The organism is Streptomyces sp. 796.1, from assembly GCF_047525675.1.
GTDB lineage: Bacteria > Actinomycetota > Actinomycetes > Streptomycetales > Streptomycetaceae > Streptomyces.
This window is the reverse complement of sequence record NZ_JBLIWA010000002.1, coordinates 132,330-187,060: the sequence shown is the minus strand read 5'-3', so window position 1 is coordinate 187,060 and position 54,731 is coordinate 132,330. Positions and strand designations below refer to the sequence as shown.

At 71.4% G+C, this 54,731-nt stretch carries 65 protein-coding genes and 1 pseudogene (1 of these 66 only partly in view); 51 read left to right on the top strand and 15 right to left on the bottom strand.

The features are described from left to right. Window positions 1-623 precede the first annotated feature (623 nt). From gap to pgi, 6 genes are all read left to right on the top strand, one after another. Window positions 624-1,628 (top strand): type I glyceraldehyde-3-phosphate dehydrogenase, encoded by a 1,005-nt coding sequence (gap, locus tag ACMA1D_RS02375; protein ID WP_349994478.1) that lies wholly within the window; start codon window positions 624-626, stop codon window positions 1,626-1,628. 195 nt (window positions 1,629-1,823) lie between these two features. Next, window positions 1,824-3,035 (top strand): phosphoglycerate kinase, encoded by a 1,212-nt coding sequence (locus ACMA1D_RS02370; RefSeq protein WP_414722154.1) that lies wholly within the window; start codon window positions 1,824-1,826, stop codon window positions 3,033-3,035. Between the two features lie 5 nt (window positions 3,036-3,040). Continuing rightward, complete coding sequence (tpiA, locus tag ACMA1D_RS02365; RefSeq protein WP_414722153.1) at window positions 3,041-3,817, top strand: triose-phosphate isomerase; 777 nt, start codon at window positions 3,041-3,043, stop codon at window positions 3,815-3,817. Between the two features lie 148 nt (window positions 3,818-3,965). Then, entirely contained in the window at window positions 3,966-4,199 is a 234-nt protein-coding gene (secG, locus tag ACMA1D_RS02360) for a preprotein translocase subunit SecG (protein WP_414722152.1), read from the top strand. Window positions 4,200-4,363: 164 nt separating this feature from the next. Then, window positions 4,364-4,699 carry an RNA polymerase-binding protein RbpA gene (locus ACMA1D_RS02355; protein ID WP_176161036.1) on the top strand — a complete coding sequence of 112 codons (336 nt, stop codon included), beginning with the start codon at window positions 4,364-4,366 and terminating at the stop codon, window positions 4,697-4,699. A gap of 226 nt (window positions 4,700-4,925) precedes the next feature. Next, the gene (gene pgi, locus ACMA1D_RS02350; RefSeq protein WP_414722244.1) at window positions 4,926-6,578 is read left to right on the top strand and encodes a glucose-6-phosphate isomerase; all 1,653 of its coding nucleotides are present in this window, start codon (window positions 4,926-4,928) and stop codon (window positions 6,576-6,578) included. A 351-nt stretch (window positions 6,579-6,929) separates the two neighbouring features. Here the strand turns inward: pgi and pgl are convergent, their stop codons facing one another. Genes pgl through tkt form a run of 5 tightly spaced genes read right to left on the bottom strand, consistent with a single transcriptional unit; the run spans window position 6,930 to window position 13,647 of the window. After that, complete coding sequence (pgl, locus tag ACMA1D_RS02345; protein ID WP_414722151.1) at window positions 6,930-7,736, bottom strand: 6-phosphogluconolactonase; 807 nt, start codon at window positions 7,734-7,736, stop codon at window positions 6,930-6,932. Continuing rightward, window positions 7,733-8,857 (bottom strand): glucose-6-phosphate dehydrogenase assembly protein OpcA, encoded by a 1,125-nt coding sequence (opcA, locus tag ACMA1D_RS02340; protein ID WP_414722150.1) that lies wholly within the window; start codon window positions 8,855-8,857, stop codon window positions 7,733-7,735. Before opcA ends, pgl begins: the two co-directional genes overlap by 4 nt. Further along, entirely contained in the window at window positions 8,854-10,395 is a 1,542-nt protein-coding gene (gene zwf / locus ACMA1D_RS02335) for a glucose-6-phosphate dehydrogenase (RefSeq protein WP_414722243.1), read from the bottom strand. The genes opcA and zwf overlap by 4 nt, the downstream gene beginning before the upstream one ends. Continuing rightward, the gene (gene tal / locus ACMA1D_RS02330; RefSeq protein WP_414722149.1) at window positions 10,392-11,534 is read right to left on the bottom strand and encodes a transaldolase; all 1,143 of its coding nucleotides are present in this window, start codon (window positions 11,532-11,534) and stop codon (window positions 10,392-10,394) included. The genes zwf and tal overlap by 4 nt, the downstream gene beginning before the upstream one ends. Window positions 11,535-11,568: 34 nt before the next feature. Further along, entirely contained in the window at window positions 11,569-13,647 is a 2,079-nt protein-coding gene (gene tkt / locus ACMA1D_RS02325) for a transketolase (RefSeq protein WP_414722148.1), read from the bottom strand. 453 nt (window positions 13,648-14,100) lie between these two features. On the opposite strand from tkt, the gene ACMA1D_RS02320 reads away from it, so the two are divergent. From ACMA1D_RS02320 to ACMA1D_RS02310, 3 genes are all read left to right on the top strand, one after another. Further along, on the top strand, window positions 14,101-15,045 hold the full coding sequence (locus ACMA1D_RS02320; RefSeq protein WP_414722147.1) for a heme o synthase: 945 nt from the start codon (window positions 14,101-14,103) through the stop codon (window positions 15,043-15,045). A gap of 145 nt (window positions 15,046-15,190) precedes the next feature. Further along, window positions 15,191-15,562 (top strand): hypothetical protein, encoded by a 372-nt coding sequence (locus ACMA1D_RS02315; protein ID WP_414722146.1) that lies wholly within the window; start codon window positions 15,191-15,193, stop codon window positions 15,560-15,562. A gap of 75 nt (window positions 15,563-15,637) precedes the next feature. Next, window positions 15,638-16,918 carry an amidohydrolase gene (locus tag ACMA1D_RS02310; protein WP_414722145.1) on the top strand — a complete coding sequence of 427 codons (1,281 nt, stop codon included), beginning with the start codon at window positions 15,638-15,640 and terminating at the stop codon, window positions 16,916-16,918. Here ACMA1D_RS02310 and ACMA1D_RS02305 read toward each other — a convergent pair. From ACMA1D_RS02305 to ACMA1D_RS02295, 3 genes are all read right to left on the bottom strand, one after another. Beyond that, window positions 16,876-17,886, bottom strand: a complete 1,011-nt coding sequence (locus ACMA1D_RS02305) for a COX15/CtaA family protein (protein WP_414722144.1) — start codon at window positions 17,884-17,886, stop codon at window positions 16,876-16,878. The two genes, ACMA1D_RS02310 and ACMA1D_RS02305, sit on opposite strands and share 43 nt — an antisense overlap. A 121-nt stretch (window positions 17,887-18,007) precedes the next feature. Then, window positions 18,008-18,826 carry an ABC transporter permease gene (locus ACMA1D_RS02300; protein WP_414722143.1) on the bottom strand — a complete coding sequence of 273 codons (819 nt, stop codon included), beginning with the start codon at window positions 18,824-18,826 and terminating at the stop codon, window positions 18,008-18,010. Further along, window positions 18,826-19,806 (bottom strand): ABC transporter ATP-binding protein, encoded by a 981-nt coding sequence (locus ACMA1D_RS02295; RefSeq protein WP_414722142.1) that lies wholly within the window; start codon window positions 19,804-19,806, stop codon window positions 18,826-18,828. The genes ACMA1D_RS02300 and ACMA1D_RS02295 overlap by 1 nt, the downstream gene beginning before the upstream one ends. Window positions 19,807-20,638: 832 nt before the next feature. On the opposite strand from ACMA1D_RS02295, the gene ACMA1D_RS02290 reads away from it, so the two are divergent. The 10 genes from ACMA1D_RS02290 (at window position 20,639) to dapD (ending at window position 29,000) form a co-directional block, all read left to right on the top strand. Further along, window positions 20,639-21,412 carry a helix-turn-helix transcriptional regulator gene (locus ACMA1D_RS02290; protein WP_414722141.1) on the top strand — a complete coding sequence of 258 codons (774 nt, stop codon included), beginning with the start codon at window positions 20,639-20,641 and terminating at the stop codon, window positions 21,410-21,412. Further along, the gene (gene sufB / locus ACMA1D_RS02285; protein ID WP_414722140.1) at window positions 21,409-22,830 is read left to right on the top strand and encodes a Fe-S cluster assembly protein SufB; all 1,422 of its coding nucleotides are present in this window, start codon (window positions 21,409-21,411) and stop codon (window positions 22,828-22,830) included. The genes ACMA1D_RS02290 and sufB overlap by 4 nt, the downstream gene beginning before the upstream one ends. Before the next feature lie 65 nt (window positions 22,831-22,895). Further along, window positions 22,896-24,074: a Fe-S cluster assembly protein SufD gene (sufD, locus tag ACMA1D_RS02280; RefSeq protein ID WP_414722139.1), complete on the top strand. Its 1,179-nt coding sequence runs from the start codon at window positions 22,896-22,898 to the stop codon at window positions 24,072-24,074. Then, window positions 24,071-24,409 carry a non-heme iron oxygenase ferredoxin subunit gene (locus ACMA1D_RS02275; RefSeq protein WP_349991049.1) on the top strand — a complete coding sequence of 113 codons (339 nt, stop codon included), beginning with the start codon at window positions 24,071-24,073 and terminating at the stop codon, window positions 24,407-24,409. Before sufD ends, ACMA1D_RS02275 begins: the two co-directional genes overlap by 4 nt. A gap of 8 nt (window positions 24,410-24,417) precedes the next feature. Next, window positions 24,418-25,182 carry a Fe-S cluster assembly ATPase SufC gene (gene sufC / locus ACMA1D_RS02270; RefSeq protein WP_414722138.1) on the top strand — a complete coding sequence of 255 codons (765 nt, stop codon included), beginning with the start codon at window positions 24,418-24,420 and terminating at the stop codon, window positions 25,180-25,182. A 118-nt stretch (window positions 25,183-25,300) separates the two neighbouring features. Then, entirely contained in the window at window positions 25,301-26,557 is a 1,257-nt protein-coding gene (locus tag ACMA1D_RS02265; protein WP_414722137.1) for a cysteine desulfurase, read from the top strand. Between the two features lie 13 nt (window positions 26,558-26,570). After that, complete coding sequence (sufU, locus tag ACMA1D_RS02260) at window positions 26,571-27,035, top strand: Fe-S cluster assembly sulfur transfer protein SufU (RefSeq protein WP_414722136.1); 465 nt, start codon at window positions 26,571-26,573, stop codon at window positions 27,033-27,035. Then, window positions 27,032-27,367 (top strand): metal-sulfur cluster assembly factor, encoded by a 336-nt coding sequence (locus tag ACMA1D_RS02255; RefSeq protein ID WP_349991056.1) that lies wholly within the window; start codon window positions 27,032-27,034, stop codon window positions 27,365-27,367. Before sufU ends, ACMA1D_RS02255 begins: the two co-directional genes overlap by 4 nt. Before the next feature lie 140 nt (window positions 27,368-27,507). Further along, the gene (locus ACMA1D_RS02250) at window positions 27,508-27,876 is read left to right on the top strand and encodes a VOC family protein (RefSeq protein WP_414722135.1); all 369 of its coding nucleotides are present in this window, start codon (window positions 27,508-27,510) and stop codon (window positions 27,874-27,876) included. Between the two features lie 131 nt (window positions 27,877-28,007). Then, a complete protein-coding gene (dapD, locus tag ACMA1D_RS02245) occupies window positions 28,008-29,000 on the top strand; it encodes a 2,3,4,5-tetrahydropyridine-2,6-dicarboxylate N-succinyltransferase (RefSeq protein WP_414722134.1) in 993 nt (330 codons plus the stop codon). Window positions 29,001-29,221: 221 nt separating this feature from the next. Here the strand turns inward: dapD and ACMA1D_RS02240 are convergent, their stop codons facing one another. Beyond that, window positions 29,222-31,084 (bottom strand): endonuclease/exonuclease/phosphatase family protein, encoded by a 1,863-nt coding sequence (locus ACMA1D_RS02240; protein ID WP_414722133.1) that lies wholly within the window; start codon window positions 31,082-31,084, stop codon window positions 29,222-29,224. A gap of 419 nt (window positions 31,085-31,503) precedes the next feature. Between ACMA1D_RS02240 and ACMA1D_RS02235 the strand changes: the two genes are divergently transcribed. The 3 genes from ACMA1D_RS02235 (at window position 31,504) to ACMA1D_RS02225 (ending at window position 36,618) form a co-directional block, all read left to right on the top strand. Then, window positions 31,504-33,021 (top strand): hypothetical protein, encoded by a 1,518-nt coding sequence (locus ACMA1D_RS02235; RefSeq protein WP_414722242.1) that lies wholly within the window; start codon window positions 31,504-31,506, stop codon window positions 33,019-33,021. A gap of 600 nt (window positions 33,022-33,621) precedes the next feature. Then, complete coding sequence (locus ACMA1D_RS02230) at window positions 33,622-35,133, top strand: alkaline phosphatase PhoX (protein ID WP_414722132.1); 1,512 nt, start codon at window positions 33,622-33,624, stop codon at window positions 35,131-35,133. Between the two features lie 420 nt (window positions 35,134-35,553). Further along, window positions 35,554-36,618 carry an MsnO8 family LLM class oxidoreductase gene (locus ACMA1D_RS02225; protein WP_414722131.1) on the top strand — a complete coding sequence of 355 codons (1,065 nt, stop codon included), beginning with the start codon at window positions 35,554-35,556 and terminating at the stop codon, window positions 36,616-36,618. A 152-nt stretch (window positions 36,619-36,770) separates the two neighbouring features. Here ACMA1D_RS02225 and ACMA1D_RS02220 read toward each other — a convergent pair whose 3' ends face one another. The 4 genes and pseudogenes from ACMA1D_RS02220 to ACMA1D_RS02205 form a co-directional block, all read right to left on the bottom strand. Continuing rightward, window positions 36,771-36,950 (bottom strand): hypothetical protein, encoded by a 180-nt coding sequence (locus ACMA1D_RS02220; RefSeq protein ID WP_414722130.1) that lies wholly within the window; start codon window positions 36,948-36,950, stop codon window positions 36,771-36,773. A gap of 350 nt (window positions 36,951-37,300) precedes the next feature. Next, a pseudogene (locus ACMA1D_RS02215) lies at window positions 37,301-37,423 on the bottom strand (TerD family protein); the annotation flags it as partial. 32 nt (window positions 37,424-37,455) lie between these two features. Continuing rightward, window positions 37,456-38,763 carry an integrase gene (locus ACMA1D_RS02210; RefSeq protein WP_414722129.1) on the bottom strand — a complete coding sequence of 436 codons (1,308 nt, stop codon included), beginning with the start codon at window positions 38,761-38,763 and terminating at the stop codon, window positions 37,456-37,458. A 301-nt stretch (window positions 38,764-39,064) separates the two neighbouring features. Beyond that, window positions 39,065-39,505 carry a hypothetical protein gene (locus tag ACMA1D_RS02205; protein WP_414722128.1) on the bottom strand — a complete coding sequence of 147 codons (441 nt, stop codon included), beginning with the start codon at window positions 39,503-39,505 and terminating at the stop codon, window positions 39,065-39,067. A gap of 174 nt (window positions 39,506-39,679) precedes the next feature. On the opposite strand from ACMA1D_RS02205, the gene ACMA1D_RS02200 reads away from it, so the two are divergent. From ACMA1D_RS02200 to ACMA1D_RS02065, 28 genes are all read left to right on the top strand, one after another. Continuing rightward, window positions 39,680-39,919: a helix-turn-helix domain-containing protein gene (locus ACMA1D_RS02200; RefSeq protein ID WP_414722127.1), complete on the top strand. Its 240-nt coding sequence runs from the start codon at window positions 39,680-39,682 to the stop codon at window positions 39,917-39,919. Between the two features lies 1 nt (window position 39,920). Continuing rightward, entirely contained in the window at window positions 39,921-40,205 is a 285-nt protein-coding gene (locus ACMA1D_RS02195; RefSeq protein ID WP_414722126.1) for a hypothetical protein, read from the top strand. A 93-nt stretch (window positions 40,206-40,298) separates the two neighbouring features. Further along, on the top strand, window positions 40,299-40,649 hold the full coding sequence (locus ACMA1D_RS02190) for a hypothetical protein (RefSeq protein ID WP_414722125.1): 351 nt from the start codon (window positions 40,299-40,301) through the stop codon (window positions 40,647-40,649). Further along, a complete protein-coding gene (locus ACMA1D_RS02185) occupies window positions 40,646-41,083 on the top strand; it encodes a hypothetical protein (protein ID WP_414722124.1) in 438 nt (145 codons plus the stop codon). Before ACMA1D_RS02190 ends, ACMA1D_RS02185 begins: the two co-directional genes overlap by 4 nt. Next, a complete protein-coding gene (locus tag ACMA1D_RS02180) occupies window positions 41,083-41,277 on the top strand; it encodes a hypothetical protein (RefSeq protein ID WP_414722123.1) in 195 nt (64 codons plus the stop codon). Before ACMA1D_RS02185 ends, ACMA1D_RS02180 begins: the two co-directional genes overlap by 1 nt. Continuing rightward, window positions 41,274-41,453, top strand: coding sequence for a hypothetical protein (locus ACMA1D_RS02175; RefSeq protein WP_414722122.1), 180 nt, complete (start codon window positions 41,274-41,276; stop codon window positions 41,451-41,453). Before ACMA1D_RS02180 ends, ACMA1D_RS02175 begins: the two co-directional genes overlap by 4 nt. After that, complete coding sequence (locus ACMA1D_RS02170; RefSeq protein ID WP_414722121.1) at window positions 41,450-41,797, top strand: hypothetical protein; 348 nt, start codon at window positions 41,450-41,452, stop codon at window positions 41,795-41,797. Before ACMA1D_RS02175 ends, ACMA1D_RS02170 begins: the two co-directional genes overlap by 4 nt. Next, window positions 41,794-41,976: a hypothetical protein gene (locus ACMA1D_RS02165; protein WP_414722120.1), complete on the top strand. Its 183-nt coding sequence runs from the start codon at window positions 41,794-41,796 to the stop codon at window positions 41,974-41,976. Before ACMA1D_RS02170 ends, ACMA1D_RS02165 begins: the two co-directional genes overlap by 4 nt. Then, window positions 41,973-42,161: a hypothetical protein gene (locus tag ACMA1D_RS02160; protein WP_414722119.1), complete on the top strand. Its 189-nt coding sequence runs from the start codon at window positions 41,973-41,975 to the stop codon at window positions 42,159-42,161. The genes ACMA1D_RS02165 and ACMA1D_RS02160 overlap by 4 nt, the downstream gene beginning before the upstream one ends. Before the next feature lie 357 nt (window positions 42,162-42,518). Then, a complete protein-coding gene (locus tag ACMA1D_RS02155) occupies window positions 42,519-42,818 on the top strand; it encodes a hypothetical protein (protein ID WP_414722118.1) in 300 nt (99 codons plus the stop codon). After that, window positions 42,815-43,756 (top strand): hypothetical protein, encoded by a 942-nt coding sequence (locus tag ACMA1D_RS02150; protein ID WP_414722117.1) that lies wholly within the window; start codon window positions 42,815-42,817, stop codon window positions 43,754-43,756. Before ACMA1D_RS02155 ends, ACMA1D_RS02150 begins: the two co-directional genes overlap by 4 nt. After that, entirely contained in the window at window positions 43,753-44,088 is a 336-nt protein-coding gene (locus ACMA1D_RS02145) for a WhiB family transcriptional regulator (protein ID WP_414722116.1), read from the top strand. Before ACMA1D_RS02150 ends, ACMA1D_RS02145 begins: the two co-directional genes overlap by 4 nt. Next, entirely contained in the window at window positions 44,085-44,891 is an 807-nt protein-coding gene (locus ACMA1D_RS02140; RefSeq protein WP_414722115.1) for a hypothetical protein, read from the top strand. The genes ACMA1D_RS02145 and ACMA1D_RS02140 overlap by 4 nt, the downstream gene beginning before the upstream one ends. A 13-nt stretch (window positions 44,892-44,904) precedes the next feature. After that, window positions 44,905-45,519 (top strand): hypothetical protein, encoded by a 615-nt coding sequence (locus tag ACMA1D_RS02135; protein ID WP_414722114.1) that lies wholly within the window; start codon window positions 44,905-44,907, stop codon window positions 45,517-45,519. 150 nt (window positions 45,520-45,669) lie between these two features. Next, a complete protein-coding gene (locus ACMA1D_RS02130) occupies window positions 45,670-48,300 on the top strand; it encodes a phage/plasmid primase, P4 family (protein ID WP_414722113.1) in 2,631 nt (876 codons plus the stop codon). Between the two features lie 259 nt (window positions 48,301-48,559). Further along, complete coding sequence (locus ACMA1D_RS02125; RefSeq protein ID WP_359329389.1) at window positions 48,560-48,883, top strand: hypothetical protein; 324 nt, start codon at window positions 48,560-48,562, stop codon at window positions 48,881-48,883. Further along, window positions 48,880-49,338: a hypothetical protein gene (locus ACMA1D_RS02120; RefSeq protein ID WP_414722112.1), complete on the top strand. Its 459-nt coding sequence runs from the start codon at window positions 48,880-48,882 to the stop codon at window positions 49,336-49,338. Before ACMA1D_RS02125 ends, ACMA1D_RS02120 begins: the two co-directional genes overlap by 4 nt. Further along, window positions 49,335-49,721 carry a hypothetical protein gene (locus ACMA1D_RS02115; protein WP_414722111.1) on the top strand — a complete coding sequence of 129 codons (387 nt, stop codon included), beginning with the start codon at window positions 49,335-49,337 and terminating at the stop codon, window positions 49,719-49,721. Before ACMA1D_RS02120 ends, ACMA1D_RS02115 begins: the two co-directional genes overlap by 4 nt. After that, window positions 49,718-49,855 (top strand): hypothetical protein, encoded by a 138-nt coding sequence (locus tag ACMA1D_RS02110; RefSeq protein ID WP_414722110.1) that lies wholly within the window; start codon window positions 49,718-49,720, stop codon window positions 49,853-49,855. Before ACMA1D_RS02115 ends, ACMA1D_RS02110 begins: the two co-directional genes overlap by 4 nt. A 71-nt stretch (window positions 49,856-49,926) precedes the next feature. Next, a complete protein-coding gene (locus ACMA1D_RS02105; RefSeq protein ID WP_414722109.1) occupies window positions 49,927-50,271 on the top strand; it encodes a DUF4326 domain-containing protein in 345 nt (114 codons plus the stop codon). After that, entirely contained in the window at window positions 50,271-50,441 is a 171-nt protein-coding gene (locus ACMA1D_RS02100) for a hypothetical protein (RefSeq protein WP_414722108.1), read from the top strand. Before ACMA1D_RS02105 ends, ACMA1D_RS02100 begins: the two co-directional genes overlap by 1 nt. After that, complete coding sequence (locus tag ACMA1D_RS02095; RefSeq protein ID WP_414722107.1) at window positions 50,441-50,632, top strand: hypothetical protein; 192 nt, start codon at window positions 50,441-50,443, stop codon at window positions 50,630-50,632. Before ACMA1D_RS02100 ends, ACMA1D_RS02095 begins: the two co-directional genes overlap by 1 nt. A 68-nt stretch (window positions 50,633-50,700) precedes the next feature. Beyond that, entirely contained in the window at window positions 50,701-50,928 is a 228-nt protein-coding gene (locus ACMA1D_RS02090; protein ID WP_414722106.1) for a hypothetical protein, read from the top strand. Beyond that, complete coding sequence (locus ACMA1D_RS02085; protein ID WP_414722105.1) at window positions 50,921-51,874, top strand: hypothetical protein; 954 nt, start codon at window positions 50,921-50,923, stop codon at window positions 51,872-51,874. The genes ACMA1D_RS02090 and ACMA1D_RS02085 overlap by 8 nt, the downstream gene beginning before the upstream one ends. A gap of 98 nt (window positions 51,875-51,972) precedes the next feature. Then, on the top strand, window positions 51,973-52,677 hold the full coding sequence (locus ACMA1D_RS02080) for a hypothetical protein (RefSeq protein WP_414722104.1): 705 nt from the start codon (window positions 51,973-51,975) through the stop codon (window positions 52,675-52,677). Window positions 52,678-52,734: 57 nt separating this feature from the next. After that, window positions 52,735-53,220, top strand: coding sequence for a hypothetical protein (locus ACMA1D_RS02075; RefSeq protein WP_414722103.1), 486 nt, complete (start codon window positions 52,735-52,737; stop codon window positions 53,218-53,220). 64 nt (window positions 53,221-53,284) lie between these two features. After that, window positions 53,285-53,569 carry a hypothetical protein gene (locus ACMA1D_RS02070; RefSeq protein WP_414722102.1) on the top strand — a complete coding sequence of 95 codons (285 nt, stop codon included), beginning with the start codon at window positions 53,285-53,287 and terminating at the stop codon, window positions 53,567-53,569. Window positions 53,570-53,670: 101 nt separating this feature from the next. Continuing rightward, window positions 53,671-53,916 (top strand): hypothetical protein, encoded by a 246-nt coding sequence (locus ACMA1D_RS02065; protein ID WP_414722101.1) that lies wholly within the window; start codon window positions 53,671-53,673, stop codon window positions 53,914-53,916. On the opposite strand, the gene ACMA1D_RS02060 is transcribed toward ACMA1D_RS02065, so the two are convergent. Beyond that, entirely contained in the window at window positions 53,904-54,089 is a 186-nt protein-coding gene (locus ACMA1D_RS02060; protein ID WP_414722100.1) for a hypothetical protein, read from the bottom strand. The genes ACMA1D_RS02065 and ACMA1D_RS02060 overlap by 13 nt on opposite strands. Before the next feature lie 48 nt (window positions 54,090-54,137). Next, window positions 54,138-54,392 (bottom strand): hypothetical protein, encoded by a 255-nt coding sequence (locus ACMA1D_RS02055; RefSeq protein ID WP_414722099.1) that lies wholly within the window; start codon window positions 54,390-54,392, stop codon window positions 54,138-54,140. A 252-nt stretch (window positions 54,393-54,644) separates the two neighbouring features. Here ACMA1D_RS02055 and ACMA1D_RS02050 point away from each other — a divergent pair, with 252 nt between their 5' ends. Further along, on the top strand, window positions 54,645-54,731 hold the 5' portion of the coding sequence (locus tag ACMA1D_RS02050; protein ID WP_414722098.1) for a hypothetical protein. It continues 198 nt past the right edge of the window; the window shows 87 of its 285 coding nt (coding positions 1-87); it begins with the start codon at window positions 54,645-54,647; the stop codon falls past the right edge of the window.

The window sequence follows — 54,731 nt, the reverse complement described above, 5'->3', positions numbered from 1 at the left end:
GCCGCCGGCGCGCCCCGCTCTGTGTGGCCGCTGCCCGTCCTGGTGGATGGCGCGTACGGGACCCGCCTTCCGGCGGCCGGTCGCGCACGGGCCGCCTCGCGCGGACGTCGCCCGACCTCCGTGGACGCCGCGTACCGGCGGCCCCGCTGATGGCCGCGTACGGGTCGCCCCGCAGAGGCCCCCCACCGACGCCCCCCACCGACGCCCGCCACAGGCGCCCCCACGGACGCCGCGCCCCACGGAGGCAGTGTGCCGGCCGCCGTGTGCCGGCCGCCGCCCGCGCGGCCGTCGTACGTCTTCCGTTCGGCGTCGCCATCTGATAGGGAGCGGCCGGTGCAGCGAGTCGGTCAAGGGCCGGGCGCTCGCCTCACCCGATGGTTCAACCGGCGTTCCGCTGCTCGCCCACCCGCGGGTTCACCGGGTGTTCCGCCCGCCGTCGTCAAGCGCCCCGCGGGCCGCTCCGACGCCGGCTCCGCGGCGGTCCAGGCCCGTGTTTGAGCGGCTGTCGGGCGCCGGTCAAATGTCACGTACGGGTCGCGTACGAGGTAGGGTCGAGGGCGGTCGGGGACATCCCATACAGCTCGCCGGCGTCCAGACCGGCACACCAACGAGGAGATCGGTTCGTGACGATCCGCGTAGGCATCAACGGCTTTGGCCGTATCGGTCGCAATTACTTCCGCGCGCTCCTGGAGCAGGGTGCGGACATCGAGATCGTCGGTGTCAACGACCTGACCGACAACGCCACCCTGGTCCACCTGCTGAAGTACGACTCGATCCTGGGCCGTCTGAAGCAGGACGTCAGCCACACCGAGGACACCATCACGGTGGGCGGCCAGACCTTCAAGACCATGGCCGAGCGCGACCCGGCCGCCCTGCCCTGGGGCGAGCTCGGTGCCGACATCGTCATCGAGTCCACCGGCATCTTCACCAAGCGCGAGGACGCCGCCAAGCACCTCGCCGCCGGCGCCAAGAAGGTGCTGATCTCCGCGCCCGCCAAGGACGAGGACATCACCATCGTCATGGGCGTCAACCAGGACAAGTACGACGCGGCCCAGCACCACGTCATCTCCAACGCGTCCTGCACGACCAACTGTGTGGCCCCGATGGCGAAGGTCCTCGACGAGAACTTCGGCATCGTCAAGGGCATGATGACCACGGTCCACGCCTACACCAACGACCAGCGCATCCTGGACTTCCCGCACAAGGACCTGCGCCGCGCCCGGGCCGCCGCGGAGAACATCATCCCGACCTCGACGGGCGCCGCCAAGGCGACCGCCCTGGTCCTCCCGCAGCTCAAGGGCAAGCTGGACGGCATCGCCATGCGCGTGCCCGTGCCCACCGGCTCGGTCACCGACCTGGTGCTCGAACTGAGCCGCGAGGTCACCAAGGACGAGATCAACACCGCGTTCCAGAAGGCGGCCGAGGGCCAGCTCGCCGGCGTCCTGGAGTACACCGAGGACCCGATCGTCTCCTCGGACATCGTCAACTGGCCGGCCTCCTGCACCTTCGACTCCTCGCTCACCATGGCGCAGGGCACCCAGGTCAAGGTCGTCGGCTGGTACGACAACGAGTGGGGCTACTCCAACCGCCTGGTCGACCTGACCACGTTCGTCGGCGGCCAGCTCTAACATCCCCCTCGCACGGCCCGACCCGCCCCGCGGGCACTGCCGGGGCGGGCCGGGCGGGCGGAGCGCGGAGCGGAGCCCCGGTCAGCGGGGAACCGAGATGTGGTGCGGACAGGGCTCGGGTGACGCGACGCCGCGTCGTCCGAGCCCTGTCCCGTGCAGCAGGCCCACCGAGGAGACGCAAGGAGTCCAGGAATCATGAAGACGATCGACGACCTCATCGAGGGCGGCCTGGAGGGCAAGCGCGTGTTCGTACGCGCCGACCTGAACGTGCCGCTTGAGGGCGCCACCATCACCGACGACGGCCGCATCCGCGCCGTCGCCCCGACGATCGCCAAGCTCGCCGCAGCCGGCGCCAAGGTGATCGTCGCCTCCCACCTCGGCCGTCCCAAGGGCGCGCCGGAGGAGCGGTTCTCGCTCGCCCCCGTCGCAGTGCGCCTCGGCGAACTGCTCGGCAAGCAGGTCACGTTCGCCGCCGACACCGTGGGGGACAGCGCGAAGGCCACCGTTGCCGCTCTGGGCAACGGCGAGGTCACGCTGCTGGAGAACCTCCGCTTCAACGCCGGTGAGACCAGCAAGGACGACGCCGAGCGGGGCGCGTTCGCCGACCAGCTCGCCGCTCTCGCCGACCTGTACGTCGGGGACGGCTTCGGCGCCGTGCACCGCAAGCACGCCTCGGTCTACGACCTGCCGGCGCGGCTGCCGCACGCCGCCGGCGACCTGATCGCCACCGAGGTCGGCGTGCTGAAGAAGCTCACCGAGAACGTGCAGCGCCCGTACGCGGTGGTGCTCGGCGGCGCCAAGGTCTCCGACAAGCTCGGGGTCATCGACCACCTGCTGGAGAAGGCCGACCGCATCCTGATCGGCGGCGGCATGGTCTTCACCTTCCTCAAGGCGCAGGGCCACGAGATCGGCACCTCGCTGGTCCAGGAAGACCAGCTCGCCACCGTCCGCGAGTACCTGGCGCGGGCCAAGGAGCGCGGGGTTGAGTTCGTCCTGCCCGTCGATGTCGTGGTCGCGCCCGGCTTCCCCGACCTGGCGGCCAAGGCGGCCACGCACCCCAGCACGGTCGCCGTGGACGCCATGCCCGCCGACCAGATGGGCCTGGACATCGGCCCCAAGACCAGCGAACTGTACGCATCGAAGCTCGCCGACGCGGCCACCGTCTTCTGGAACGGGCCGATGGGCGTCTTCGAGCACCCCGACTACGCCGACGGCACGAGGGCCGTCGCCCAGGCACTCCTCGACAGCTCGGCCTTCTCGGTGGTCGGCGGCGGGGACTCGGCAGCGGCCGTGCGCATCCTGGGCTTCGACGAGAACGCTTTCGGCCACATTTCGACCGGTGGTGGCGCCAGCCTCGAATACCTCGAAGGCAAGACGCTCCCCGGCCTCGCCGCACTGGAGGACTGAACACCGTGAGTGACCGTACCCCGCTGATGGCGGGCAACTGGAAGATGAACCTCAACCACCTTGAGGCCATCGCACACGTCCAGAAGCTCGCCTTCGCGCTCGCCGACAAGGACTACGAGGCCGTCGAGGTCGCCGTCCTGCCGCCCTTCGTCGACCTGCGCTCGGTGCAGACACTGGTCGACGGCGACAAGCTGAAGATCAAGTACGGCGCCCAGGACATCTCGGCGCACGACTCCGGCGCGTACACCGGCGAGATCTCCGGGCCCATGCTCGCCAAGCTGAAGTGCAGCTACGTGGCCGTCGGCCACTCCGAGCGCCGGCAGTACCACGGCGAGACGGACGAGATCTGCAACGCCAAGGTGAAGGCCGCCTACAAGCACGGCATCACGCCCATCCTGTGCGTCGGCGAGGGCCTTGAGGTCCGCAAGGCCGGCGAGCACGTGGCGCACACCCTCGCCCAGGTGGACGGCGGCCTCAAGGACCTGCCCGCCGAGCAGGCCGAGACCATCGTGATCGCGTACGAGCCGGTCTGGGCGATCGGCACCGGCGAGGTCGCCACGCCCGAGGACGCGCAGGAAGTCTGCGGGGCGATCCGCAAGCGGCTGGCCGAGCTCTACAGCAAGGACCTGGCCGACCGGGTGCGCATCCAGTACGGCGGTTCCGTCAAGGCGGCGAACATCGCGGCGATCATGGCCAAGCCGGACGTGGACGGTGCGCTGATCGGTGGCGCGGCGCTCGACGCGGACGAGTTCGTGAAGATCGTTCGCTTCCGCGACCAGTAGGCAGCTATGACGGCGGGGTCCCCCCGTCGTACCCTGTCGGGGCCGGTACCGGCGTTAACGCGTCGGCCGGCCCCGACAGCGTTCAGGGTTCCATCCGTTTCATCAGATCGTTTTCAGAATTATCGCGTCCGAGAGAGTTGGTCCAGCCGTGGAAACTGGGTTCTCAATCGCCCTCATCATCTTCAGCGCGCTGTTGATGATGCTCGTGCTCATGCACAAGGGAAAGGGTGGCGGCCTGTCCGACATGTTCGGTGGCGGAATGCAGTCCTCTGTCGGCGGCTCGTCTGTCGCCGAGCGTAACCTTGACCGGATCACCGTGGTGGTCGGCCTGCTGTGGTTCGCCTGCATCGTCGCGCTCGGCGTGATGATGAAGCTGGATTAACTGACGGACCGTCGTCAGCGCGGCCTATTATTGGGCTTGCGTCCTCGGGGGCGGGTGTAACTCCTGTCGCTGGACGCGCGTTGGGCCTTACATAGACTGGGGCGCCCGGCAGCGGAGCCGCCTATCGGATGCTTCGCGGCACCATCACGCAGGGAGTTACAACCGTGGCAAGTGGCAACGCGATCCGAGGAAGTCGGGTCGGAGCGGGGCCGATGGGAGAGGCCGAACGGGGCGAATCAGCGCCCCGGCTGCGCATCTCCTTCTGGTGCTCGAACGGGCACGAGACACAGCCAAGCTTCGCCAGCGACGCGCAGATCCCCGAGACCTGGGACTGTCCGCGCTGCGGCTTCCCCGCCGGAAAGGACCGGGAGAACCCGCCGGACCCGCCGCGCACCGAGCCGTACAAGACCCACCTCGCCTACGTGCGGGAACGGCGCAGTGACGCGGACGGCGAGGCGATCCTCGCGGAGGCGTTGGCCAAGCTCCGCGGCGAGATCTGACGCGGCAGCAGGACCGCACCCACCGGCAGCACTCGGGCAGCGAGCGCGTGGTCCCCACGGCGCCCGCCCCCTCGGCAGCGGACCGGGGCCCGGCAGCACCCTCCCACGGGAGGAGCTGCCGGGCCTTTCTGTGTCCGCCCCGCGATGGCGACATATGGACCGCCCTGATCAACTAAGTTGGGCGGTGCTGGCGCGAATGACGAGACGAATAGGGCTGATGTCCGAGATGAACGCTGAAGGCCGAACCCGGCTCGATCAGATGCCGGAGTGGGTCGCGCTGGGAAAACACCGGGAACAGCTAGGGGAGGTCGACCTACGCGAGGTATTCGCCGCCGATCCCGCGCGTGGTGAGCGCTACACCGCACAGGTCGGCGATCTCTATGTGGACTACTCCAAGCATCTGGTGACCGACGAGACGCTCCGGCTGCTCCGGGCACTGGCCGCGGCCAGCAAGGTCACCGAGCTGCGCGACGAGATGTTCCACGGCGGCAAGATCAACATCACCGAACGGCGCTCCGTCCTGCACACCGCGCTGCGCGCCCCGCTCGCCCAGGTCGTGGAGGCCGACGGGGAGAACGTGGTGCCGGCGGTGCACGCCGTGCTCACCAAAATGGCCACCTTCGCCGACCGGGTGCGCTCGGGGGACTGGACCGGGCATACCGGCAAGCCCATCAAGACGGTCGTCAATATCGGTATCGGCGGTTCCGACCTGGGGCCCGCCATGGCTTATGAGGCGTTGCGCGCCTACAGCGCACGGCACCTGGATTTCCGGTTCGTATCCAATGTGGACGGCGCCGATCTCCATGAGGCCGTACGCGATCTCGACGCGGCCGAGACGCTGTTCATCGTGGCGTCCAAGACCTTCACCACGATCGAGACGATCACCAATGCGACATCCGCGCGCAACTGGCTCCTGAACGCGTTGGACGCCGGTCAGGACGCGGTGGCCAAACACTTCGTCGCGCTGTCCACCAACGCGGAGAAGGTCGCCGAATTCGGCATTGATCCGGCCAATATGTTCGAGTTCTGGGACTGGGTCGGCGGACGTTACTCGTATGACTCGGCGATTGGGCTCTCGCTCATGATCGCCATTGGGCACGACCGGTTCCGGGAAATGCTCGCGGGCTTCCACCTGGTCGACGAACACTTCCTGACCGCACCGGTCGAGGAGAACGTGCCGCTGCTGCTCGGTCTGCTCGGCGTCTGGTACGGCGGCTTCCACGACGCCCAATCGCACGCGGTGCTGCCGTACAGCCACTACCTGGGCTCGTTCACCGCCTACCTCCAGCAACTCGACATGGAGTCCAACGGGAAGTCCGTCGACCGGCAGGGTTGCCCGGTGACCTGGCAGACCGGACCCGTGGTGTGGGGCACGCCCGGTACCAACGGGCAGCACGCCTACTACCAGTTGCTGCACCAGGGCACCAAGCTGATCCCCGCCGACCTGATCGGCTTCGCCCGGCCCGTGGACGACCTCGCGCCCCAACTGGCCGAACAGCACGACCTGTTGATGGCCAATCTGTTCGCCCAGGGCCAGGCGCTGGCGTTCGGCAAGACGGCAGACGAGGTCAGGGCGGAGGGCGTGGCCGAGGAACTGGTGCCGCACAAGACCTTCCGCGGCAACCGGCCCACCAGCACCATCCTGGCCACCCAACTCACCCCGTCGGTGCTCGGCCAGTTGGTCGCGCTCTACGAGCACAAGGTGTTCGTCCAGGGCGCGATCTGGAACATCGACTCCTTCGACCAGTGGGGCGTCGAACTCGGCAAGGTGCTGGCCAAGCGGGTGGAGCCGGCGTTGCGCGCCGACGAGCAGGTGCCGGGACTCGATGCGTCGACCACCGCCCTGGTACGGCGCTACCGCGCGCTGCGCGGACGCTGACCCGGGCCCGTAACGGAGGCTATGGCCTGGAGCCGGCCGCGTACGCTCCCGGGCGCCCGCGGCCGGCGTGCGTGGTGCGGTGCGTGCCCCGCGGCCGGTGTGCGCGGTGGGTGGCCCTGCGGTGGCGTGCGCCGGTCGGTGCCAGTACCGGGGGGCGGCCCCGGACGTGGAACGGCCCGCGGCGGCCCGATCCGGGAGGACCGGGCCGCCGCGGGCACCGTCGTATCAGGGCCGCGGCCCTGCTCAGGCCGGGCCCGTGCTCGTACCAGACCCGTGCTCAGACTGAAGCCCTAGTCGGGCCGGAGTCCTACACAAGCCAGGCCCGTACGCGAACGCACACCGGACCCCTGCTCAGGCCGAGGCCGGCGGATACAGCTCGCGCGGCAGCTCAGCCGCGGCGCTGCGGTCGAGCAGCCACAGCGTGCGGCTGCGGCCCCGTGCGCCGGCGGCCGGGGCCTGCACCTCGCCCGCACCCGACAGGGCGATGGCCACCGCTCCGGCCTTGTCCGCGCCGGCGGCGAGCAACCACACCTCCCGCGCGGAGCGGATCGCGGGCATGGTCAGCGAGATGCGGGTGGGCGGCGGCTTGGGCGCGCCGTGCACGCCGACCACCGTCCGCTCCTGCTCACGGACGGCCGGCAGCTCGGGGAAGAGCGAGGCCACATGGGTGTCCGGGCCGACGCCGAGCAGCAGCACGTCGAAGACGGGCACCCCGCCCCCGCCGGCTCCCGCCGGCGGCGACGCGGTCTGCTGTGCGGCGGCGGCAGCGAGCTCGGTGGCGTACGCGGCAGCCGCCGCGTCCGCGTCCCCGACGTAGCTGCCGTCCGACGCGGGCATCGGGTGCACCCGCGCCGGGTCCAGCGGCACCGCGTCCAGCAGCGCCTGCCTGGCCTGTGTGACGTTGCGCTCCGGATCGCCCTCGGGCAGGAACCGCTCGTCGCCCCACCACAGGTCGAGCCGAGCCCAGTCCACCGCGTCCCGCGCCGGGGACTCGGCGAGCGCGGCCAGCAGACCGTTGCCGTTACGGCCGCCGGTGAGCACCACCGACGCCGTGCCCCGGGCCGCCTGCGCGTCGACGATCTTGGTGATCAGTCGGGCGGCGGCGGCCCGCGCCATCAGCTCCTTGTCGCGGTGGACCACGACCTGCGGCGCCGTCACGAGGACGCCGGCTTCTTCGGCGACTGAGCCGCCTTCTTCTTGCCGGCCCCGGCCTTCGTACCGGAGGTGCCACCCGTGCCACCGGCAGCAGCGTCCGCACCGGCCGCAGCGCCATCCGCCGCGTCGCCCGCGGCGCCGTCGCTCGCGGCCCCGCCGACCGTGCCGGCCGGCGCCGCGCCCTTGGCCGCCGGCGCCTTCCCGCCCAGCCGCTGTACGCCGTACTTGACCGCCGACGCGTACGTCTCGTCCGGGTCGAGCCGCCGCAGCTCCTCGGCGATCAGCTCCGCGGTCTCCCTGCGGTGCAGCGCCACGTGCCGGTCGGGCTGGCCCGGCATGGCCAACTCGGCCAGCGAACCGTCCGCGCGGTCCAGGCAGATCGTGCCGTCGACGGTCTCCAGGCGCACCGCGGTCAGCCCGGGCCCGTCCGAGACGTGCCGCTGGACCGGCACCCCGAGCCGCTCGGCGAGCCACAGCGCCAGCAACTCGCTGCTGGGGTTGTACGCCTCGCCGTCGACCGAGGCCGACGTGATCGTCGAGTGCTTCTGGTCGAGCGCGGCGGCCAGCACGCTGCGCCAGGGCGTGATGCGGGTCCAGGCCAGGTCCGTGTCGCCCGGCGTGTACGTCTGGGCCCGCAGCGCGAGGGTGGCCACCGGGTCCTCGGTGGCCTGCGCGTCGGTGATGCGGCGCGCGGCGAGCTGGCCGAGCAGGTCCTCGCTGGGGTGCTCCGGCGCGTCCTCCGGCCACCACACCACGACCGGCGCGTCGGGCAGCAGCAGCGGCAGCACCACGGAGTGGGCGTGGCTCGCCAACTCCCCGTGCAGCCGCAGCAGCACCGTCTCGCCGGTGCCGCTCTCGCCGCCCACCCGCACCTCGGCGTCCAGCCGCGCGATCTTGCGGTCGCGCGGGGAGCGCCCGGGGCGGCGGATGACGACGAGGATGCGCGAGGGGTGTTCCTTGGACGCCTCGCTCGCGGCCTTGAGCGCGTCGTAGTGGTTGCCCTCGTCGGTGACGATGACCAGGGTGAGCACCATGCCCACGGCCGGCGTTCCGCTGGCCCGGCGCGCCTGCACCAGTGCGGAATTGATCTGGCTGGACGTGGTGTCCGTGAGATCGATGTTCATGGCCGCCGCCAGCTCCGTCCGTCTCGTGCGAGCATCTCGTCCGCCGCCTTCGGCCCCCACGTCCCGGCGGTGTACTCCTCGGGCCGGCCGTGCCGGTCCCAGTACTCCTCGATCGGGTCGAGGATGCGCCAGGACTCCTCGACCTCCTGGTGCCGCGGGAAGAGGTTGGCGTCCCCGAGCAGCACGTCGAGCAGCAGCCGCTCGTACGCCTCGGGGCTGGACTCGGTGAAGGACTCGCCGTACGCGAAGTCCATCGTCACGTCGCGGATCTCCATCGAGGTGCCCGGCACCTTGGAGCCGAACCGAATCGTCACGCCCTCGTCCGGCTGCACCCGGATGACCAGGGCGTTCTGCCCCAGCTCCTGGGTGTCGGTGGTGTCGAAGGGGGAGTGCGGGGCGCGCTGGAAGACCACCGCGATCTCGGTGACCCGCCGGCCGAGCCGCTTGCCGGTGCGCAGGTAGAACGGCACGCCCGCCCAGCGGCGGTTGTCGATCCCCAGCTTGATGGCGGCGTAGGTGTCGGTCTTGGACTGCGGGTCGATGCCCTCTTCTTCGAGGTAGCCGCAGACCTCGGTGCCGCCCTGCCAGCCGTGCGTGTACTGGCCGCGGACGGTGTGCCGACCCAGGTCGTTCGGGAGCCGGACGGCCGTGAGCACCTTCAGCTTCTCGGTGACCAGCGCCTTCGCGTCGAAGGAGGCCGGCTCCTCCATGGCGGTCAGCGCCAGCAACTGGAGCAGGTGGTTCTGGATGACGTCCCGGGCCGAGCCGATGCCGTCGTAGTACCCGGCGCGACCGCCGATGCCGATGTCCTCGGCCATGGTGATCTGCACGTGGTCCACGTACGAGCGGTTCCACAGCGGCTCGAACATGGTGTTGGCGAAGCGCAGCGCCAGGATGTTCTGGACCGTCTCCTTGCCCAGGTAGTGGTCGATGCGGAACACGTCGCTCGGCCGGAAGACCTGGTGGACGACCTGGTTGAGCTCCTGCGCGCTGGCCAGGTCGTGCCCGAAGGGCTTCTCGATGACCGCGCGCCGCCAGGAGTCGCCCTGGCCCTCGGACAGGCCGTGCTTCTTGAGCTGCTGGACGACGGTGGGGAAGAACTTCGGCGGCACCGACAGGTAGAAGGCGAAGTTGCCGCCCGTACCGCGCGCCCCGTCCAGTTCCTCGATGGTGGCCTTGAGCTGCTGGAACGCCTCGTCGTCGGAGAATTCGCCGGGGACGAAGCGGAAGCCCTCGGCGAGCTGCTGCCAGACCTCCTCGCGGAACGGGGTCCTGGCGTGCTCCTTCACGGCGTCGTGCACGACCTGCGCGAAGTCCTCGTCCTCCCAGTCGCGCCGGGCGAAGCCGACGAGGGAGAAGCCCGGGGGCAGAAGCCCGCGGTTGGCCAGGTCGTAAACCGCTGGCATCAGCTTTTTACGCGACAGATCGCCCGTGACGCCGAAGATCACCAGGCCCGACGGCCCCGCGATGCGCGGGAGCCGTCGGTCCTGAGCGTCACGCAGCGGATTGTCACTGCGTGCGGGGTCAGACAAGGTCAGTCCTTTGCCGGAGTGAGGCGCTTGAGCTCGGCCTCGGTGGACTTCAGCAGGTCGGTCCAGGCCGCCTCGAACTTCTCGACGCCCTCTTCTTCCAGGACCCGCACCACGTCGTCGTAGCTGACGCCGAGCGCCGCGATGGCGTCCAGGTCGGCCTTGGACTGCGCGTAGGTCGCCCGCACGGTGTCGCCGGTGATCTCACCGCGGTCGGCGGTGGCCTCCAGGGTCGCTTCCGGCATGGTGTTGACCGTGCCGGGGGCGACCAGGTCGTCCACGTACAGCGTGTCCTTGTACGCCGGGTCCTTGACGCCGGTCGAGGCCCACAGCGGACGCTGCCGGTTGGCCTGCGCCTTGTCCAGCGCGGCGAACCGCTCGGAGGGCGCGACCGAGCCGTCCGCCGAGCCGAAGACCTCCTCGTACGCCTGGTAGGCGAGACGGGCGTTGGCCAGCGCGGCCTTGCCCTTGAGGGCGCCCGCCTCGTCGGTGCCCAGCGCCGCGAGCCGCTTGTCGATCTCGGTGTCGACCCGGGAGACGAAGAACGACGCCACCGAGTGGATCTTCGCCAGGTCCAGCCCGGCGGCCTTCGCCTTCTCCAGGCCCGCCAGGTAGGCGTCCATGACCTCGCGGTAGCGCTCAAGGGAGAAGATCAGCGTGACGTTGACGCTGATGCCGCGGCCGATGGTCTCGGTGATCGCGGGCAGTCCGGCCTTGGTCGCCGGGATCTTGATGAGCGTGTTCGGCCGGTCCACCAGCCAGGCCAACTGCTTGGCCTCGGCGACGGTGGCGTCCGTACGGTGCGCCAGGCGCGGGTCGACCTCGATGGAGACCCGGCCGTCCTGCCCGTCGGTCGCGTCGAAGACCGGGCGCAGGATGTCGGCCGCGTCCCGCACGTCCGCCGTGGTGATCATGCGGACGGCCTCTTCGACCGTGACCCCGCGCACCGCGAGGTCGGCGAGCTGCCGCTCGTACCCGTCGCCGCCCGAGATCGCCTTCTGGAAGATCGACGGGTTGGTGGTCACGCCGACCACGTGCTGCTGGTCGATCAGCTCTGCCAGGTTGCCCGAGGTGATCCGCTTGCGGGACAGGTCGTCGAGCCAGATCGCGACGCCTGCGTCCGAGAGGCGCTTGAGTGCGTCTGTCATGGGAAGTGCAACTCCTCCTAGTCGTATACGGGCGTCAGCGCGCCGCGGCGTCGATCGATTCCCGAGCGGCCTGCACGACCGCCTCGGTGGTGATGCCGAACTCCTGGTAGAGCACCTGGTACGCGGCCGAGGCGCCGAAGTGCTCAAGGGAGACGACCCGCCCGTGGTCGCCCACGAAGCGGTACCAGGTCAGACCGATGCCGGCCTCGACCGCGACCCGCGCCTTGACGGTCGGGATCAGCACGCTGTCCCGGTACGCCTGGTCCTGCTCGTCGAACCACTCCACCGACGGCATCGACACCACCCGGGTGGGCACGCCGGCGGCCTGGAGCTGCTCGCGCGCCTCGACGGCGAGCTGCACCTCGGAACCGGTGGCGATCAAGATCACCTGGGCCTGCCCGCCCTCGGCCTCGACCAGCACGTAGCCGCCCTTGGCCGCGTTCTCGTTGGCCTCGTAGGTGGGCACGTTCTGCCGGGTCAGGGCCAGGCCGTGCGGCGCCGGCTTGTCGTGGTGGCGGCGCAGCACCTCGCGCCAGGCGATCGCCGTCTCGTTGGCGTCGGCCGGGCGGACCACGTTCAGCCCCGGGATGGCGCGCAGCGCGGCCAGGTGCTCGACCGGCTGGTGGGTCGGGCCGTCCTCGCCGAGACCGATGGAGTCGTGCGTCCACACGTAGGTGACCGGCAGCTTCATCAGCGCGGCCAGCCGCACCGCGGGACGCATGTAGTCGGAGAACACCAGGAAGGTGCCGCCGTAGATGCGCGTGTTGCCGTGCAGCGCGATGCCGTTCATGGTCGAGCCCATGGCGTGCTCGCGGATGCCGAAGTGCACCGTGCGGCCGTACGGGTTCGCCTCCGGCAGCGGGTTGTCCGCCGGCAGGAAGGAGGAGGACGCGTCGATGGTGGTGTTGTTGGAGCCGGCGAGGTCGGCCGAGCCGCCCCACAGCTCGGGGATGACCGCGCCCAGCGCCTTCAGCGTCTCGCCGGACGCCTTGCGGGTGGCCACGTCCTTGCCGACCGGGAAGGTGGGCAGCGCCTTCTCCCAGCCGGCCGGCAGCTCACCTGCGCTGATCCGGTCGAACTCGGCGGCCCGCTCCGGGTTGGCCTCGCGCCAGCTCAGGAGCTGCTTGTCCCAGTCGCTGCGGGCCGCGCGGCCCCGCTCGATGACCGCGCGGGCGTGCGCGAGCACCGTCTCGTCCACCGCGAAGTGCTGCTCCGGGTCGAAGCCGAGCACCTCCTTGGTGGCCGCGACCTCGGCGGCGCCGAGCGCGGAGCCGTGGGACGCCTCGGTGTTCTGGGCGTTCGGGGCCGGCCAGGCGATGATCGTGCGGGCCGCGATGATCGACGGCCGCTCCGTCTCGGCCTGCGCCGCCTTCAGCGCCGCGTACAGCGCCTGCACGTCGAAGTCGCCGTTCGGCGCCTGCTCGATGCGCTGCACGTGCCAGCCGTACGCCGCGTACCGCGCGAGCACGTCCTCGGAGAGCGCGGTGGCCGTGTCGCCCTCGATGGAGATGTGGTTGTCGTCGTAGAGCGCGACCAGGTTGCCGAGCTTCTGGTGGCCGGCGAGCGAGGACGCCTCGGCGGAGATGCCCTCCTCCAGGTCGCCGTCGGAGACGATCGCCCAGATGGTGTGGTCGAAGGGGGAGCTGCCCTGCGGCGCGTCCGGGTCGAAGAGCCCGCGCTCGTAGCGGGCGGCCATGGCCATGCCCACCGCGTTCGCGATGCCCTGGCCGAGCGGGCCGGTGGTGGTCTCCACACCGGTGGTGTGGCCGACCTCGGGGTGGCCGGGGGTCTTGCTGCCCCAGGTGCGGAACGCCTTGAGGTCCTCCAGCTCCAGGCCGTAGCCGTTGAGGAAGAGCTGGATGTAGAGCGTGAGGCTGGTGTGTCCCGGCGAGAGGATGAACCGGTCGCGGCCGGTCCAGTTCGCGTCCGAGGGGTCGTGCCGCATCAACTTCTGGAACAACAGGTACGCCGCGGGCGCCAGGCTCATGGCCGTGCCGGGGTGGCCGTTACCGACCTTCTGCACGGCGTCCATGGCCAGAACGCGGGCGGTGTCCACGGCCCGCTGGTCCAGTTCGGTCCACTCAAGATCTGTGGTGGTCGACTTGGTGCTCACCCTGAGTCAGGGCTCCTCTCCACAAGGTCGGATGCCGGTTGAGGGTTTTACGCCGGGCAGGGCCGAGCCTACCCTCGCGGCGGTGGTCATCCTTTCGACCGCTGCACCCTGTGGTCAGTGCGATGACCGGCTGGCCACACGGGTTCCCCGGGGCGTCGCCCGCCCGTCACGGGCGCCCGCGCCGAGGGCCGCGGCGGACCCCCGACGCACCCTCCTCCCACCCTGCCGGTGACGGCGCCCGAGCGCGCGCCGGAACCACGGTCCGCGCCCGCCCCGCCGCCCCCCGAGCGCCCTAGGTCGGCCGCCAACACGACCCCACCCCGGCGACGGACGAGGGAGCGGCAACGTCTAGAGTGGCGTGGTACGCGCAAGTCTTTACCGGGTCTTCATGTCCGGTGCTTGCTGGTCTGCCCGCGGCTCACCGCCGCTGATGTCACTAAACCAGGGGTGTGCGTGACGGCCGTCGAATCCCGTCCTGTGGGGTCGCTCTCTACCCAGAGCCACAGTCACCGGCCGTTCGGGGCCCGTGCCAAGGCGTTCCTCGCGCTGACGAAGCCGCGCGTCATCGAGCTGCTGCTGATGACGACCGTTCCGGTGATGTTCCTGGCCGCCGAGGGCGTCCCCGACCTGTGGCTGGTGCTCGCCACCTGCGTGGGCGGCTTCATGTCCGCCGGCGGCGCCGGTGCGTTCAACATGTACATCGACCGGGACATCGACGCCCTGATGGACCGCACCTCGCAGCGGCCCCTGGTCACCGGCATGGTCTCGCCGCGCGAGTGCCTGGTCTTCGCGTACGCCCTGACCGTGGTCTCCACGGCCTGGCTGTGGTTCCTGGTCAACCCGCTGTCGTCGATGCTCGCCCTCAGCGCGCTGGTCTTCTACGTCGTCGTCTACACGATGTGGCTCAAACGGCGTACGGCGCAGAACATCGTCTGGGGCGGCATCGCCGGCTGCATGCCGGTGTTCGTCGGCTGGTCGGCGGTGACCAACACGGTCTCCTGGGCCAGCGCGGTGCTCTTCCTGGTCATCTTCTTCTGGACGCCGCCGCACTACTGGCCGCTGTCGATGAAGGTCAAGGACGACTACGAGCGGGTCGGCGTGCCGATGCTGCCGGTCGTCGCGGGCAACAAGGTCGTCGCCCGCCAGATCGTCCTCTACAGCTGGGTGATGGTCGGCGTGTCGCTGCTGCTGTGGCCGCTCGGCTACACCGGCTGGTTCTACCCGGTGGTCGCCGCCGCGCTCGGCGCCTTCTGGCTGAAGGAGGCGCACGGCCTCCAGGCCCGCGCCAAGGCCGGCGTGACCGGTGCCAAGCTCAAGGAGATGCGCCTCTTCCACTGGTCCATCACCTATGTGTCGCTGCTCTTCGTGGCCGTGGCCGTGGACCCGTTCCTGCGCTGACCCAGCGCCCGCCGGCGTACGCCGCGGACTCCAGCACGCTGCCGTGAGGGGCGGCGCCCACCCCGGGCGCCGCCCCTCACGCGTGGTGCAGGCCACGCGGCAGGCCCGTCGCCAAGATGATCTACCGATCGGTAGCATCGCGGGCATGGCAGACACCCAGCAGGCCGAAGAGAGCACGGAGCCGGCCGACACGCCGGTCCGCGACGCCCGCGTCGAGCGGCAGGCCGCCCGGCTGGCCCGACAGATCGAGGCGTTCGCCCGCAGCCACGGCGGCAGCGCCGAGGGCCAGCTCGCCCACATCACCCGCGGCTCGGTCCGGATCGCCCTGGTCGGCGCCAACGGCGAGTGGGGCAACCTGGTCGCCCCCTCGTACGAGAGCGCCCGGCGGGCCGCCGAACTGTCCGGCCTGACCGTGCACGAGGACTTCGCCGGCGATCTGGCGGCGAAGGTCCGCACGGGGCCGTACGAGTGGTCCCGCATGGCCGGTATCCAGCTTGGCGGGCCCCGCAACCCGTAGCCTTCCCGGCACCGACCCCGCACGCGGTTCGCGTGCGGGAACCCCCGGGACCTCCGTTCGGGCAGGGAGATGCGGATGCTGCTGGACGGCCCTCAGCGGTGGCGGACCGACCCGCCGGACCCCGGGCGGCAGGGGCGGGCCCGGCCCGGTGCGGCGGGCACCGACCGCACGGGTGCGCCAGACCCCCGCGACCGGGGCCTGAGCGGTGATCGCAACAGTGACCGGGACCGGGAGGAACCGGAGTATGCGCTGCCGCCCCTGGTCGACCAGCACGGCGCCGGCGTCTCGCATGGTGAACTCGGACTCGGCTCATTTGAGTCACTTCTCGCCGGCGCCATCGGCTCGCACGGGCCGGCCCCGCCCGGCACGACCTTCTTCGACACCTGGCTGGGGCTCGCGGTGCGCCGCTGGTGCCCGCCGCTGCTCGGCCTCGCCCCGCACTGCACGCCCGCCCACTACCTCGCCGCCCGCCGCGAGGTGGGCGCCTACCGGGCCACCCGGCTGCTGCTGCGGGGCTCGGGGGTGGGCGCGTACCTGCTGGCAGATGCGGCGGACGAGGCGGGTGGGGCGGATCCGGCCGGGGGCTCGTGCTCGGCCGCCGAACTCGCGTCGGCCGCGGACGCCCCCGTGCACCGGGTGCTGCCGCTGCGGCGCCTCGCGGGACGGCTGGCCGACGCCGCGACCAGCACGCGCGGCTTCCTCGACGCGGTGGCGGACTCCCTGGCCCCGGCCCCGCAGCACGCCGTGGCCCTCGCCCTCGCCGTCGACGGGGCCCTCCCCGGGGCCGCGCCCGAGCGCGCGACGGTGTGGCGGGCCGCCGACCACTGGCTGCGCGACCGCCGCCCCGGCACCCCGCCGGCCGCCCCGGCCCTCGTCCACCACCTGCTGTGGAGCGCCGTCGCCAGCAGGCTGCCGGTCCAACTGCACTGCCGCGAGGGCGCGGACGTCGGCGCCTTCCTGGCCGCCACGCGCGGCTACGGCACCGACCTGGTGCTGCTGCCGGGGCCCGGCCCGCGCGTGGGCGTGGGTGCCGGCCAGGACCACCTGTGGGCGGCCCGGCTCGCGGCACGCTTCCCGCACGTGTACGCGGACGTCGGGCCCGCGCCCCAGGAGACGCTGCGGCACGCGCCGTTCGGCAAGCTCATGTTCGCCACCGGGGCGTGGGCGCTGCCCGAGCTGTACGTGGTGGCTGCGCGCCAGTTCACGGAGGCGGTGGGGCGGCTGGTGCGGGAGTGGACGGCGGACGGGGTGTGCACCGAGCCCGAGGCGTGGCGCATCGCCTCACTGGTGGCGGCGGGCACCGCCCGACGGGTCTACCGGCTGCCGGCGGCTGCCGGCTCCTCCACGGCGGGCTGAAGCGCCTCGTGCTCGCCGGTGGGCCCGTCCGGGACGGCGTCCGGCGGCGGCGTGCCCCGGTCCCGCAGGACGAGGAAGACCCGCAGCACCGCGATCCACACCAGGCAGGAGCCGAGCATGTGCATCCCGACGACGAACTCCGGCAGGTGCGTGAAGTACTGCACGTAGCCGATCAGGCCCTGCGAGAGCAGCACCACGAAGAGCTCGACGACCCGGCGCGCGGCGGGGTGCGGCGCCCGTACCGCGCGCAGCGTGAACCACAGGGCCACGGTCAGGCCGAAGACGATGTAGACGAAGTCGACGTGGAGCTGGGTGATCTCCTGCCAGTCCAGCGGGATGCGGTGCACCTCGCGCGCGTCGCCCGCGTGCGGCCCGGAGCCGGTGACCACGGTGCCGATGACGATCAGCGCCGCCGCCGCACCGACCAGCAGCCAGGACAACTGGCGCACCGCGGTGGCGACCAGCAGCCGCGGCGCGTCGTCGCCCTCACGGGTGCGCTGCCAGGTGATCACCGCGACCGTCAGGAGCACGGTGGAGAGCAGGAAGTGCGAGCTGACGATGTACGGGTTCAGCCCGGTCAGCACCGTGATGCCGCCGACCACGGCGTTGCCCATCACGATCCAGAACTGCGACCAGCCGAGCCGGGTCAGCGAGCTGCGCATCGGCTTCGCCGCCCGGGCCACGATGATGAAGAACCCGATGACCGCGCAGAGCACGTACGTCAGCAGGCGGTTGCTGAACTCGATGACGCCGTAGATGCCCATGTCGGCGGTGGGCGTCAGGCTGTCGTCGGTGCACTTGGGCCAGGTCTCGCAGCCGAGCCCGGACTGGGTGAGCCGGACGGCCCCGCCCGTCACCACGATGAGGACGGCCATCACCACGGTGACCAGCGCTGCCAGCCGGACCAGGCGCGCGGAGGGCGTCCAGCGGCGGGCGATCAGCTCAAGGGGATTCCACGAATTCGGCACGGCCTCATGGTAGGCCGCACCTTGTGCACCGATTCACGAGGGGTGCCCGGCGCGCCGACCCCTCCCGTACGACCTGCATCCGCGCAGCTCACGGGGGCTCGGGGGCGATCTTGGGGCTCCTCTACTCCCAGCGGAAGAACCGGCCCGCGGCGCCGAGGCCGAGCACTGCCCAGACGGCCAGGATGCCGAGGTCCGACCAGGGCACGCCGGCGCCGTCCCGCAGGACGTCGCGCAGGCCGTCGGAGAGCGCGGCGACCGGCAGCAGGTGCAGCGCGTCCGCCAGGCCGTCGGGGAACTTCGACAGCGGCACGATGACCCCGCCGCCGAAGAGCAGCAGCAGGAAGACGAGGTTGGCCGCCGCCAGTGTGACCTCGGCCTTGAGGGTGCCGGCCATGAGCAGCCCGAGGCCGGAGAAGGCCGCGGTGCCGAGCAGCAGGAGCAGCGCGACGGTGGCCGGGTTGCCGTGCGGCGACCAGCCGAGCGCCAGCGCGACCGCGGTCAGCAGGGCGATCTGGAGCACCTCGGTGACCAGGACGGCGCAGGTCTTGGCCGCCATCAGGCCCCACCGCGGCAGCGGAGACGCGCCGAGCCGCTTGAGCACCCCGTACCGCCGCTCGAAGCCGGTCGCGATGGCCTGCCCGGTGAACGCCGTGGAGAGCACCGCGAGCGCCAGCACGCCGGGCGCCAGGAAGTCCACCGCGTCCCCGTCGCCGGTGTCCACCACGTCGACGAGGCTGAACAGGGTCAGCAGCAGGGTCGGGATGATGATCACGAGCAGCAGTTGTTCGCCGTTGCGCAGCAGCAGCCGGGTCTCCAGCGCCGCCTGCGCCCTGATCATCCGCCCCAGCGGCGCGGCGCCCGGACGCGGCGCGAAGGTGCCGGCGGCGCCCTTGCGGTCGGCGGCGCCCCCCGGGCCGGTCGGGTCAGCGGTCTCGGCCATCACGCGCGCAACTCCTTGCCGGTCAGCTCCAGAAAGACGTCCTCCAGGGTGTGCCGCTCCACCGAGAGCCGGTCGGGCAGCACCCCGTGCTGGGCGCACCAGGAGGTCACGGTCGCCAGCAACTGCGGCGTGACGTTCCCGGTCACCCGGTACGAGCCGGGCACCAGCTCGGCCGCCGTGCACTCGGCCGGCAGCGCCTTCAGCAGCGAGGCCAGGTCGAGCCCGGGTCGGCCGGTGAAGCGCAGCGAGTTCTCCGCGCCGCCGCGGCACAGCTCCTCCGGGCTGCCGGAGGCGATCACCTTGCCGGCGTCGATGATGTGCACCTGGTCGGCGAGCTGTTCCGCCTCGTCCATGTGGTGGGTGGTGAGGACGACGCCCACCCCGTCCGCGCGCAACTCGCGCACCAGGTCCCAGGTGGCCCGGCGGGCCTGCGGGTCGAGCCCGGCGGTCGGCTCGTCCAGGAAGACCAGCTCGGGCCGGCCGACCACGGCCATGGCCAGCGCCAACCGCTGCTGCTGGCCGCCGGAGAGCCGGCGGTAGGTGGTACGGCCGCAGCCCTCCAGGCCGAGCCGGGTGATCAGGGTGTCCACGTCCACCGGGTGGGCGTGCAGCGATGCGGTGTGGCGCAGCATCTCGGCGGCGCGGGCGCCGGGGTAGACGCCGCCGGACTGGAGCATCACGCCGATGCGCGGGCGCAGCGCGGACGCGTCCGCGACCGGGTCGAGCCCGAGCACCCGTACGGTGCCGGCGTCCGGCCGTCGGTACCCCTCGCAGGTCTCGATGGTGGTGGTCTTGCCGGCGCCGTTGGGGCCGAGCACGGCGGTGACGGCGCCGCGGGCGACGGTCAGCGAGAGGCCGTCGACCGCCGTCTTCGTCCCGTACCGCTTGACCAGGCCGACGATCTCGACCGCCGGCGCCTCCCCGGCGGCTTCCCCCGACGCCGGCCCGCTGAGGTGGCTGGGGGAGGGCTCTTCTCGCATGGGCCGCAGTCTACGAAGGCGCGCCGGCGGTTCGGGCGGCAGGTCCGTGCTGGCCCGGGCCGACCGCCGCGGGGCCGGGCGCCCCTGCCCGGCGCTCCGGCTTGGCGCTTCTGCCCCGTACCTCCGCCTCCGGCGTCCCGGCCCGGTGCTCCCGCTCGACGTCCCCGCCCGGCGCCTCTGCCCCGTGCCTCCGTCCGCGCGGCTGGCCCGGACTCCCGTCCGGCGCTTCCGCCCTCGACGTCCCCGCCCGGCGTCTCCGCCCCGTACCCCCGCACCGGTCGGCCCGGAGCCTGCACCTGCGGCAAGCCCGGAGCCCGCACCTGCGGTCGGCCCGGAGCCCGCCCGCGCGGCCGGCTGTGACCCCGCCCGCATCCCGGCCGGCGGCACGGGCACCCCACCCGGGGCGCCGGCCGGTCTGACCAGCGGCATAAAGTGGCCGGTCGCCGAGCCGCCGCCGGTTCGCCCGCGCCCGGGTGCCCGTCGGTACTCCTCGGTACTCCTCGGCCTTCCCTGGCCTTTCCTTCCTTGGTCGTCTGAGGGCTTGCTCGATCCTGCTCGGCGTCGTCCGGCACGTTCGGTGTCTTCCGTTCGGGCAGTTCGGCGGGGCGGTGGCGGCGGCGGGCGCGTGGGTCTGCGGGGTGTCCGTGGGATGTCCGCGAGGTGGTCACGGCCTGCCCGCGGGGCGCTCCCCGAGCGCCGGATGGCCTGGTCAGACGGGTCACCGGTGATCATTTGCGCAGGTCAACTTAGGTTTCCCTAAGTGACGCACCCCACCGAGCTCCGCTCCGGGGGCGGGTTGTCTCGCTCCGGATAATTACGCAACAATGGCGTTGTGAAATACGCGAGCGAGCACCAGGAGTCCGCGGCCCCGCCGGCCGCGGGGGCCGGCGCGTCTCCCGTATCCGCCCACGACGACCAGCGCAGCACCCGCAACCGGGTCGCGCGTTCGATCCTCGACCACGGCCCTTCCACGACGGCCGACATCGCACGGCGGCTCAAGCTCACCCAGGCCGCCGTCCGCCGCCATCTGGACACCCTGGTGACCGAGGGCATCGTCGAACCCCGCGAACAGCGGGTCTACGGCGCGCGCGGCCGTGGCCGGCCGGCCAAGGTCTTCGCCCTGACCGACTGTGGCCGGGACGCCTTCGACCAGGCCTATGACCAACTGGCCGCCGACGCCCTGCGCTGGATCGCGCAGTCGGCCGGCGGCGGCGAGATGGGCGAGGCCGCGGTCGCGGCGTTCGCTCGGGCGCGGCTGGCCGCGCAGGCGGCGGGGTATCGGGCGGCCATCGAGGCGGCGGCCCCGGAGTCCCGCACGGAGGCCCTGGCCAAGGCATTGACCGCTGACGGGTACGCTGCTACGGCGCGCAGCGCGCCTAACCCTCGCTTGGGTGAACAGCTCTGCCAGCACCACTGTCCGGTTGCGCATGTCGCCGAGCAGTTCCCGCAGCTCTGTGAGGCGGAGACCGAGGTCTTCTCCCACCTGCTCGGGACTCATGTGCAACGTCTGGCCACCATCGCCCACGGCGACGGGGTGTGCACGACGTTCATTCCCAAGAAGAACACCACAGCATCCGCAAGCACGTCCGGGAGGAAACCCGCATGACTCTCCCCACGGAGACTGCTCACCCCGAGCTTGAGGGCCTGGGCACGTACGAATACGGCTGGGCCGACTCCGACGCCGCCGGCGCCGCTGCCAAGCGCGGCCTCTCCGAAGAGGTCGTACGCGACATCTCCGGGAAGAAGTCCGAGCCCGAGTGGATGCTGAAGCTCCGGCTCAAGGGCCTCAAGCTGTTCGGCAAGAAGCCGATGCCCACCTGGGGCTCGGACCTGTCGGGCATCGACTTCGACAACATCAAGTACTTCGTCCGCTCCACCGAGAAGCAGGCCGCGAGCTGGGAAGACCTGCCCGAGGACATCAAGAACACCTACGACAAGCTGGGCATCCCGGAGGCCGAGAAGCAGCGCCTGGTCGCCGGTGTCGCCGCGCAGTACGAGTCGGAGGTCGTCTACCACCAGATCCGTGAGGACCTGGAGGAGCAGGGCGTGCTGTTCCTGGACACCGACACGGCGCTCAAGGAGCACCCGGAGCTCTTCCAGGAGTACTTCGGCACCGTGATCCCGGCCGGCGACAACAAGTTCGCCGCGCTGAACACGGCCGTCTGGTCCGGTGGCTCGTTCATCTACGTCCCGCCGGGCGTGCACGTCGACATCCCGCTCCAGGCCTACTTCCGCATCAACACGGAGAACATGGGCCAGTTCGAGCGGACGCTGATCATCGTCGACGAGAACGCCTACGTGCACTACGTCGAGGGCTGCACCGCCCCGATCTACTCCTCCGACTCGCTGCACAGCGCGGTCGTGGAGATCATCGTCAAGAAGGGTGGTCGCTGCCGCTACACGACCATCCAGAACTGGTCGAACAACGTCTACAACCTGGTCACCAAGCGCGCCGTGGCCTACGAGGGCGCGACCATGGAGTGGGTCGACGGCAACATCGGCTCCAAGGTCACCATGAAGTACCCGGCCGTCTACCTGATGGGCGAGCACGCCAAGGGCGAGACGCTCTCCATCGCCTTCTCCGGCTCCGGCCAGCACCAGGACGCCGGCGCCAAGATGGTGCACATGGCGCCGAACACCTCCTCGAACATCGTCTCCAAGTCGGTGGCCCGCGGCGGTGGCCGCACCTCCTACCGCGGTCTGATCGAGATCGGCGAGGGCGCGCACGGCTCCAAGTCGAACGTGCTCTGTGACGCGCTCCTGGTGGACACCATCTCGCGCTCGGACACCTACCCGTACGTGGACGTCCGCGAGGACGACGTGTCCATGGGCCACGAGGCGACCGTCTCCAAGGTCAGCGACGACCAGCTCTTCTACCTGATGAGCCGTGGCCTGTCCGAGGACGAGGCGATGGCCATGATCGTCCGGGGCTTCGTCGAGCCGATCGCCCGCGAGCTGCCGATGGAGTACGCGCTGGAGCTCAACCGGCTGATCGAGCTGCAAATGGAGGGCGCGGTCGGCTGACGCCGCCCCGCGCACCGCTGACGCAGCACCGTTTTCTGACGTAGAGAGAGAGCACCACGACAGCCATGGCTGAGAACACTCCCGCCGGTAGCACGACCGACGGCGCCATTCAGGTCGGCGGGCCGCAGCAGCCCATCGACGCCAGGGTCAGCGCCCCCGCCTCGTACGACGTGGCGGACTTCCCGGTGCCGCACGGCCGCGAGGAGGAGTGGCGGTTCACGCCGCTGGAGCGGCTGCGGGGCCTGCACGACGGCACCGCGGAGGCCAGCGGCGCGCTGCGGGCCGAGGTGGCGGCGCCCGAGGGCGTCACCGTGGAGACCGTGGACCGCGAGGACCCCCGGCTCGGCCGGGCCGGCAAGCCGGTGGACCGCGTCGCCGCGCAGGCGTACAGCGCCTTCGAGAAGGCGTCCGTGATCTCCGTGCCCAAGGACGCGGTGCTCACCGAGCCGGTGCGGATCTCCGTGCACGGCGAGGGCGGCGTGGTCTACGGCCACCAACTGGTCGAGGTCGGCAACTTCGCCGAGGCGGTGGTGGTCATCGACCACACCGGCGACGCGACGCTCGCCGCCAACGTCGAGTTCGTGATCGGGGACGGCGCCAAGCTGACCGTCGTCTCCGTGCAGGACTGGGACGACACCGCGGTGCACGTCGCGCAGCACACCGCGCTGGTGGGCCGCGACGCCACGTTCAAGTCGGTCGTCGTCACCTTCGGCGGCGACCTGGTCCGGCTGCACCCGCGGGTGATCTACGGCGGTCCCGGCGGCGAGGCCGAGCTGTTCGGCCTGTACTTCACCGACGACGGCCAGCACCAGGAGCACCGGCTCTTCGTCGACCACGACACCCCGCACTGCCGGAGCAACGTGGTCTACAAGGGCGCGCTCCAGGGCCAGGCCGCGCACGCGGTGTGGATCGGCGACGTGCTCATCCGGGCCGCGGCCGAGGGCACCGACACCTACGAGCTCAACCGGAACTTGGTGCTCAGCGACGGTGCCCGGGTCGACTCGGTGCCGAACCTGGAGATCGAGACCGGCGAGATCGTCGGCGCCGGACACGCCTCGGCCACCGGCAGGTTCGACGACGAACAGCTCTTCTACCTGATGGCCCGCGGCATCCCCGCCGACGAGGCCCGGCGCCTGGTCGTCCGCGGCTTCTTCGCCGAGCTGGTCCAGCAGATCGGCATCCCGGACATCGAGGACCGCCTGCTCGCCAAGATCGAGGCGGAACTGGAGGCGTCCGTCGGATGAGCAGCACCCCGTTCGTACGGGCTTGCGCGCTGGGCGAGCTCGAAGAGGACACCCCCAAGCGCGTGGAGCTGGACGGCGTGCCCGTCTCGCTCGTGCGCACCGAGGGCGAGGTGTTCGCGATCAACGACATCTGCTCGCACGCGAACGTCTCGCTGTCCGAGGGCGAGGTGGACGACTGCGCCATCGAGTGCTGGCTGCACGGGTCGAGCTTCGACCTGCGCACCGGCAAGCCGTCCGGGCTGCCCGCGACGCGCCCCGTACCCGTATACCCCGTCAAGATCGAAGGGGACGGCCCAGAGGCTTCTGTGCTCGTCTCCGTCACCCAGGAGTCCTGAGGCAACCCATGGCAACGCTTGAGATCAACGACCTGCACGTCTCCGTCGAGGCCGAGAACGGGCCCCGGGAGATCCTGCGCGGCGTCGACCTGACCGTGAAGCAGGGCGAGACGCACGCGATCATGGGCCCGAACGGCTCCGGCAAGTCCACCCTCGCGTACTCCCTCGCGGGGCACCCGAAGTACACCGTCACCGGCGGCACCGTCACCCTCGACGGCGAGGACGTCCTGGAGATGTCCGTCGACGAGCGGGCCCGGGCCGGCGTCTTCCTCGCCATGCAGTACCCGGTCGAGGTGCCCGGCGTCTCCGTCTCCAACTTCCTGCGCACCTCCGCCACCGCCGTCCGCGGCGAGGCCCCCAAGCTGCGGCTGTGGGTCAAGGAGGTCAAGGAGGCCATGGAGCGGCTCTCCATCGACCCCGCGTTCGCCGAGCGCAACGTCAACGAGGGCTTCTCCGGCGGTGAGAAGAAGCGCCACGAGATCCTCCAGCTCGAACTGCTCAAGCCCAAGGTCGCGATCTTGGACGAGACGGACTCGGGCCTGGACGTCGACGCGCTGCGCGTCGTCTCCGAGGGCGTCAACCGGGTGCGCGAGGGCGGCGAGGTCGGCACCCTGCTGATCACGCACTACACCCGCATCCTGCGGTACATCAAGCCCGACTTCGTGCACGTCTTCGCGCAGGGCCGGATCGCCGAGTCCGGTGGCGCGGAGCTCGCCGACAAGTTGGAGAATGAGGGCTACGAGGCGTACGTGAAGGGCGGCGCGAACTCGTGACCCCCGCACGCGAGGCCACCGGCCCGCGGAAGTTCCGCGACCCGCGGGCCGCGCTCCGCCGCTGCACGGCGGCGGGGCCGGGCCGCGCGGGCCAAGCGACCACCGAAAGGGGAGGGGCGTGACACTGCTGCCGGGCCTCCTCGACACCGAGGCGATCCGTAAGGACTTCCCCGTCCTGGACCGTGCGGTCCACGACGGCAAGAGGCTCGTCTACCTGGACAACGCGGCGACCTCGCAGAAGCCGCGCCAGGTCCTCGACGCCCTCAACGCGTACTACGAGCGGCACAACTCCAACGTGCACCGCGGCGTGCACGTGCTGGCCGAAGAGGCCACCGCGCTGTACGAGGGCGCGCGCGACAAGGTCGCGGCCTTCATCAACGCGCCCAGCCGCGACGAGGTGATCTTCACCAAGAACGCCTCCGAGTCGCTGAACCTGGTGGCCAACATGCTGGGCTGGGCCGACGAGCCCTACCGCGTGGACCAGGACACCGAGATCGTCATCACGGAGATGGAGCACCACTCCAACATCGTCCCGTGGCAACTGCTCTCGCAGCGCACGGGCGCGAAGCTGAAGTGGTTCGGGCTCACCGACGACGGCCGGCTCGACCTGTCCAACATCGACGAGATCATCACGCCCCAGACGAAGATCGTCTCGTTCGTGCTGGTCTCCAACATCCTGGGCACCATCAACCCGGTCGAGGCCATCGTGCGCCGCGCGCAGGAGGTCGGCGCCCTGGTGCTGATCGACGCCTCGCAGGCGGCGCCGCACATGGTGCTCGACGTGCAGGCGTTGCAGGCCGACTTCGTGGCCTTCACCGGCCACAAGATGTGCGCGCCAACCGGCATCGGAGTGCTGTGGGGCCGCCAGGAACTCCTGGAGGACCTGCCGCCCTTCCTCGGTGGTGGCGAGATGATCGAAACCGTCTCGATGCACTCCTCGACGTACGCGCCGGCGCCGCACAAGTTCGAGGCGGGCACGCCCCCGATCGCCCAGGCCGTCGGCCTCGGCGCGGCCGTGGACTACCTGTCGGCGATCGGCATGGACCGCATAGAAGCGCACGAGCACGCGATCACCGAGTACGCCGTGCGTCGCTTCCAGGACGTCCCCGACCTGCGGATCATCGGCCCGACCACGGCCGAGGACCGTGGCGCCGCGATCTCCTTCACGCTCGGCGACATCCACCCGCACGACGTGGGCCAGGTGCTGGACGAGCAGGGCATCGCGGTCCGCGTGGGTCACCACTGTGCCCGCCCCGTCTGCCTGCGGTACGGAATTCCGGCGACCACGCGGGCGTCGTTCTATCTGTACTCCACGCCGGCCGAGGTCGATGCCTTGGTCGAGGGGCTGGAGCACGTTCGGAACTTCTTCGGGTAGGGGCTGCTGACTCGTGAAGCTGGATTCGATGTACCAGGACGTCATCCTGGACCACTACAAGCACCCGCACGGCCGGGGGCTTCGGGATGGCGATGCCGAAGTGCACCATGTCAACCCGACCTGTGGTGATGAGATCACGCTGCGCGTACGGCTGGACGGCGAGACCATCGCCGACGTGTCGTACGAGGGGCAGGGCTGTTCCATCAGCCAGGCGAGCGCCTCGGTGCTCAACGAACTGTTGGTGGGCAAGGAGCTTGCCGAGGCCCGCACGGTCCAGGAGACCTTCCTGGAGCTGATGCAGTCCAAGGGCAAGATCGAGCCGGATGAGGCGATGGAAGAGGTCCTGGAGGACGCTGTGGCGTTCGCGGGGGTCTCGAAGTATCCGGCGCGGGTCAAGTGCGCGCTGCTGAGCTGGATGGCCTGGAAGGACGCCACGGCCCAGGCCCTGGGCGAGGGCACGGGAAGGAAGAGCGCATGAGCGAGAACGCAACGACCACCAAGCCCGCCAGCGAGGAGGAGGTCCGCGAGGCGCTGTACGACGTGGTCGACCCTGAGCTGGGCATCGACGTCGTCAACCTGGGGCTGATCTATGGCATCCACATCGACGATGCCAACATCGCCACTCTCGACATGACGCTGACGTCGGCGGCCTGTCCGCTGACCGACGTCATCGAGGACCAGGCGAAGTCGGCCACCGAGGGCATCGTCAACGAGCTGCGGATCAACTGGGTCTGGATGCCGCCGTGGGGCCCGGACAAGATCACCGATGACGGTCGGGAGCAGCTTCGGGCGCTGGGCTTCAACGTCTGAGTTCCGGGTGCCGGCCTCCCGTGGCTGACCCGCGGGGGTCGGCCGGTGTCCTTGGGCTCTGGCCCGGCGAACGGTCGTTCCGGCCCGTCGGGGTGATCTCAACGCTGACACGGCCATGCCAGCCAGGCACACTGGTGGGCATGGCCGTTTCGCTGTATCAGATCGCCGTGGACGCACACGACCCCAAGGGGCTCGCCACCTTCTGGGCCCAGGTCCTGGGCTGGCAGATCGTGTACGAGGACGCCGAGGAGGTCGTGATCAGCGTGGACGCCACCACACTGCCCGGGATCGCCTTCCTTCCCGTGCCGGAGGCGAAGGCGGGCAAGAACCGCCTGCACTTCGACGTCACTCCGGACGGCGACCAGCAGGCCGAGGTCGATCGCATCATCGCGCTGGGCGCTCGCCCGGCCGACGTCGGGCAGGGACCGGACGTGACGTGGCGCGTTCTTGCCGATCCGGAGGGTAACGAGTTCTGCGTGCTGCGCCCGAAGGTCACGCTGCTCGACTGAGGCCGGTACGGGAACCTCAGGGCTCGACCGGGCCGGTACGGGACTTCCCGCCGTGCCCCGGGTGGGCCCGGGTGGGTCCGATGGCCGGGACCGGTTCGCTTCGGTGGGCCGCCTCCGGTTAGCGTTCGAACATGACCGACGCAGCAACTCACCGCACGACCGGCGCCGTCGCCGCCGGGCTCGCCACCCTCAGCGAGGACGGCACCGTACTCGACACCTGGTTCCCGGCCCCCGTCCTGACCGCCGAGCCCGGCCCGGCCGGCACCGAGCGGATCACCGACGCCGAGCGGGTGGCCGAACTCCTGGGCGCCGGCGCGCCCGCCACCCTCGGCGCCGACCTGCGCCGCGGCGTCGAGGTCGTGGCCGTCCGTACGGTCATCGCCTCGCTCGACGACAAGCCGCTGGACGCCCACGACGCGTACCTGCGCCTGCACCTGCTCAGCCACCGGCTGGTGCGCCCGCACGGGCTGAGCCTGGACGGGCTCTTCGGGCTGCTGGCCAACGTGGCCTGGACCTCGCTCGGCCCGGTCCCGGTGGACCAGGTGGAGCGGGTGCGGCTGGCGGCCCGCGCCGAGGGGCTGCACCTCCAGGTGACGAGCGTGGACAAGTTCCCGCGGATGACCGACTACGTGACCCCGGCCGGGGTGCGGATCGGCGACGCCGACCGGGTCCGGCTCGGCGCCCACCTGGCGGCCGGCACCACCGTGATGCACGAGGGCTTCGTCAACTTCAACGCCGGCACGCTCGGCACCTCGATGGTCGAGGGCCGGATCAGCGCGGGCGTCGTCGTCGGCGACGGCTCCGACATCGGCGGCGGCGCCTCGATCATGGGCACGCTCTCCGGCGGCGGCAAGCAGATCGTCTCCATCGGCGAGCGCTGCCTGCTGGGCGCCGAGGCCGGCATCGGCATCGCGCTGGGCGACGACTGCGTGGTGGAGGCCGGTCTGTACGTCACCGCCGGCACCCGGGTGACGCTCCCGGACGGCGAGGTCGTCAAGGCGCTCGACCTGTCGGGCGTCAACAACCTGCTGTTCCGCCGCAACTCCACCACCGGCCGGGTGGAGGCGCTCCAGCGCTCGGGTTCCTGGGGCGGCCTGAACGAGGCCCTGCACAGCCACAACTGACCCGCGCCGGCCCGATCCGTACGGACTGCGACCCGTACGGATCGGGCCGTACGATCTCCGATCCGTACCGGGTCGGGCGGGCCGCACGCCAGGCCGCCGGCCGTCCTCCGCGCTCCCTCGGGCGCGGGGGACGGCCGGCGGCGTGTCCGGGGCCACCAGCCCCTCAGCCGGGGCCAGCCTCCGGCTGAGGGGCAGCCCCCGGCGTGTCCGGGGCCGGTCGGTCAGGGGCGGATGCGGACGACCTGCGGGTCGTGGTCGCTGGCCTGGTCGGCGAACTCGGCGTTGATGTGGACCACGTCGTACTCCGCCCTGCGCAGCCCCTTGCTGGTCAGGATGTGGTCCAGGACCTGCGAGTTGCCGTTGTAGACGTAGCCGTACCGCTCCCGCTTGGGCAGGTGCTGCACCAGGTCGGTGAGGACGCCGCCGTCGGTGAGCGCGTCGAGTGCGGGCGAGAACGCGAAGTCGTTGAGGTCGCCCGCGACCACCACGCTCGCCCTGGGCTTGATCGCCACGACGTCCTTGACGAACGCGTTGACCGCCTTCGCCTGCGCGATCCGCTGCACCTCGGAGCTGCGTCGCGGCGGCTGGAAGCGGCTGTCGAGGCCCTGGTCGCCGCCCTTGGAGTTGAAGTGGTTCGCGACCACGAAGACCGGCTTGCCGCGGAAGACGAACTCGCCCACCAGCGGCTTGCGGCTGGCCCGCCACGCCTCGTTCGCCGGGTCGATCCGGCCGGGCGACGCCGACAGGGTGGGCTGGCCGCCGCGGTTGAGCACCCGCACCGGGGTGGTCGCGTCGCCGCCCGGGGTGTCGGTGAAGGAGACCCGCTCGGGGTTGTAGAGGAAGGCGTTGCGGATGTTGCCGCCGGGCTGGCCGCCGTCCTGGTCGTCGACCGGGTCGATCTGGCGCCAGGCGTAGGCCGGGCCGCCCGCCTGCTTGATGGCCTCGGTGAGCTGGCGCAGCGTCGCGTCGGCGGTGACGACGGAGTCGTTGGTGGGACCGTTGTCGTCCTGCACCTCCTCCAGCGCGACGACGTCGGGCGAGGCCAGGTTGTGCACGAGTGCCCCGGCCAGCCGGTCGAACTTGGCCTGCGGGGTCTTCGGGGAGAGGTTCTCCACGTTGTAGGTGGCCACGGCCAGTTCGCGGTCGTGCTGCGGGCGGGTCCGCTCCGGGCGCAGCCCGCCGTCGACGAGCGTGCCGAGTTCGGTGGCCTGGATCTCGTAGCCGCCGAACTGGTCGTAGTCGAGCGGTCCCGCGGTGGCGCCGGCCAGCCGGTCGTTGACGTTCGCCACCGGGAACGGGCGCTGGGCGAAGGGGATGAGCGAGGCGACCTTGACCCGGCCCGGGTTCTGGTGCCGGTAGGAGTCGTAGAGCACGCCGCCGCGGGCGGTGCGGCCCCGGTACGGTTCGGCGGTCACCCACAGCTCGTTGTGGGTGCTGGTGGCGCCGACGACGGGCGCGTTGTGGACGACCACGCGCATGCCCTCCAACGCCTCGTACCGGTCCAGCGCGTACCGGTGCGGCTGGAGCCGCAGCCCCTCGACGCTGCTGCCGTCCGCGGTCTCGGGCGCGTACCGGGTCGGGACGGTGGCGTCGGTCAGCCGGAACGCGGCGGGCAGCGGCTGGCCCGACGCGCGTACGGTCCACGTCGCCCGGGTCAGCTCGGTCACCGACTGGAGGCCGGCGTCCTCGCCGCCCGGGTAGTACTCGGTGACCGTGCCGGAGACCTCCACGGCGTCGCCCACGGCCACCTTCGGCGTGCTGGAGCCGGTGAAGACGAAGATCGCCTCGCTGGTGGCGGGGTCGCGGTCGGGGCGCGGGTCCTGCACCCAGAAGCCACGTGCCGAGCCGAAGGCGCGGACGGCGGTCACCACGCCGGGCACGTCGGTGACGGTCTTGCCGGCCAGCGGCGAGAGCCGGGTGGTGCCCTGGATGTCGTGGATGCGTATCTCGGCGGCCGAAGCGGTCTGCGGCACGGCCAGCAGTCCGGCGGCGAGCGCGGCGGTGATCACCGCGGTCACGGCGGCGGAACGGGCACCGGTGCGCGAGCGCTTCTGGTACGGCGACGGGGCGGACGAGGACGACATGGCGATGGGCCTCCGAACGGGACGGCTGGGGCGGACTGGATCAGACAGAACGAAAGGGATGGGCAGCGCGAGTGGCGCGGGCGGGGCAGGCGCACCGGTATGGCGGGCGGGGCAGGTGGGGACGGGAGCGGGCGGGGAGCGGTGGGAGCTGGCTGGGTGGTGCGGCTGCGCGGGGCGGTGCCGGTGGGTGGCCGGCCGGTGCCCCCTGGCCGCCGCGGCCACCGGGAGCGTGCGGGCGGAACCCCGCATGTCTACGCGCGTCAATCTCGTGTGCAGGTCAGGGGGTTGTCAAGACGTTCCGGGTGGACGGTCGACGTCGGCTGGGTGAACCGAAGTGTCGCGGCCGAATCCGTCTACGCTGGGACACCACGCGGTCACCCGTCTTCGGTGGCCGGACCCCCGAGGAGATGACCCAGCAGATGCCCGAAGATCGTCCGACCATGCCGCCGGTCGTGCTGCACACCGAGGCAGAGCTCGCGCGGGACGCGCTGAGCGCTCCGCTCTTCGTCCGAGCGGTGCGCCTCGCCCGCTGGGCCGCACCGCTGAAGCAGGTGGGGGCGGGCGGCGAACTGCTGGCCGACGGGCTCCGCGAGGCGGTCAAGGAACTCGGCCTCGACGACGACGAGGACGGCCCCGGCTACGCCGCCGAGGCGTGGCAGCTCGCCCTGGACATCGGCCTGGTGGAGGTGGACGGCGCCGATGAGGCGGAGGAGCCGGCCGCGGAGCCGGCGCAGTCCGAAGCCGACGGCCGCGACGAGCCGGAGGGGTCCGCACGCCCCGGCGACGAACTGGCCCACTTCACCGGCGGCTCCCCGCAGCAGGTGCTCGAACTCTGGCTGGACGGCCTGGAGACGGTACTGGCCGACGCGGCGGTGCCCGACCTCGCCGACCTGGTGGACCAGCTCCAGGAGGGCGGCGAACTCGACCTCGACGGACTCGACTGGAGCCCCGAGGAGGAAGCCGACTTCCTCGACGGCGTGCTGGGCAACCTCTATCTGCTCACGGCGCTGGACGAGGAGAGCGCCGACCGCGCGGTGCCGCTGCCCGCACTCGCCGCCTCCATGATCGTCCCCGATGACATGGACGAGCCGACCGACGAGGTGCTGGAAGAGGTCTCCGAGGCGATGATGCGCCTCGACGACCAGTTCCGCATGCTCGCGCCGACCGGCATCGTGGAGTACCAGCCGGTCGACGAGGAGTTGATCGAGGAGGTGGACGGCGAGGGCCGGGTGACCGAGGCCGAGCGCACCTTCACCGACGCGGAGTTGGACGACGCGGACGTGGCCCGCTACGGCATGGTCAAGCTCACCCCGCTCGGCGTGTACGCGGTGCGCTCGCGGATGCTGGAGGCCGGGGTGCACGCGCCGGTCGTGGGCGAACTCGCCGACGCCGACGCCCCCACGCTGCTCGCCGCGCTGCCGGGCTTCCCGGACGGTGCGGCCCGCGCCGAGGTGGAGCGGTGGCTGGCGGGGCGGGCGCCGGCCGACGCCGCCGGCGAACTCCTCGCGGCGGCCCGCGGCGACGACCCGGAGGCGCCGCTGCGCCGGCTCACCTGCCAGCAGGCGCTGATCCTGGTCGGCGCGGAGGCGCAGCCGGCGGTGCGGGCGGTACTCGACGACGGGCAACTCGGCGGCCTGGCCCGGGTCTGGCTGGCCGAGCACGGCGTGGCCGAGATCCCCGAGCCGTCGGAGGAGATGGTCTTCTGGCTCACCGTGGACACCATCGCGGCCCAGTTGGCCGCGGGCGGTGAGGCGGAGGAGCTCCAGGACCTGGTGCGCGGCCTGGTGGACCGCAACGACTCCTTCTTCGACACCATGTGGCGCGTGGACCACCCGGCGACGGCCGAGGTCCTGGAGGCCATGGGGCGGCTGCACCCGGACAAGAAGGCCGCCAAGGAGGCGCGCAAGGCCGCGTTCAAGGCGCGCTCGCGCCACTGACGAGGCGCGTTCGCGCCACGGGAGCCCTGGCCGCTGTCGGCCCTGCCGCCCCCTTCGTCCCTGCATCGCCCTGTCTCTTCCGCCCCGTCCCTTCTGCCCGTCCCGTCCTCGCCGTCTCCTCCGCCCGGCCGCCTGGTGCGGCCGGGCGGGCGGGGCCGGGGGCGCGGGGGCCGCGGGGGCGGGGCGGTCGTGGTGTGCGGGGCCGGGGCGGGTTCGGGGTGGCGTGCCGGCCGGATGGTGGCTGTATGGGGCGGTTCGTCGGCCCGGCGGCGAGCGTTCGGGATGGCGTTTCGCCACCGCCCGTGCGGGGTGGCGCGCGTGCCCGGCAGGGTCCGTACCGGGTACGGCGCGTGGCGGGTGACGGGCGGCGGGGCGCGCGTACGAGAGAGGGTGCTCGAATCGGGCAGGGGCTACGCAACTTCGCGTAGTGGGCGCCGAATGCGGTGGCGCAGGATGGACGTCCGGGAAGGATTGGGGCGAACCGTGCGGCCAAGCGGCCCTTCTGATGTCGTGTCGCGTTCAACTGGTGTTCGGCCGGGCGGGGAACCCTGGCCGCGGCATGACAGGCGGATAGATCCGGCCAGCCACCAGGAGATGAAGATGCCGCTTTCCCGCAGAGACTTTGCGAAGCAGTCCGCGTACACCGGTGCCGGTGTCGCGCTCATCGGCGCCGTCGATGTGCTCGCCACCGCCCCCGGTGCGATCGCAGCGGACACCGCGCGCGGGCCGCACCGCCCGACGCTCGGCTACGGGCCGCTCGTCCCCGACCCGAAGGGCCTGCTCGCGCTGCCCAAGGGCTTCTCGTACCGGGTGATCACGCGCACCGGTGAGACCACGCTGGAGACCGGCGAGTCCACCCCGTCCAACCACGACGGCACCGCCACCTTCGAGGGGCCGCGCGGGGCGACGCTGCTGGTCAACAACCACGAGCTGAGCGGGCGTCGGTCGAAGTGGCCGCACCCGGTGCCGCTGGTCGACGGGCTGGTGTACGACCCGGCGGCGGCCGGTGGCTGCACCGTCGTGGAGGTCTCGCGCCACGGCGACCACGTCAGCGAGTGGGTCGGCATCGCCGGTACCTCCAACAACTGCGCTGGTGGCCGCACGCCTTGGGGCACCTGGCTGACGTGCGAGGAGACCGAGGACAAGGCCGGCCAGAACGGCATGACCAAGGACCACGGCTACGTCTTCGAGGTCGACCCGTACGCCCACCCGCGCCGGCACCACCACGCGGCCGAAGACGTGGACGCGCAGGCCAACCACGACCCGAAGCCGATCAAGGCGCTCGGCCGGTACGCGCACGAGGCCGTCGTGGTGGACCCGCGGCGCGGGCACTTCTATCTGACCGAGGACGCCGACAAGCCGAACGGCCTGTTCTACCGCTGGGTGCCGCCGCACGGCTTCACGCCGGGCCGCCGCTCGCTGCGCCGCCTCGCCGACGACGCGGGCGTCCTCCAGGCGCCGCAGTGCTACGACTCGGGCGGCCGGTTCGTCGACGACCTGTCGCGGGCCCGCAAGGTGGGCACCGTCTACGGCGTGGACTGGATCAACGTCCCGGACCGGGACGCCAAGACGGTGTCGGTGCGCCGCCAGTTCAAGGACAGCCAGGTCACCCGCGCCCGCAAGCTGGAAGGCATGTGGTGGGGCGACGGTGGCGCGTACATCGTCTCCTCCTTCGCCCGTAGCGAGAGCCCGGTGGCGCACGACGGGCAGGTGTGGTTCTACGACCCGCGCCGTCGGACGCTGACCCTCAAGGTGCTGCTCGGCGTCAACCCGGACCCGGAGAAGGACGGCGCCTTCGACGGCCCGGACAACATCACGGTCTCCCCGTACGGCGGCCTGATCATCTCCGAGGACGGCGACGGCATCCAGCACCTGTTCGGCGCGACGGACAAGGGCGAGACGTACCCGATCGCCCGGAACGAGCTCAACATCGGCAGCGCCGACGACCCCTCGTACAGCGAGTTCACCGGCGTCGTCTTCTCGCCGGACGGGGACACGCTGTTCGCGAACATCCAGGTGCCCGGCATCATGCTGGCCATCACCGGCCCGTGGCGCCGCCAGCCCAACCGGCCGCACAAGCCGGGACACGGCCACGGCGGTCACCACGGCTGAGCGGGACGGCCAGGCGGCGCCTGCCGCCTGCCGCCTGTTGCTGGTTGGTTGACGGCTGCTGCTGGGTGGGCGGCTGACGGCTGACGGACGGCCTCGTTCGTTCTGCGCGTGTTCTGTTTCGCCCGATTGCTGGGGGATGGGCCTTGTCGCCCCAGCGGTCGGGGCGGGGCGGACGGGTCGCGCGGAGTGAGCGGGGCCGCCTCCGTTTCCCGGGGGGAGAGAGCGGGCGAGCGGAGGCGGGATCGGGGGGCGGTATCGGGTGGGGGCGAGGCCGGCCGTCCGGGGGCGGGATCGGCGGGGTGGGGAGCGGGCGCCGGTACGGGTGCGGCTGGGGCGGCTGGTGGTGGAGGTGACCGGCCGCCGGGGCCGGGGCGGGAATCCTGGTCGGCCCAGGACGTTGTTACCTGTGTGACCGCACGCGTGAGAAGCACCCCGTTCTCCGTACTCGACCGTTCCCGCACCCGGCAGGGCCGGGAGCACGGTGAGGCGCTGCGCGACACCGTCGCCTTCGCCCAGCTCGCGGAGGAACTCGCCTTCCACCGGTTCTGGGTCTCCGAGCACCACAGCGTGCCGGGTGTCGCGGGATCGGCGCCGACCGTGCTGGCCGCGGCGGTCGCGGCGGCGACCCGGCGCATCCGGGTCGGCACGGGCGGCGTGATGCTGCCCAACCACCAGCCGCTGGTCGTGGCGGAACAGTTCGGGGTGCTCGCCTCGCTCTTCCCCGGCCGCATCGACATGGGCCTCGGCAGGTCCGTCGGCTTCACCGACGGCATCAGGCGCGCACTCGGCCGGGACAAGGAAGCGGCCGACGACTTCGGCGCGCAACTCGCCGAGCTGCTCGGCTACTTCACCGGCGAACAGCAGGTGCACCCCGAGGTGCACGCGCGCCCCGCCGAGGGGCTACAGGTGCCCGCGTTCGTGCTGGCCACCGGTGCGGGGGCGGAGGTCGCGGCGCAGGCCGGGCTGCCGTTGGTGATCGCCGCGGCGGCGGGCGAGGCGCGCATGTTGGAGGCCATCGAGCGGTATCGAGCAGCCTTCCGCCCCTCGGCGCAGGCGGCGGAACCGTACGTCGTGGTGGCCGGCACCGTCGCCGTCGCCGAGACCACCGAACAGGCGAGGCGGCTACTCGTCCCCGAGGCGTGGTCGGCCGCCTACTCGCGCACCCACGGGGTGTTCCCGCCGCTGGAGCCCGCCGAGGCCATCGAGGCCAGGGCGATGACCGACCGCGAGCGCGCGCTGTACGAGCAGTCGATGCGCGGCCATGTGCACGGCACCGAGGACGAGGTGGCCACGGCACTGGACGGGCTGATCGCGCGGACGGACGCGGACGAGGTGCTGGTGACCACGAGCAGCTACGACCGGGACGACATGCTCGACTCCTACCGACGGCTCGCCCGGCTCGTCCGGCCGTCGCCCACCGACCCCGATCGCGAAGCGATTTCGGGCCCGCCGGCCGTCCCGCCACCGCTGGCCCCCCTGCGCTGACGCCTCTGGTCACCCGCCCGGTCCTCCGCGGCTCGGCGGAGTGAGGGCCGATGGGGCGCCGTTCGGCGGACGGGTCGGACGGGTCGTATGGGGCGGGTGGGGCTGCTGGGGGAACGGCCGGGGTGCTGGGCCGGGCGGGCCGGCCCGTGGGGTCAGGCGGCCTGGACGACTTCCTCGCGTATGGCCTGTCGCCAGGCCGCGCGCAGCCGGTCCAACTCCTGGAGCTCCGTGGGGGACCAGGACCGGTTGCCCGCAACGAAGTCGCGGATCGCGTCGTTGGCGAGCGCGGCGGGCGAACGGGGGCCTGCGGACGGGGGGTTGGTCGGGATCATGGGTCCTACCTTAGGTCCAGGGACTGACAGTGGACTCACGGCGGGTGACTCGCGGGCGTCGCCCGAGTGCGGTCCGTACACCGTCCCGACACCGAACCCCACCGCCCGGCCCCGATCCGGTGTCGATCCGGCGCTGCTCAGCTCGCCCCGGGGCCGGCCGCACGCGTGGTGCTAGCCCGCCAGCCGGCCCCGCCCCGCCCCGCCCCGCCCCGTGCCGTACGGCGGGTGGCGGGCGGGGCGGACTGCTGAGGTGCCGCGGCGCGGGTGCGTCCCCGGTGGCGGACGCCGGACCGGCGCCGTCGGGGCGGCGCCGGAGCGGTCGGTCGGTCGGCCGCGCGTGCCCTGGCGGGTCAGAGCGCCGCGCCTCCGGGCTTGACCATGCCGCGCACGGTGCGCGAGTCGACGTACTCGCCCATCGCCGTCATCTCCCATTCGCCGCTGAACTGGCGGATGAGCTTGGCCATCACGGGGCCGCTGGGCGAACTTGCCGCTTGAGCTGCGACTATCACGCTGCTTCTTGGGCGACTGGGAGAGAAGTGGGAAACGGGGGCATCCACAGCCCTCCGGCGGCATCGAAGAAGGTATCCCATCGGAGCTGCTGAGCCTCCACGATGTCACGCTCCATCTTGATGGTCAGGTTCCCGTACAGGCCGCGCACGCCAGCGATCTCATGCCCCATGCGCGTCTCGACTGCGGTCTCCGAGTGCCCTTCCTCATCGAGGCACTCCTTCATCCAGTGCCGCAGCCGGTAGATCGGCCACTCGCCCACGGAGAATTCCTCGACGGGCGGGATCGCGGGGCGCGTGAAGTCCCTCCTCGACTCGCGAGCTGGGGCTCCGTCGCGGATGGGTCCCCAGTAGTCGCGGTCGAACCGTGCGCCCAGCAGGTCCCCCCCGTTCAGTGCGGGGAATGCCCATCGCGAGTCGTGTGAGGCAGCGAGGGCCTGGTGCATTGCCGTGAGGAACGGCGCTTCGACCAGCGTGCGATGCGACTCATACTTTGGGGCGGTGAGTGTCTTCTTCCCGTCCACCCACTGGTGCTGGAACTCGACCCGTGTGGCGGGGATTTGCGCGTACCGCTCGACGGACTCTAGGCGCTGCTCAGGGTCTGGATCGGAGGCGGGCCAGGTAGGCGAAGAGTAGATTCGCTGCTGGGCGTACATCTCGCCTGGGCGTGTGCCCTGGAATGCTGCATGCCAGATATACGTCCAGCCAGTGAAGCCCCACACGGTGTATGCGTTCACTGCAAGCTGGTACACGGGGCCCATCGCGAGTGGGCGCTTCTTCTTGCGAGCCTTCTTCACGTACTTGCCCCGGCGTGGCGTGGGAGGTGGGACCGGTGACTCGGATCGGTACTTGTACCTCACTACGGCGTCGGTCATCAGCATCCCGAAGACCATCAGGATGTCGTCTGCGTAGGTCCGCGACATCTCCTTCGCCGCGACCTTGCGGTTCAGTTCGCCGCGCCAGGTGAGGTAGGCGGCAGTGTCGATTTCTCCCACCTTCATGTGGCCCCACTTCTTGAGGATGTGGGACTTGATCATAGACCGATAGGTCTTGATCGACTCGGGGCGCAGATCCTGGTTTGGCAGCCAGATCGGCAGGGCGTACCGCTCCATGAGTAGGTCCCCACGGCTCTTCTGGACGTGCTTCCCATGGCGCACGTCGTACTCGCGGTCAAGTCCGTATTCGCGTGCTTCGTCTTCGGTGTCGAAGCCGGAGGCGCTTTCGTACTTCTTGCGGCCGTTGGGCAGGTACTCGCCAGCCCACCACTTGACACGGCACTTACTCCCCCGCCATTCAATGTTCGGCATGCGCTGCTCTGCTTTCGTCTGCTACTCGCGTTGTCCGATGAGACAGCCTTGGCAGGTGCGGCAGTCGCCGCCTTGACGCGTGATCAGGGCCCTCGCTGCGGCGCGCGCGTCAGAGTCATGCAGGACGTGGAGGCTGAGGAGACAGACCTCCTCGCCGTCTATGTCGCCGCGGAAGGCGTTGAATCCTGCCCCAAGATCGACCGTCATCATTCTGTGCACAAGTCCCCCCTGAGGGATTGAGGGACCTCCCAAGTGAGCGGTAATTGTCGCACGTTAATGCGCCTTTAGACCTGGTCCTACGTCAACTGGGGTCGGTGGCGGCCTGTCCGCGGATCGTTTTGAACTCCTCCACGGCGCGGCGCTTGAGCTCTCTGATCTCCGACGCGGTCAGGCTGTCGCTGACGGAGATCGCGGCGTTCTGTACGGCCTGGGCGATGTCGGATTCGAGGTCGCCACTGTCGACCGGGGAGATCACTGCCCCGGTTCCGCCCGGCTCTACGAGGGTGGGCGAGCCGCCCTTGAGGATGGCGAGGCATGAGCCGGGAGCCCAGTGGAGCATCGGCTCGATGGACCCGTAGGTGAGGGCGCGCACGGGCCGGCCTGCTTCCACCTGGTTGTACGTGTTGATGGTGATGCCTGCCGCCTTGGCTGCATCCGACTTGTGCAGGCGTAGGGCGACTCTGCGCTGGGTGACGTGCCCGGCCAGCCGCTGTAGCGCTGCTTCGTCGCGGGGGGTGCTCATGACGCCCATCATCGCAGTCCCTCTCAGGAACAGCTAGGAACACTCATCAAGCTGTCCGCTTTCCGTCCTGCCGCCGGGCCGGCAGAGTGCCCGCCCCGTTCGAAGTTACAAGTTTCTGCATGTTACTGCCTGGTACTGCTAGTTTCTGATGTTAGAAACTCGTAGAGTCTCTGCATGGCACCACTCCCAGCCACCTTCGAGGTGAACGGGACGGCGCTACGCAGTACCCGGATGCGCCAAGGGCTCGGCATGCGAGCCACCGCTGAGGCCGCCGGCATCAGCCGCAGCTACTTGCAGCGGCTCGAAACCGGATCTCGGACGCGCATGAGTCCCGGGCCTTACGTAGCCCTCCGCACAGCCCTCAATGCCACAGACGACGAGCTCCTCACCAAAGGGGAGCCAGAAGAGAGGTGACATGCCGACGACCACAGAGGTCGAGACCCCCGCCGCACTCATGCGACGCGACGGCTACATGAAGCCCGAGGAGGCCGCGGAGGACCTCGGGTGCGGGGTGAGGTGGCTGCTGGACGGCCTTAACCGGCATGGCTTCCCCCACACCCGTATGGGCAAGGCCAAGTGGCTGAGCGAGCAGGACCGCATCGCGATCCGCGAGCTGTGTCACGTGCCTGCACAGCCGGGGAAGATCTCCCAGCTTCGCCGCCGTAGCACGTCGACGAAGCGACTCAAGAGCACCGCCTAGCGGTGCGCGGTCCCAACCGCCGGGCTCTGACACACCGGCAGCCGGGACCTCGGCTTCACCCCACTCACCTATCCCAAGGAAGCGAGGCTCACCGTGAGCGCTCAGCCTATCGAACGCCCACCCACCCACTTGCGGCTCGTCGGCGACAACCGTCACGCCGTCCGCTCGATGCTCGACTACCTGGCGCTGCCGGCGCCGACGATCGTGCCCCGGGCCGACGCCGTGCACATCGCAGTCGCGGACGTGGACGACTTGGCCGCGTGGCTGTACGCCCTGGGTGGCACGGTGCACCGCGGGCCGGAGCAGGACGGTGCGGCGTTGTGGACGCTGCACACGCAGACCCCGCGGCGTGCGGACGGTTCGTCCGTGGCGGTGCGGGTGCATGTGCCGGTCGTGGCTGGTGAGGATGTGCTGGCGGGCGTCCGGCTGGCGGTGGCCCGGTGAACGCGAAGCGGGTGAACGCTGCGGCGGGTGTGCTGCACGCGGCGCAGGTGCGGGGACGGGTGACGGCGGCTGGTCTGGCTGCCGACCTGGAGGCCGCGGGTCTGCTCCAGTCGCCGGCGACGGCGGCCGAGACGGAGCGGCTGCGGGCCCGGGTGGCCGAGCTGGAGGCCGAGCGGCACGCGACGAACTCGGCGCTGGCCGAGGTGACCGAGGCGCTGCGGGCGGCTGAGGGCCGCGCCGACGGGCTGGCGGTGGGCCGGCCGGCCGTGCTGGAGCCGGACGGTTGCCGGCACTGCGGGATTCCGGAGCGCGGCCACGCCCGCCAGTGGACGCGGGCGGCCGGCTGGCACGCCTGGGTCGAGCCGTCGGATGGGCAGCGGCTGGAGCGGATGCGCGCCCGGCGAGCGGCTCGCACCGAGGCGGGTTACCTGTGATGGCCGCCCCGACGCCGGCCCCGCGCCGGACCGACATCGCCGCGCTGGACGTGCCGCTGGAGGTCCTGGAGGCGCGGCTCGCGGAGCAGCGGCACCTGCTGGACGCGAACGACCGCGCCTACGTGCACTGCGCGACCGACCACCCGGAGCTGATCCCGTCGGCCCCGCCGGCCGTGGACGGAGGCGAGTCGTGACGTTCCTCGCCCTGATCTCGCTGTTGCTCGGTGGCTGGCTGGCCGTGTGCTGGGCCGTCGGTGCCCGGGCGGACCGCCGGCCTCGGCCGGTGACGGACCCGGTCGCCGACTCCCGCGCCGCGGCGTCTGCCGCCCGCGCCGCCGCGCGCCACGACATCCCCGGAGGTACCCGATGACGGGCCCCGAGCACTACCGCCAGGCCGAGTGGCTGCTCGACCGCGCGCACTACTTCACCTACGGCGACGGCCTCGACGTGGCCCAGGGCCACGCGCTCGCCGCCGAGGCGCAGGCACACGCGACGCTCGCGCTCGCCGCCGCCACGGCCATGCACGCCGACATCGCCGCGAGCGCGGCCGACATCCGCGACGCCCGCCTGGACGAGTGGATCAAGGCCACCAGCTCCACGACGTGTGCCGAGTGCGACCACCCGGTGCCGGCCGGCAGCGCGTACTGCTCGGCCCTGTGCCGCAACGCCGCCGACGACCACGGCGCCGACGAGCCGGCGGGCGGTGACGAGTGAGCGCCACCTGCGACGGCTCTACCTGCCGTGACCTGCCGTCCGGCTGCCACGCGGCCGACTGCGCCCACTGGGACCTGCCCGCCGACGACGACCGGGGCCTGGCCCTGGCCGAGGACGGCTACCTCGCCACCACCACCCGGCGCCCCGTCGCGCCGACCGTAGAGAGGAGCGCCGCGTGAGCGCCCAGGACACGCCCCTGCCGGACGAGCCCGGCGCCCAGGACGCCGAGGACACCGCCCGCGCCGCCGTGCTGCGGGAGGCCGCCGACGTCGCCGCCAGCCGAGCCGGCTGCCCCTGCAACACCGCCGAGCAGATCGCGTACCTCCTGCGCCGGCAGGCCGCCGAGGCGGTGCGCGATGCCTGACCGCCTCACCACCCTCCGTCACGGTCATATCCGCTGGCGCAACGGACACCCCCCGCCCCCCAACGGGTGCCGCTGGTGCGGAGCCGAGCAGCGCCACCACGGGCAACAGCAGCTACCCGGCCGCGGTCTCCACCACTGGGAGCAGCCGACCCAGCGCCAGATTCTGGCCCGCATGCGGGCGCGCCGAAACGCCTTCAAGAGCCGGTGCCGGTGCAGGGAATGGTCGGTGCCGGGCGGGCCGGTGGTAGACCCATGGCGCTGCGAGGCCGACGACTGCGTGATGCACAACTGGATCATCGGCCAGTGGCTGACCCCGCTGGAGTTCGAGCAGGCGGTGGCTGTCAATGACTGACCGCATTGATCGTCTCCTCACCGCTGTCCGCTGCGAGGGCGGCACGTGGACCACCCGCCGCGCCCAACAGCTCTATCAGACCTGGGGCATCCGGCAGCCAGACCTGGGGCATCCGGCAGCGCAGCACCGCCCGCAAGGACCTCGCGGCTCTCGCCCGCCGCGGCGTGCTCGTCGTCGCTGGCGGACACGACCGCGCCTACCGGCCCAACCACGCGGTGGCCAGCGACCTCGACGGCAGGTGCCCGCAGTGTGCGCGGACCTTCGAGGACTGCCGCTGCACGTCGACGGGCGGTGATGCCGCGTGACGCACACCCACGTGGTCATGTGGTCCGGCGGCGCCACCTCTTACGCGACCGCCCGCCTCGTGGCGGACCGGTACGGCACCGACAACTTGGTGCTCCTTTTCGCCGACACCCGCTACGAGGACCCAGACCTCTACCGGTGGAACGCGGAGGCCAGCGCGCTCATCGGCGTCCCGCTGACTGTGGTTGCTGACGGGCGTGATCCCTGGCAGGTCTTCAACGACAAACTTGTCGTGGGCAACGCTCGGATCGCGCCTTGCTCGCAGCTCCTCAAGCAGATCCCCAGCCGTACCTGGCTGGAGGCCAGATGTGACCCGGCCAGCACGACCATCTACATCGGCATCGACTGGTCGGAAACTCACCGGCTCCCGGCGATTCGGTTCGGGTACGCACACACCCTCGCTGGGTGTGCCCCGGGGAAGTTTCGGAAGCGGCTGTGCGCCGACCTGTTCGCGAATGTCGAAGGCCCTGACGCCAGCCACGGGCGCCGCTCCGGTCCGGGGTGCCGCAACCTCCTCCCCGTCCCGTGGCACGTCGAGGCGCCGCTGGCCGGGCCGCCGTACCTGGACAAGGAAGACATCCTCCAGCAGGCGGAGGGGGCCGGCGTGCGCCGGCCGGAGCTGTACGCCCAGGGATTCGTCCACAACAACTGCGGTGGCCGATGCGTGCGCGGGGGTCAGGCGCAGTGGGTCCACCTGTTGCGCACCATGCCGGAGCGGTACGCCGAGGTCGAGCAGCAAGAAGAAGCCCTGCGTGCCCGGCTGCGGGAGCGCCACGGGGGTGACGTGGCGATCTTGCGGGATCGGCGTCGCGGGAAGACGGTGCCGCTGACGCTGACCGAGCTACGCCGGCGCGCCGAGCGGCGCGGTGAGCAGGACGGCCTGTTTGACACCGCGGACTGGGGCGGCTGCGGCTGCCTTCCTGGAGGTGATGCCGCGTGACGACGACCGCGCAGGCCGGGGCCACCAGCGCCCCGGCCGCCGGGTGGCCCGCCGCCCAGATGGCCACCCTGCCCGCGACTTGGACCGCCTCCGCTGTCTGCGCCCAGGTCGATCCCGAGCTGTTCTTTCCCGAGATCGGTGGCAGCAGCGCTGTCACCGCGCGACGGATCTGCGCCGCCTGCCCCGTACGAGCCGAATGCCTGGCCGCAGCGCTCTCCGAGGAAGGCGACTGCGCTCCCAGCTACCGGCACGGCATCCGCGGCGGCCTCAGCCCCCGCGCGCGCTACGCCCTGGGCCGCCGACGCCCAGCGCAGAAAGGAGCATCCGCGTGATCGCAACCGGCAGCGACGAGTTCGGTGAGCGACTGGCCGAGCGCATCGGCGAGTTCATCATCGCGAGCGACGCGGCCAGCGCGCGGAGCCAGCAGGTCGCCATCGGCCCCTCCGACGTTGGGGAACCGTGCGAGCGGCAGCTCAGCTACCGCATGCTCGCCTGGCCGCAGACCAACGACCGGCACGACCCGATCGCCGCGATCATCGGCACCGGGTTCCACATGTGGATGGCCGAGAAGTTCGCCGCGCGTCAGGTCGACATCGGTGGCGGGGTGCTGCGCTACGCCATCGAGGAGCGCGTCACCGTACGCGAGGGCTACACCGAGGAGTCCACGCTCTGCGGCAGCGCAGACCTCTACGACCGGCTCGCCAAGCTCAACTACGACTGGAAGCTCGTCGGGTTGTCCTCGCTGGACAAGTACCGGCGCCAGGGCCCAGGCGAGAAGTACCGCGTGCAGGCCCACCTGTACGGGCTCGGCCAGGAAAACGCTGGCCAAGCGCCCGACCGCGTGGTCGTCGTGTTCATCGCGCGGCACCACGAACTCAAGGTCCACGTCTGGTCCGAGCCGTACGACCGCAGCGTCGCCGAGGCGGCGCTGGCCCGGCTCGACCGCATCCGCCAGCGAGTGCTCGACCTCGACCCCGAGGCGCACCCCGAGCGCTGGCACCAGATCCCCATGGCCGAGCGGCCCAACTGCCGCTTCTGTCCATGGCTCAGGCCCGGCAGCACCGATCTCAGCCAGGGCTGCCCCGGGGCCAACAACGAAGCCAAGAGCACCCAGCTCGAAGCACTCATCGCATAAGGAGACCCACCTCATGACCGTTCCCATGCAGCAGACCCCCTCCGCCGACGACTTCCTCATGGGCGGCGGCGTCACCAGCGCCAAGTTCCCCACCCTGGGCACCACCGTCTCCGGGAGGATCACCGAGCGCCCCACCGTCGAGCAGCAGCGCGACTTCACCACTGGCGAGCTGAAGTTCTGGGACGACGGGAAGCCGCAGATGCAGCTCGTCGTCACCCTGGCCACCGCCGAGCGTGACCCGCTGAACCCGGAGGACGACGGGGCTCGCAGGGTCTACATCAAGGGGCAGATGAAGAACGCGGTGGCCGCCGCTGTCCGCGCCTCCGGGGCCCGCGGGCTGGAGATCGGCGGCACCCTCACCGTCACCTACGCCCGCGACGGGCAGAAGACCAACCCCCGCTTCAACGCGCCGAAGAACTACGACGCGGTGTACGTGTCTTCAGCGCAGAACGAGCTGAACACGCCCGACCCTGGCGCCACCGCCGCGCAGCAGCCTGGCGGCACCGTCGGCGGGCTCACCGCGGAGCAGCTCGCCGCAGCGGCCCAGAACCCGGCCACGGCAGCACTGTTGGCCCAGCAGCAGGCGCAGCAGGCCGCGGGCGGCTCGGCCACCCCACCTCCGTTCTGATCCCCTCAGCCGCCCCCGTGACCGCGCGACTCGACTCCGCGGCCACGGGCCGGCCAGCCCGCTCGGTAACCACGCCGGGGCCCGCGGTGCAACCCCGCGGGCGGGCGCTTCCCCAACTTGCACCACCCCGTACGACGCGAGGAGAGCCCCTTGAGCACCACGCCGCCACCGGACACGCTGGCCGCAGCGCTCGCACTGCACGCGGCCGGGTGCTCGGTCATCTCCGTCCACGCGGACGGAAGCAAGCGGCCCCGCGGCACCTGGCGGCACTACCAGCAGGCCCGCGCCGACGAGGCGACACTGCACCGCTGGTTCGCCGAGGGGCACCCTGGCATCGGTGTCATCACTGGCTCGGTCAGCGGTGGCCTGGAGATGCTGGAGCTTGAGGGGCGCGCCGTTGACGAGGGCGTGCTCGACACCCTCGCGGAGATCGCCCAAGCCTCCGGACTGGCCGAGCTGTGGACGCGCATCGCCACCGGGTGGCTGGAGCGCTCGCCCTCCGGCGGCCTGCACTTCCACTACCGCGTCACCGGGGGCCCCGTTCCCGGGAACACGAAGCTGGCCAGCCGCCCGGCCCGCGAAGACGAACTCACCCCTGGCGAGCGGGAGCTGCTGGCCACGCACCCGGGCAAGGTCATCACCCGAGGGCTGATCGAAACCCGCGGCGAGGGCGGCTTCGTCGTCACCGCGCCGAGCAGCGGCCCAGTCCACGCGAGCGGACTGCCGTACGAGATCGTCGCTGGCGGCCCGGACACGTGCCCCACCGTCACCGCGGACGAGCACCGCGCCCTGCACCTGCTGTGCCGCATGGTCGACAGCGTCCCCACGTCAGAGCCGCCAGCCCCGCCTGCCCAGCCACCGGCCATGGACGAGGCCACGGCCTTCCTCTTCTCTAGCGACGCCCCCGCCGGCGCTGCCACCGGCCTCACCCCGGGGGATGACTTCGAGGCGCGCACGACCTGGGCAGAGATCCTCACCCCACACGGGTGGACCGCGCTGCGCACCATCGGCGGCACCACCTACTGGCGGCGCCCCGGCAAAGACACCCCGGGGATCTCCGCGACCACCGGGCGGGCCGCCGACCGGGACCGGCTGTACGTGTTCACCACGAGCACCGAGTTCGATGCGGAGCGGCCCTACACCAAGTTCGGCGCCTACGCGCTGCTCACCCACGGTGGTGACCACTCGGGCGCGGCACGCGAACTGCGCCGGCGCGGGTACGGGGAGCGGCCTCAACACCTGCGCGCCGTGCCCCCGCCGTCACCACCGGCGGCGTCCTCCGGGCCGCGCAGCGATGGCGCCACAGCCCTCGCCCCGGAGGCTCAGGAGAGCGGCTGGGCCGCGCCACAGGAGCCCCGCCCGCTGCTCCCCATGCCGATGCCGGCACGCGACTGGGACGACATCGGCAACGCGCAGCGAGTGGTCGACCGCTACGGCACCGAGATCGTATGGGTCACCGACACCGAGCAGTGGGCCACCTACGACGCGGGCCGCTGGTCCTTCAAGGGCGCGAACACGGCCGTATGGACCCGGGTCGTGTCCACGATCGACAACCTGCGCGACGAGGCCGACAACTACGACGACAAGCCTCCGGTGTTTGAGGCCGACTGCAAGCCGACGAAGGAGGAGCAGCTCAGCGAACGCGAACGCTTCGAGAAGTTCGCTCGCACTCAGCGCATGCGCACGCGCCTGGCTGCGGCGCGCGAGATCCTCCAGGCGCACCCGGCGCTCCACGTGCACATGGACCACTTCGACCGGCCCGAGTTGCTGCTGAACGTCGCCAACGGAGTGGTGGACCTCACCACCGGCGAACTGCACCCGCACGATCGCACGCTGTACCTGATGCAGCAGTCCCCGGTGCGCTACGAACCGGACGCGAAGGCGCCGAGGTGGGAGGACTTCCTGGCATCGGCGATGCCGGACGAGGAGCGTCGCACCTACCTGGCCCGGGTCGTCGGCTACACGCTGACCGCGTCCACGCAGGAGCAGGCGATGTTCATTCACCACGGGGACGGGGCCAACGGCAAGGGCGTGTTCATGCGCGTCCTCATGGCCCTCCTCGGGGACTACGCCCAGTCGGTGCCCAGGTCAACCCTGCTGGCCAAGCAATCCGACGGCATCCCCAACGACGTGGCCCGCATGGTCGGCAAGCGCCTGCTCGCCACCACCGAGACGTCGGCCGGCAAGCGGCTGGACGACGAACTCGTCAAGCAGCTCACCGGGGAAGACCCGATGAGCGCCCGCTTCATGCGTGCAGAGTTCTTCGACTTCCGCCCCGTCGGGAAGATCCACCTGGCCACCAACTACCTGCCCAACGTCGGCGGCGGGCACGGGATCGCCCGGCGCTTGCAGGACATCGGGTGGGACGTCACGGTCCCTCCGAACAGGCGCGTGCCCAAGCTGGACGAGAAGATCATGGCGAGCGAGGCCGCTGGGGTACTGAACTGGGCTATCGCCGGGTGTATCGAGTGGCAGCAGCGCGGCCTGGATGTGCCGGCGGCGGTCCAGGAGAAGACCCGCGAGCACTTGGCGAACTCCGACCCGATGGTCATGTGGATGGACGAGCAGACCGTCCCGGAGGGCGCGGAGTACAGCACGGAGACGGGGCTGCTGTACGCGAACTACAAGCTGTGGTCCGAAGCCTCCGGCATGCGCCCCATGTCGATCAAGGCGTTCGTCCTGGCGCTCAAGGAGCGCGGCATCGACAGCCACAAGCACCCCAAAACTCGGCGCTCGATCACCTTCGGTCTGCGGCTGACGACCTTCGACGGGAGGCCGTGATGTCGGTGGCCGCGAAGGAGTTCGAAGGGGTTGCGAAGGGGTTGTCGAAGGGGTGCGCGAAGGCATTGACCTGCGGTTCGAAGGGATCGAAGGGGTGTGTGGAGGGTTACGCACATGAGACATGCACACCTCTCTCTATTCGTATAGGTAACCGAGGTCTGCGAAACGGCTTCGAAACCTACGAAGTGCAGGTCAAAGCCTTCGACAACCCCTTCGCGATCCCTTCGCAACCCCTTCGAACCCCTTCGCAGGGGGCGCGATGAGCACCCCGGGCTGGCTCGACGCGAAGATCGCCGCCACCTCCGACCACGCGATCCCCACCACCTGCCAGCGCTGCGGCGCCCCGGTGCTGACCGCGCGCCCGGGGCGGGTGGCGGCCCTCGATGTTGCCCTCGACCTCGACCCGCTGACTCCGCTCGAAGAGGTCCGCGCCCTGCTGGAAGGCCGGCTCACCTGGCACCTGGTCATCGGGGCGCTCGGCACCCAGCGCATCACCTGGCGCGGCACCACCCACATCACCGCGGGGCCCGCACGCCACCCCGTACTCCGCGACCACCACTGCCCGAGGGAGGGCACCCTATGACCACGGCACCGCCCAGACTCCGCAGCTACACGCTGGCCCTGCCAGTGGGGATGAAGCTGCTCAACGCAAACCAGCGCGTGCACCACCGTGTCCGCGCCGAGGTCACCGCGACCATCCGCGGCGCGGCCATGGCCGCCTGCTCCGAACACGATGGGCTGCGCGCCGCGCTGGCCGCGGCTTCGCCTGCCCCGGTGATGAGCCACGCGTACATCCTCGCCATCATCCACCCGGCCACGCGGCGCCGGCTCGACCCGGCCAACCTCTATCCGAGCTTCAAGGCCGCGGTGGACGGGCTGGTCGACGCGGGAGTCCTGGAGGACGACGACCACACCCGTGTCATCGGGCCTGACATGCGCATCGGTGGCGTGGTGAAGGGTGGCCAGCTAGCCCTGCACGTCCAGGAACTCACCGCGGCCCAGCACGCGGCCTTCCAGTGGACGGGGGTGCCTCAGTGACCAGGCCCCCCATCGCGGGAGCGAACATCTGGCTTCCCGTCATGGACGCCGCAGGCCATCGCTGCCAGTGCACCGGGGCGTGCGGCGCCAAGCACACCGACCGCAAGACCGGGAAGCCGGGACGGTGCCTCCACGCCAGCGGGGACCACGTCAGCCGAGTGGGGGAGATCAAGCTCATCGCCGCGCCCGCGGACGTCGCCACCAGCTACCCCCCGGAGAACACCCCGCTGCTGGCCTGGTGCCGGCCCTGCTACGACGGGGCGCGGCGCCTGGCCAAGCGCGCGGCGAAGGCGCAGCCACCGCAGGCGGACGGGTTGTTCGCGGCCGAGGAGTATCGCGTCGCCCCGGCCAGCAAGCGGCAGGCGGAAGTGGGGCGCGCGTGACCCGCCCAACGCTTGGCCGGGCCAACGAGGAACCCCGGCCCCCGCTCGACCACGCCGGCCTCGCCGCCGCCGGCCAACTCGCCATCCCCGTACAGCAGCCCCTCCCCGTCGCGACCCGGGCCCGCCCGCAGTGAGCCGACCGCACCCCCGGCCAACCAGCCGACGTACTGCCCGACATCGCCACCTACCAACCACAGGAGACCTGATGCCCACCCGTATCCAACGCCGCCGTACGAAGGGATGGCGCGTACCGGCCGGAGCCGTCTACGTCGGCCCGCCGTCACGCTGGGGCAACCCCTACCCCGCCTACGACGGCTCGGTCGGCGAACGAGTCGCCGCCGCCGACCTGTTCGCCAACCTCCTCGCCACCCGGAACGGGCACCCGCACCCCGAGCACCTCATGCCCTACCCGGCCGACGACGAGATCCGCCGCGCCCTCGCCGGCCGGGACCTCGTGTGCTGGTGCCCGCTGCCAGCGCCCGGCCAGCCCGACCACTGCCACGCCGCCGTGCTACTGCGCCTCGCCAACGCCCCCCAGGGGGCCGGCTGATGAGCAGCAGCAGCTACACCGGCATCGGCATCAGCCTGGCCGGCACCTGGGAGTGCGGTGCATGCGGCGCCCGGGGTGACGGCTGGTACGACCCGGACGACGGCCTGACACTCCACGACGAGCACGGCGATCCCTTCGTCGCCGACGACCACGACTGCGAGGCGAGCTGATGGCCGACATGGTGGCCTACCGCTCCCTCTCCACCAGCATGCTGCGCTGCCTGGACCACGTGCCGCCACCCGCCGCACGCGCAGCGAACTGCGTCCCAGTCGAGGCCGATGACCTGCCGGACGGCGGGATCTGCACATACCCGGACTGCGGCGTAGACGTGCTGATCCCGCGCGGCGCTGACGGGTCCTGACATACAGCGGCCCACCCGCCTGCCCGGCCGCCGCGCGCGGCCGGGCCCCAACCACCCAGGAGAACACCATGACCGCCGACCTGCTCTACGACGCCGCCGACTACGCCCGCGTTAGCCCCACCCACCTCCCGCCGGCCGACCAACTCCACACCATCCTGGCCGACCTCCTCACCCAGACCGCCGACGCCGACCTCCCACTGCCAGACGACGCCCCCGTCCTGCGGCTGGCGTACGCCATCCTCACCGCCCAGGACATGCGCATGATCTTCCCCGACGCGGAGGCCGACCGTGACTGAGCGATTCACTGCCGACACGATCACCGACGACGCACTCGACACCCTCTACGCCGAGCGGGACCAGGCCCGGCGGATCGCCGTCGCCCTGGAGAACGAGACCGCCGCCCAAGCCGCGCGCATCACCGGCCTCCGCGAGCAGCAACGCGCCGCCGCATCAGCCGCACTCAGCCTCCGAGCCCAGACACCAACCGCCGCCCAGACCACCCTCGACCGCATCCGCAGCGCCAACAACTGGACCGACGTCTGGACCGCCCTCGGCATGTACTACGGCATGAAGCCGGAGAAGGCCGGCGCCGAAGCGCGCGCTCGTCGGCGGAGCGGCGTCATCGCCGGCCTGGCCGACGCCGAGCAACGCCTCCACTCCGCCCGCCGCAGCACCAAGCGCGCGGAGACCGAGCGGGACCGGCTCGCCGCAGAGGTGGTCCGACTGCGCGCCGGTGAGCAGCAACCCGACCCCAACCGGCCCATCGCCCTGTGCACGGCGCCCGAGTGGATCTGGCACTGGAACCGCAGCGCGGCCGAGAGCCGGCTGGCCACGGCCCAGCGCGTCTTGGACTCTGCCCGTCAGGCGAGCACGTGCTTCGAGGGGAACCACCGGAATCGACTCGACCAGCTCCAGCGCCGCGCCGAGCAGGCCGAGGCCGAGCGGGACGCCGCGTACCGCGAGCGCGCCCACCTCATCGCGTATCTCGCCGCGCTCCACCCCTCCCACATCGGCCCCACCGACCCCACCGCCCCGGACTGGCCGGTACTCATCGTGGAAACCCCAGCCGGCCAGATGAGCTGGCACATAGCGCCCCGAGACGCTGACCTGGTCGAGCACGTCGAGCCGACGGGCGGCACGCACCAAGGCTGGGACGGCCACACCACCGAGGAGAAGTACCGCCGGCTCCGCGAACTCACCCGCGCTGCGCTGGAGGAGCTGGAGCAACCGCCCGCCCCGTGAGCACGCGGAAGGGGCGCCCCCGACATCTGGCCGGACGACCGGGGCGCCCCAGGCGGGACCACCGTACCCCCAGCACCACGCACGACAGGAGACACCGGATGACCCCCGCCAACACGCTCACCCAGCTCCACCACATCATCAGCCGGTGGGGCGACCTCCACGACGCGCTCACCGAACACCAGGCCCGCCAGTGGCCACCGGTCATGGGCATCAGCCGGCTCGTCCTGGACGACGACGCCCGCGACGCCTACCGCGCCGAACGCGCCGACACCAACCCCGACGCCCCGGGCCCGCGGCCGATGCCCATCTCCGCTGACATCCTCGACACCATCCGCGCCATCGAAGACGCGCTCGTCCACTGCGCTGACGTGATCGCCGCCGAGATCCAGCGGCCGGCCATGCCCCGCGCGCCCCGCGGTGCCGGCTGGACCCCGGCCGAGATCGAGCAGCGGGACCAGCTCGCCGCCGAGGACGCGGCCGACCCCCGCCGGTGGCGCTACCCCGGGACCCGCTCGGCGCCGTACGCGGCGGCCTGGCTCGCTGCCCGGCTGGAGGCCGGGCCTGGACCGTTCCTGCCGCTCGGCGCGATACGGGTCGGCCGCATCGCCCGCGTCGCCGACGCCGCTGTCGGCCGACTCGACCGGGCACTCCGCGAAGCCCGCCGCACCACGTCGGCCGGCCGACCCTGCCCCGCATGCCGCGGCGACCGGCTCGAAGTCCACGGCGGCGACGGGCAACCGCCGGCCGTGCAGTGCGCGGACTGCGGACGCACCTGGACGGAACACCAGCCAGCCGCCGCTTAACCACCCCGCTCGCCCCACCCCCGGGGCGAGCCAAACCCCACCCCGGAGAACACCAAAATGCTCGTACGCGTGATCAGCTTCGGCTACGGCCACACCGGCACCCTGGCCGACGACGACCACACGCCGCTGGAACCGCCCACCGCCGACATCACCCTTGACCTCCGCCGCACCCTCCACGACCCCCACCGCAACCCGGCCATGCGCCACCTCACCGGCCTGGACGCCCCCGTGTACGCCCACGTCCTCGCCACCCCCGGCGCCCGCCTACTCGCCCACACCACCGCCCTCGCCGCGCACACCCTGGCCACAGAGGCCCAGCGGTCCGTCGTGGTTGCCGTCGGCTGCGTCGGCGGACGCCACCGTGCTGTCGGCGTCGCCCGGGAGATCCACCGGTCCCTCGCCGCGTTCGCGGCAGCCGGGGCGTACACGGCGGACCTGGTCCACCGCGACGTCCACCGCCCGGTCCTACCGGCCGCCAGGCACGCCGAGCTCGATGCGCGAGCAGCCGCCCGGCGCCAGCGCTCAGAAGGTGCGGCGGAGTGATATCACCTCCGCTACTGTGGAGAAACCCTTTGTGTCACGGCAGAGAGAAATGGGTCCCACGAGCATGAGTGACGCGCCCTGGACCATCGACCGCATTGCCGACGCGCTCGGCGCACCTGCACTGCGATCTCGCTTCCTCAGCGAGATCAACCGCGCGCCCGCCCACGAACTCCTGCCAACGTTCGCCCGGTGGGAGCGCGTCGCCAAGAACCTCCTCGACGCCGCCGACCGTGGGCGCGCCCTTGCTCAGCACGATGCCCGCGGTGAGGAATTGCCGGGTGAGTGGATCGACGCAACCGACCGCATCCAGGCCGACGCCGCCCGGGCTCGCAGCCGGGGCGCTGCGTAATCCGCCAATCAGGTCACGTCCCGCAACAGATCCACTACGCTCCCGGGTGGGAGACGACCTGACAGCGCCCAGGACCGGCGCCATCACCACCGGGACACCGCGTGACCTACCGCCTGACCTACGACCCGGCCGTCGAAGCCGTGCACGACGCCCTCCCACCGGAGGCCCGAGAGCAGCTCACCCTCGCGCTCGCCGCTGCGGCCGACGACCCGATCGGCGCGACCGAGCCGTACGGCGCCGACGACCCGTACATGCGGCTCCTGGTCATCCCGCACACCACCGCGCTGATCTTCATCGGGCATACGCGCCGCACGCTGGCGGTCCTGAACATCAGCTACCTCGGCTGATTACTGGGTAGGCGTCGGGCCAGCCGTCCGACCAGTTCGGCGGCCGGCCCGGCCTGATCGTCGGCCGCTAACTGGCGCAGCAGGCCGACGACCGCCCGTGCCTCACCCACCGTCAGCAGCGGCGCCCGCTCGCCCGGCTGCTCCAGGGCTGCCCACACCTCGTCATCGGTCACACCAGGCACAACGTCTGCGGCTCGCGGGCGACACGCTCGGGCCCGCTGTCAGTCCGTACGCGGCGGCACCTGGAGTGGTACCGGCTCCTCCTGCCCCTCCCAGGTGACCAGGAGTTGCACAGGCATGCGCTTCCCGCCAGCCCCCTGCATGGACAAAAGGTGACTGCTCCCGCCCGCCAGGGTGACTGGCTCATCCGGCCAGCCGAACAGCGCTGGCCGGCCCTCGTCCAGGAACACCACGCCCGCGGCTGTCGCGGCCCCGCGGTTGAGCACTCTGAAGTTGCTCCCCCTGACGTGCTCCAAGACGAGCTCCACTCGCGGCTCGGCCGCGCGCCGCCGCGCTGCGGCCTCCTCTCGCTGAAGGGTCAGAGACCCTTCAGCCGCGTTGGCGGAGCGCCTACTGTCCCGTCGGGCCAGGGCAGTCACGCCAAGGGCGCCGGCCGAGAGACACAATGCCACCAACGAGAACACGTCACTGCTGTTCATGACAGAGACGGTACTCACGGTGGGCTCGAACTGCCCCCGGGCCCGCGTGCCAGGCGGTAGCGTGCAGGCGTGCCGTACGTCTACCGCTGCGAAGCCTGCCGCGCGAGCGCTCCACCCCGGGCCTGGCAGGACCAGGCCCGAGCCGACCGGGACGAG

Excerpts from the sequence above, each read along its gene's own strand:
- sufD (WP_414722139.1), top strand. The coding sequence starts at position 22,896 with ATGGCTGAGAACACTCCCGCCGGTAGCACGACCGACGGCGCCATTCAG.
- sufB (WP_414722140.1), top strand. The coding sequence starts at position 21,409 with ATGACTCTCCCCACGGAGACTGCTCACCCCGAGCTTGAGGGCCTGGGC.
- ACMA1D_RS02080 (WP_414722104.1), top strand. The coding sequence starts at position 51,973 with ATGACCCCCGCCAACACGCTCACCCAGCTCCACCACATCATCAGCCGG.
- ACMA1D_RS02275 (WP_349991049.1), top strand. The coding sequence starts at position 24,071 with ATGAGCAGCACCCCGTTCGTACGGGCTTGCGCGCTGGGCGAGCTCGAA.
- ACMA1D_RS02090 (WP_414722106.1), top strand. The coding sequence starts at position 50,701 with ATGACCGCCGACCTGCTCTACGACGCCGCCGACTACGCCCGCGTTAGC.
- ACMA1D_RS02135 (WP_414722114.1), top strand. The coding sequence starts at position 44,905 with ATGACCGTTCCCATGCAGCAGACCCCCTCCGCCGACGACTTCCTCATG.
- ACMA1D_RS02235 (WP_414722242.1), top strand. The coding sequence starts at position 31,504 with ATGCCCGAAGATCGTCCGACCATGCCGCCGGTCGTGCTGCACACCGAG.
- ACMA1D_RS02220 (WP_414722130.1), bottom strand. The coding sequence starts at position 36,950 with ATGATCCCGACCAACCCCCCGTCCGCAGGCCCCCGTTCGCCCGCCGCG.
- ACMA1D_RS02370 (WP_414722154.1), top strand. The coding sequence starts at position 1,824 with ATGAAGACGATCGACGACCTCATCGAGGGCGGCCTGGAGGGCAAGCGC.
- ACMA1D_RS02105 (WP_414722109.1), top strand. The coding sequence starts at position 49,927 with ATGCCCACCCGTATCCAACGCCGCCGTACGAAGGGATGGCGCGTACCG.
- pgi (WP_414722244.1), top strand. The coding sequence starts at position 4,926 with ATGAACGCTGAAGGCCGAACCCGGCTCGATCAGATGCCGGAGTGGGTC.
- sufC (WP_414722138.1), top strand. The coding sequence starts at position 24,418 with ATGGCAACGCTTGAGATCAACGACCTGCACGTCTCCGTCGAGGCCGAG.
- ACMA1D_RS02205 (WP_414722128.1), bottom strand. The coding sequence starts at position 39,505 with ATGAGCACCCCCCGCGACGAAGCAGCGCTACAGCGGCTGGCCGGGCAC.
- ACMA1D_RS02310 (WP_414722145.1), top strand. The coding sequence starts at position 15,638 with ATGCTGCTGGACGGCCCTCAGCGGTGGCGGACCGACCCGCCGGACCCC.
- ACMA1D_RS02255 (WP_349991056.1), top strand. The coding sequence starts at position 27,032 with ATGAGCGAGAACGCAACGACCACCAAGCCCGCCAGCGAGGAGGAGGTC.
- opcA (WP_414722150.1), bottom strand. The coding sequence starts at position 8,857 with ATGAACATCGATCTCACGGACACCACGTCCAGCCAGATCAATTCCGCA.
- tal (WP_414722149.1), bottom strand. The coding sequence starts at position 11,534 with ATGACAGACGCACTCAAGCGCCTCTCGGACGCAGGCGTCGCGATCTGG.
- ACMA1D_RS02300 (WP_414722143.1), bottom strand. The coding sequence starts at position 18,826 with ATGGCCGAGACCGCTGACCCGACCGGCCCGGGGGGCGCCGCCGACCGC.
- ACMA1D_RS02170 (WP_414722121.1), top strand. The coding sequence starts at position 41,450 with ATGACGGGCCCCGAGCACTACCGCCAGGCCGAGTGGCTGCTCGACCGC.
- ACMA1D_RS02210 (WP_414722129.1), bottom strand. The coding sequence starts at position 38,763 with ATGCCGAACATTGAATGGCGGGGGAGTAAGTGCCGTGTCAAGTGGTGG.
- ACMA1D_RS02180 (WP_414722123.1), top strand. The coding sequence starts at position 41,083 with ATGGCCGCCCCGACGCCGGCCCCGCGCCGGACCGACATCGCCGCGCTG.
- ACMA1D_RS02095 (WP_414722107.1), top strand. The coding sequence starts at position 50,441 with ATGGCCGACATGGTGGCCTACCGCTCCCTCTCCACCAGCATGCTGCGC.
- ACMA1D_RS02230 (WP_414722132.1), top strand. The coding sequence starts at position 33,622 with ATGCCGCTTTCCCGCAGAGACTTTGCGAAGCAGTCCGCGTACACCGGT.
- dapD (WP_414722134.1), top strand. The coding sequence starts at position 28,008 with ATGACCGACGCAGCAACTCACCGCACGACCGGCGCCGTCGCCGCCGGG.
- ACMA1D_RS02240 (WP_414722133.1), bottom strand. The coding sequence starts at position 31,084 with ATGTCGTCCTCGTCCGCCCCGTCGCCGTACCAGAAGCGCTCGCGCACC.
- ACMA1D_RS02100 (WP_414722108.1), top strand. The coding sequence starts at position 50,271 with ATGAGCAGCAGCAGCTACACCGGCATCGGCATCAGCCTGGCCGGCACC.
- ACMA1D_RS02125 (WP_359329389.1), top strand. The coding sequence starts at position 48,560 with ATGAGCACCCCGGGCTGGCTCGACGCGAAGATCGCCGCCACCTCCGAC.
- ACMA1D_RS02070 (WP_414722102.1), top strand. The coding sequence starts at position 53,285 with ATGAGTGACGCGCCCTGGACCATCGACCGCATTGCCGACGCGCTCGGC.
- ACMA1D_RS02075 (WP_414722103.1), top strand. The coding sequence starts at position 52,735 with ATGCTCGTACGCGTGATCAGCTTCGGCTACGGCCACACCGGCACCCTG.
- ACMA1D_RS02295 (WP_414722142.1), bottom strand. The coding sequence starts at position 19,806 with ATGCGAGAAGAGCCCTCCCCCAGCCACCTCAGCGGGCCGGCGTCGGGG.
- ACMA1D_RS02200 (WP_414722127.1), top strand. The coding sequence starts at position 39,680 with ATGGCACCACTCCCAGCCACCTTCGAGGTGAACGGGACGGCGCTACGC.
- ACMA1D_RS02120 (WP_414722112.1), top strand. The coding sequence starts at position 48,880 with ATGACCACGGCACCGCCCAGACTCCGCAGCTACACGCTGGCCCTGCCA.
- ACMA1D_RS02250 (WP_414722135.1), top strand. The coding sequence starts at position 27,508 with ATGGCCGTTTCGCTGTATCAGATCGCCGTGGACGCACACGACCCCAAG.
- ACMA1D_RS02315 (WP_414722146.1), top strand. The coding sequence starts at position 15,191 with ATGGCAGACACCCAGCAGGCCGAAGAGAGCACGGAGCCGGCCGACACG.
- ACMA1D_RS02195 (WP_414722126.1), top strand. The coding sequence starts at position 39,921 with ATGCCGACGACCACAGAGGTCGAGACCCCCGCCGCACTCATGCGACGC.